The following is a 57,671-nucleotide window of genomic DNA, read 5'->3' as shown; positions in this document are numbered from 1 at the left end:
TTGTAGGACTTGTTTTTGAAGTGGCGGTTGATCATGAAGACAGCCAAGATGGCCAGTCCGATGATCGTTAGAGACAAAATGTAGGTATGGACAGCAATAATCGAGGAGAGTCTGCTGGAAAATATCACAAACACGATCGGAACAGTGGTCATGCAAAACGGGAGATAGCCGATCTGTGCTTCTGTTTTTTTGATCGCGGCGTTAATCAAGCGCAGTTCTTCGACAGACAGCTTCTCATAAAAACGCCAGATCTCATGAATTTCCGCAAGGTCTCTGCTGCTGCCCACCGCTACCTGCTGGGAATCGTACTTGCGCAAGGTTTGGTACAGTTTGCGGTAGTTGCCATACGGTTTCATGATTACCTCCCATCGATTGAGAATCGAAAGACCGCCAGATTGCTGGTGGTCTTTTTGCATTCGTCAAGGTAAGGGGGGACGGTACGATTATGTAGTATCAGTGTTGATCTGGCAGGGGGAAAGTATGCGTGAGGAGGGGAGTTTCCAACCTTTTCGGGGTGTTTGATTAAACGTAATGAATAATTACAAAAAAAATATAAAAAACTTAAAAAAAGAGGGTTAAGATATAGTATAAAGGGTATATAACGAAGGGAGAAAAAAGTAATAACGATATTAACTAATCCAGATTAATAATCACTTGATAAACAAAAAACTGAGGCGATAAACACCCCAGTTGATTAGGAAAGATACTTGCTATAAAGGCGGGCAGCTTCTTCTAAGCGTCCGTATTGGAGATTGATCTTGGCCAAAAGACGGTAAGCTTTGACGAGGAAGTCATGGGTCTCCGCGGTGGAGAAGTGGTCGAGCGCGGCTTCAAGCAGGTTGAGTGCTTCGACTGGTTGTTTTTGTTCACAATGGATATCGGCTAAGACAAGTCTGGCTTCGGCACGGATGTGGTCGGTTGTGCTGTTTTCCAGAACGGCTTCGCACATGGTGCGTGCTTCATCCAGACGGCCAAGCTGTTTGTAGATGTTGGCAATCTCGAGGGTAGAGTTGTTCTGACCGTGAACGTTGCCCAATTCTTTATAGATGCTGATCGCTTGATTGAGCTTTTCCAAGGCGGCATCATATTTCTTCAGATCGCTGTAGAGCGTACCGAGATTGGAATAGACGTTGGCTTGTACACGCGGATGTGGATTGATCTTGAGGATTTCGAGGGCTTGCAGGTAGTAGCTTTCGGCTTCCTCGTACTCTTTGAGCTTGGAGTGGCAGATCGCACGAACCATGTAAATCTCATCGCTTTTGTACATCGTGCGGTAGGATTGGTTCAGCTGTTCGGCCTGTTTGAGCTGTTCAATGGCGGAGTTGTATTCACCGAGGGTTCCGTGCATCATGCCGCTGGTATGCATCAGGGAAATCCGCATCAGACCGCTGATGGCATGTCGGATAATCAGGCGGTACGCTTCATTGACATGTGGGATCGCTTTCTTGGATTGGCGAGTTTTACAGTAGAGCGCGCCGAGCGAGTTGAGGGAACGGATCAACGGAACGGGATCGTCCAGCTGACGGGACAGCTCGATGCTTTCCAAGAAGTAGACTTCCGCTTTATCAAATCGGCTGTCGTGTTCAGAGAAGATTCCTTTTCCCCAGAGGAAAATGGCTTTTTCCGATTCAGACAGGTCTGCGTTTTCAAGTTTAATGAGCCATTTACGGGCGATTTCCCAATCGTTGGAGTCGATACGGTTAACTAAGTGACGAACGGTATTTTCGATTTCGACTCTGGTAAAGTCCGGCTTCTCTGATTCAGTCCAGAGGTCACGCAGATCGATCTGAAGACGCTTGGCTAGTTGTTCAAGGATTTCAGGAGAAGGGATAACTTGTCCTTTTTCGATTTGACTGATGTAACTGCGGTTGCAGATTCCCTCGGCCAATTCTTCTTGTGTCATGTGCAACTTTTTTCGGTATTCCCGAATACCTTTACCAATTGGATTCACTATAGTTCCACCTTTTTATGCCTTTTCTTAATTATATAATTAATCTAACATTATACTACATAAAAAAGAAGGGTGGAAATCATTCCAACTTCACAGAAAATTAAAATGCAATTCGCAAAATAAATAAAAGTAACAATATTGACAAAGATTTGATTTGGTATTAATATTATTACATAGTAAGAAATAAATACATTTTAGGAAGGATGTGAATAATATGAAAAAGACTTCTGTACGCGATAATGCATGGGGTTAAGTTATTGACTTAATTTTCTGTTAATTATATTCTTATTTCACATCATTTTGCAAACATAATTCATGAAATATGTAGTGAACGACTCCCTTCAAAGAAAAAGGGGGTATTTTTTTTGATTTTTTTTAAGGATATGTGAAGATTGGTGAGATGAGCTCCTGCTTAGCGGAAAAAACAGCAAAAGTGGCATGACTTCTTCGAATCGGCTTAGGGGCAATCCGCTTCGGGTGAATTGGCCTCCAGAACCCTTTTTGACCCGGTGCCACTTTTGCTGTTTTTGGAGCGGACAGTCTATCTTCTTTGCGAAATTTCAAGAAGGTGAACCGATTGGCATCCGTCAGTTCTCCAGGCACAAGAGCAAATTAAAACTGAACAGCAAAAACCGGGGGTAATGATCATCCCCGGTTCAAAAAGGTTCAACTACTCACATCAGACCGCCAATTTCAACTGCGGTGAACTACCCAATCCAGTTACCTGTTCATTTTGGCAACATACTGTGCATACTGGATGATATTTTTCAAAGAAGATCGGCGGATATTGGGCTCATCAAATTTTTCGGGCTTGGAGTTGGCTTCGAAAAACCAGATCCGGCCATCCATGGTAAGACCCAGATCCATGGACATCTCAGCGAGGGACGGAATCTCATGGCTCAGTAATCGGGCAAGGGTGAGGGCGCTGTGTTCGATATGCTGGTGAACCAGATCGGCGTGTTCTCCGAATAGGGAGGGCAGGACCTTGTCGGTAGAGAGGATGGAGCCGCCGCGTGGGACGTGGGTCGTGATGCTTTTTTTGCCTGCGCGGCGGATGCCGTAGCCAGTGACGTGCCAATCGCCTAGACCGTTTCGTTGGATGAGTACGCGGATGTCGAAGGGACGCTTTTGATAAGTGGCGAGGGAGATGCCTTCCTGAAGCAGGTAGGGCTTTTCCTTGGCTTTCGATATAAAGTGCTTCCAGGCACTCTCCAGTGTAGAAAAATGACGGGTGATGGATTTTTGATTGTGGACGCGTTGGAGACGCCAGCGGGTTCCGTTTTTTTCGATGCGCATGATGCCTTCTCCGGCTTTGCCGAGGATGGGCTTGAGATAGACGAAGGGGTATTTTTGACAGAAGGATTTGAAGCGGGCGAAGGTATCCACACGCTTTGTGTCAGGGAGGTAGGGCACGGCTTCCGGGCGTTTTTCAAGCAGCTCGAACAGCTGGTGTTTGTCAAAAAAACGTGGGTTAAACAGCGTGACATTTTGGGTGGCGGCGATCTGTTGCAGGGTGATGCGGACATCGTCACGCCTTTCTACTTTGCGGGTGGGGATGCGGTTGTAGACGACGTGGGGGAATGGCATGACGGCTTCTGACCAGATGTCGTTTTTTTCATGGTAGAGGTAGCCGCGTACCTTTTTGTGTTCCCAGTCAATGCTGCCTGGGGTGAATACATAGACGAGGGCGCCGTGTTTTTTGCCGGATTTGATGATGTCCTTGAAGTTGTCACGATTGCCTTTAAAATCGAGCCCTTCCCCGGAGGTGAGGATTCCGAGGATGGGGCCGATGGTCAGGACATGATTTTTAAAGGAATAACGGACTTTGGTCTGAAAGGAGCCGGGAACGAGCGGGGCTTTCCCGAGGGTGACGGGCTTCTTCAGCGCAAACGGGCCGAGCTTGGAGGGCACCCGCTTCCTTGAACTGAGGAGCGGGCGGAGTCTGGGGGCACGAAAATACCAGTGTCCTCGGGGATGTATGGTGAGCCACCCCGACGTGTCAGGTTGGGGCATAGGTGTTTCCTCCTTCCTACCATGTCTGAATGCCGCTTAGAAGTTGGCAAGATAGCGGCCGTAGTCGACGATGAGCTTTCGGGAGGTTTCGTCGGCTTGCTTCAAACGGGCGTGCTTGAAAATCGAACGTCCTGGCTTGGAGTTGGCTTCGAACATCCAGATGTGGCCATGCAGGTCAATCCCCATATCAAGTCCCAATTCACCGAGAGTAGATCCATGCTCAGATTCGATCGCTTCGGCGATTCGGATCGAGGCGTCAGCGATACGGGACTCGATCAGGTCTTTGTGCGGGCCGAACAGATGGCGGAGCAGCTCGTCGCCGGGAATGACGGTTCCGCCGGTGCGGACGTGGGTGGTGACACTGCCTGAGCCTGCGACTTTGGCGGCCATGCAGGAGACCACCCATTCATTTTCCAAATTTTTGTGCAGGTGGACACGGAAATCAAACGGGCGTCCGTTGTAGGTGTAGAGCTTGATGCCTTGCTGGATCAGGTAGTTGCTCATGCGGCGGGTGCGGAAGATGTGTTTGTGGGCGTCGGCGAGCTTTTTGAAGCGGCGTTTGACATTGCTGCCGTTGACATGATAAGACGCTTCATACATCTTATTGGGAAGACGGGTGAGCTTGACGATCCCAAAGCCGAGGCTTCCTTGCTTAGGTTTGAGATAGACCATCGGGTATTGGGTGAGCATTTCGCGGACCTTGCCCAAGGTCGGAGTGGAATGGGTCTCGGGGATGTGCTCGTTGACTTCTGGCAGCGGATAAAGCATTTTATGAACGCCCCATTTGTCAAAAAAGCCACGGTTGAAGATCGGGAGCTTGCTGTCTTTGACCAGCTTTCCTTTGAATTCGCGCACGTCCTCCTGCTTTTCTGCCTGGCGGGAAGGGATGCGGTCATAGACGACGTCAGGCATCGCGGTCCATTGCTTGCGCCAGACGTGTGAGCCTTGTTTGGTCGGGCGCAGGAACCAGGCGTGGACGAGGTTGGCCTCCCAGTCGACATCGTTGGGGGAAAAGATAAAATAGTAGACGCCCTTGCCTTTTTGAGCGGACAAGAGCTTGTGAAAAAAGTGGGAGCGTCCGCCTACAGGAGCTTTGGCCGAATCGCGCAGACCTGTTGTGACGATCCCAATGGACGGCCCGATACGCAGGGTGCCACCTTCTAGCTTGAGGTGAACGGCTCCAGCATGGGGGATGCCCAATTCTCTTTTGAGAATCGATGTCATGCGGACGATTTTGCTTTTGGGGTTGCGTCTGTCGATATAGACGGTGGCGGTAGAGGTCTTTTGGCCAAGCGACAGGGTCACTTTCTGACGATGGCTAAGACCGAATGCCTCACTAAGCTGAAGCGGCAGGATGATTCCCGCTGCATTCGGAGTGGAGAGAAAGCGTAGCCGTACTGCAATGGATTCCATGCTTCATGTACCTCCTACACGCTCTTTCATGAGATAATAGGCATACTTAATCGGTTGCGTCATCGATCTTATGCGGGCTTTGTCATCAGCGGTCTGCCGAAAGACGGTACGGCCCGGTCTGGAGTTGACTTCAATCAGCCAGACATTCCCATCACGGTCAACCCCGATGTCGATCCCAAGCTCCACTAGTGGGCCGTGTTTTTCTTCCAAAAACGGGGGAAGCAGCTTGCTGATCTCTTCGATGTCGGCTTCGATCCGGGAACGTTTTGCTGAAGAAAAAGTACGGGATAAAAAGGATGCGAGCGGTTGGGCCCTGCCGCCGCCATGCAGATTGGATGTGATGCTCTCCCCGTTGCCGACACGGACGGCTCTGCCGGTGGTCTGCCAGTTGCCTTGCCCGTTCTTTTGCACTAAAATACGGATGTCAAATGGGATACCTGTATCCGTATGCAGATGCAGGTATGGCTGAAACAGGTGCTTGCGCTGCATGGTGGTAAAACGGACAAACTTTTTGAGTCCCTCGATGGTTTTGAATGTTCGCCGGAACGGCTGATTGCGCTGGTTGCGGCCGCGGACGAGATAGACGCCTTTCTGCTCGGTGATCTGAGTCACGCCTCTGCCATGGGTGCCCGCTACAGGTTTGAGGACGACAGAGCCTTTGCTTTTTAAGAAGGGGTAAAAGGCTTTAGATGTGAATAAATGGGTCTCGGGTAAAAAGCGGGAGAGCTCCGGTGATTCTTGCAGCATTTGATGCACCTGCCATTTGCCAGCCAGCCCGTGTCCGAGGAACTGGATGCCAGGATCATTCTGCAGCCGGTCCAGCACAGAGCGGTAGCGGAGGTGACCGGGGCCAACGAAGTAGCGGTCATAGACCATGCCGGGCAGGGGAAACTTTTTCTCTATCCAGCCGCGCTCCTGTGTGTATTGGTAGCCGATACAGGTGCGGGTGGTAAAATCAACGGTTTTGGGGGAAAAAACAAAGACGAGGATGCCCAGCTTGCGTCCGAGTAACGTCATATGCCGGTAAAACGTTTTTTCTTTAAATGCAAGACCTGGCCCAATAGCCATAATCCCTAAGAGTTTGGTTGCGACAGCCATAAGCGTCACCGTTTCCTTTTGGTTTTGGAACGTTTCTTTTCCAAGAGAAAACCGTTAAGATAAGCGGTATAGTCCAGTAATCGCCGGACAGAGGGGCGCGCCTTCTTGGGGGCTTCCTCGCCCTCGGCCAACTGCAGGCTCTTGATCGATTTGGACGGCTTGCTGTTGATCTCCAAGAGCCAGATTCGTCCGTTGACATCGACTCCCAGATCAATCCCGAATTCAGCAAAATCGCCGGGGATGGCTCTCTCCAGCGCTTCTGCAATCGTCAGGGAGGCGGATTTGAGCGTCTGCGCAGAGATGCGGGTCTCGTTGCGCCACGGGCCTAAGATGCGGAGGGCTTGCGGGACAGACATCATCTGACCGCCTCTTGCTACATTAGAGACGACACTGTTCTGCCCGATGCGTGCCACTTGGGAGGTCACTCCCCAGACACCGCGGTTGTTTTTCTGTACCAGCACGCGGAAATCCGCAGGCTTGCCGCCTGATCCGACCAGATGCAGACCTTGCTGGAGGAGATAGGCTTTGTCTTTGGTTCGGGGGTACAGATAAGAATGAACCTGGGAGAGCTCTTTGAAGGTTTTTTTCAAGCCTCCGGCGGTGCGGATCACATAACCGCTGCGGGTTTTTGCGAGACGATAAATCCCTTTGCCAAGGCTTCCATTGGTTGGTTTGATATAGACGACGGAGTGGCTCTGACAAATATCACGAAGGTCTTGGATGCCCCGATACATCAGGGTCTTGGGCAGATAAGGCTGGGCAGCGGATTCGTTCTGCAGGGTTTTGTGCACATGCCATTTGTTGAGAAAGCGTTCATTAAAAAAGGGAATCTCTTTGTCCTTGCACCGCCTAAGGAAGGTACTGGCGGCGGTGCTCTTCTCCACGGAGCGGGATGAGAGACGGTTGTAGATCATAGCGGGCAGCGGCAAGGTACAGGTCTGCCAGTGTCCACTGCGGCGGATGTGGGCGCGTACGGTCTCGGATTCAAAGTTCACGTCATCAAGTGTAAAGGCAGCGACCAGACCACCACGCATCTGATACACATCAGCGCATTCATTGAGAAAAGAAGTGAGCGCGCCAAATGGCATTCCTCCCGAGCGGATGCCGGTCAAAAGGATACCCAGATAAGGCCCGACGACAAGCGTCTGCCGAAGGGCATCGTAGCGCACCATCAGCGATATCCCGCCGGGTAAGCGAAGAGAGCGGGCGAGAGTCGGACTCATCCTGACCGTCTCGCTTTTCGCTGCTTCCCGCACGATTGCATTTCCCAACCTTTTGCCGAACTGGACGGAGATTGACTGCGACGGGATCTGAAGTTTGCGCATGATGCGTTGGGGAATAGAGAGATCCACATCAGGCGACTTGAGTTCGTCTATTTGAATGACCGTACGTACATACGACATGGCTAATCCCCTTTTCATAGGCATGAGGTTAGTCTATCTTATGAGATGGGTAAACAATTGGTTCCAGCCCAAGATAGGAGTGTTACCATATGAATGAATGGATTACATTGTTACTAAATGTCGGCATCGGCTCGGTCATTGGTGGTGTCACCAATGAACTGGCGATCCGCATGCTTTTCCGGCCTTATAACCCATGGATGATCGGCAGCTTCCGAGTACCGTTCACACCGGGGCTGATTCCCCGCCGCCGTGACCAGATCGGTCGGGAGATGGGCAATCTCGTCGAGAACCATCTGCTGACCAAAGAGGGCATCCGCCGGGCACTCTCCCAAGGCAACATGGAGAACACGCTACGCGACTGGCTGACAGGCTATGCCCAAAAATGGATCACAAGCGATCAGACGATCCGGGAGGTACTGACTCACTATCTGCCGGGTACGCTGACACCAGAAGGCACGTGGAATGACAGCCTGCGTGACCCTGTGCAAAAAGCATGGATCTCTTGGTCTGACAAGTGGCTGGTGCAGTCGGCCGACAAGGAAATCCGTGACCTGCTGCCGCCGGAAGCCCGTGAGAAGCTGCATGACACCATCGGCTCCTTCGGCGACATGATGATTCGCGGCTTCCGTGATTATCTGCATTCCCCAGAGGGGGTAAACCATATTCAAAACATGCTCAAAGGTGTCCTCGGCGGCGGTGGCGGTATGTTCGGCGGTCTGATGGGCATGTTCCTCGGTGACGACAAGATCATCGGCAAAATCATGCCATTCCTCGATGACATCCTGGAAAATCCAGAATTGTCCGCCCGTCTCAAGCATTTCATGCGCATCGAAGCGGACAAGCTGATGGGCAAAAAAGTAGGTGAGGTGCTCAAGTGGATCGGCGACGAACAGGTTGACGCGTGGCGGATCAAGCTGTTTGCCAAGATGGAGGAGCAAAGCCTGCGTCTTTTGGACAAGCCGGTGAAAAGCGTGCTTGCGCCATTCGGTGACCGGATTGTGGAGGACTGGATTCCGAAGCTCTCGGCTTGGGCGGTCAATACGCTGGAAGCCAATGTGGAGCAGGTATTTGACCGACTTCATATCACGGAGATCGTCGCCAAACAGGTAGAAGGCTTCCCGCTGGAGCGAATCGAAGAGATGATCGTGGGGATTTCGGGGAAAGAGTTCCGGATGATCACGGTGCTGGGATTTGTGCTTGGGGCGATCATTGGTTTGGTGCAGGGATTGATTAATTTTTGGTTGTAATAGGAGAGGATTGGCTGAGGTTGAGCCTTTTCTCGTTCTTGTATATGTTTTATGGGAAGGGAGGCGTCTGCGATGGAGCAGGCGCTTTTTTTATCTGCTTTTTTTGTCCTAGCGAAATGGTGTAATTTGTTTAAGCGGGGATAAGATGAGGGAGAACGGATTGGGCAGGATGATAGGGGTAGGGTTACTGGATATACTTGTAACAAGAACGAGAGGTGTATCGGGATGGAGCAAAGATGGACGCTGGTTGTAGAGGATTTTGCCCGGATTGAGAAAGCAGAGATTGAGATTGCCCCGTTTATGATGTTTGTCGGGGAGAACAACAGCGGGAAGAGTTATGTGATGTCGCTTTTGTGGGGGATGATGACGGGAGGGAACGTACTCTTTCCTGATACCCCTCCGAAAAGTGAAACTTATCATGAATGCAGAGACTGGTTGAAATCAAACTTATCGCTAGGAGAGGTTAAGGTAGATGAACAGACACAGCAGTTGTTTGTGAGATGGTTTAATGAATTAGTTAGAGACAACTCACAACACCTGTTATTACATATTTTTAATAACCCTTTTAAAATGGGAAAACTGGAAGTGAAGGATTATAGAAGGGCTAACCCACTCTACTTTCAAATACAACCAGACGAACGGATTCATGAAGGAACAGCGGGCTTTGACTTAACTGTTACCCACATGGTAAAAATACTTGTCAACCCGAAAAACGCTGTTCTTACTGAGGAGTCGATTCTCTCCATAGCGTACCAGTTAACTTGGCATATCATGTTCGAGGGGATGACTAGACTATATTACAAACATTCTCTAGCAGATCCACTCTATTTGCCCGCATCTCGAACCGGTTTTATGCTATCTTACAAAAAGATTCTTGGTGATATGTTTGATAGACGATATATCGTTATGGAAACCAATCCGAAATATAGAGAAGATACCCCGTTTAGCTGTATTGTTTATGACTTTTTGAGTCGCTTACTAAAGTTAAATTTGAAGAGGGACGGGACATACCAACAAATAGCTGAATTTCTTGAAAAGGAGATTATCAAGGGGACGATCAAGCAAGACCAGTCACCTGTTCCTAATTTCTTATATGTTCCGCTTCAATCAGAAGAGGTATTGCCACTTCACGTTACGTCATCGGTGGTTGCTGAATTGTCCCCACTTATCTTGTTTTTACGCTCATCTAAGCACATACCGCTGCTTATCATAGAAGAACCAGAAGCCCATCTTCACATTGAACTTCAACGTTTACTCACCCGGGCATTAATTCGGCTGTACAATAAAAGCGTGCCTGTGTGGATAACCACGCATAGTGATACGGTTTTTCAACAGATGAATAATTCTATAGCAGTAGAGTACCTAGGACAAAAATTCGATTTCATTGATACATTGCAAAAATTCAACTACCATCCAGACGATTTGCTAAAGCGGGGGGACACACGAGTCTATCAATTTACGATTCAACCAAATGGGAAAACTAAGGCCGAGTTGCTCCCGACCCGTGAAGAGGGCTTCGTCGTTCCAACTTTTAACCAGCCGTTATGGGATCTCAGCCAAGAAGTCCTTAAGATTCAGGAGATGATGTCCGATGTTGAATGATGACTTTGCCACCAGGCTGAGTTGGCTTCGTACCGATAACATCTATCAAAAAAGTACGAAGCATGGATTGATCCTGAAAGAAGTGAACGAAGAAGGCCGGGCGGAGGTACATTTTTGTACCGATCATAATGAGCTTTATTCATTCCGACTTGAAGGGAACAACAAATTTCCTTATCTGACCAATCAAAAATGCGCTGACGGAATAATCCTTGAGTTGAGACAAGAGCAATGGTTTCTTCACGTTATCGAATTCAAGAAAACCATGAAAAAAGATATCTGGAACAAAACAAAAGTGCAATACGAGGGAGCCGTCCTGCGTATGCACGCGATTATGGGAATCTTGGGAATAGAGAAGCTAGATGGGATCTACTTTTATTCGGCTTTTCGAAACAATGACTTTGAACCAAAGGAGAGCACAAGTCCAGTATTAATGAGGCAGCTCGAGAGAAGAGAAAACCTATCGACGACTGTTGAATTGAGAGAATGGTTTGATGAAAAGATAACGGTTTTGTCATTGAAAGATATGCCATTACAGAAAATCCGATTAGACAAAGAAACGGGCAGAGGAATGGTTCAACTCTCATCATAAAATCCATCAACCATTTTTTAAAAATATACCCCCAAAAAGGAATCTCCCCTCAGACTCCTTTTTTCCATCCCACCACTAGCAATTTCCCGAACTTTCCAATAAAATAATCTCCAACACAAAAACGATCTTGTACGTGAAGGAGTGAAACACCTCATGAGCCATCCTGCCAGCCATTCACCACCTGCTGTATCCGCCTACCTGTCCAATATCCGTAAGATGAACCTGCATGCGGCACTCACCAGCTTCTATCTCTGGGTCCCTGTCTACATCCTGTTTCTCCAGCAAGAGCGCGACCTGTCCCTCACGACCATCGCCGTCATGGAGGGTCTCGGCTGGATCGCTACGGCGCTGTCTGAGGTGCCGACAGGAGCGGTAGCGGACCGCTATGGACGCAAGGTGTCCCTGATCATTGGCGGGCTGACATTGGGGCCGATGATCATCCTCTATGGGATTGTGGGGTACTTTCCGGTGCTGCTGTTGGTTCATATCATCTGGAATTCGGTGATGTCTTTTACGACGGGAGCAGACATGGCGCTGATCTACGATTCGCTCAAAGCCGCTAAGCGGGAGGGAGATTATACCCGTATCGTCGGCAGGCAGATGGCGATCGTTCAAGGCTCGGCGGCGGTGGCGGGGCTGCTCGGACCGTGGGTGGCTTCGTATGATATGTCACTGCCTTTTACCCTTTCCGGGGTCTGTGTCATCCTTGCGGGGGGAGTTGCGATGACGCTCAAAGAGCCGCCACATGCGGAATCGGTGGAGGTTGAGGGGGCTACGGCGGTGAAGGCGGGCGTTGCGCCAACAGACCAGTCGGCAGATCAGGCTGAACCAGAAAAAATCACCTACCTGCAATCCATCGCCAATGCTTTCTCCTACTGTGTGCGGAGGCCGCAAATCCGCAATCTGGTCATTATGGTGGCATTTATCGGGCTGGGGCCGTGGTTTTTTACCTTTTTCTCAATACAGCCGTATGTGGAGCAGATTCACATCGACATGTGGTGGCTTGGTCCGATTTTCGTCGGGATTCGGCTGTGCAGCATCTTAGGCTCGGTCACCTCACACCACATCGTGGCGCGGCTGGGGAAAAAGGTGACCCTCTATACCTTGACGGCCTTGATGGCGCTGGAGCTGTGCCTGATAGTGATGGTGCCGGTCATGGTGGGGATTTGGGTGATCATGCTGCTCGCTTATACTGCAGGTGTGGGGCGTCCTGTGTATAACACACTGCTCAATGAACTGGTGTCGAGCAAGCAAAGGGCCACGATCCTTTCGTTGCAATCCCTCTGTACGACCTTGCTGTTGGCTGCATTTGTCCCGATCTTTGGATATGTAACAGAAAACCTCGGCTTTTGGTGGGTAGCCTTTCCACTCGGATTGGCGACGCTGGCCGTCAGCTTGTGGCTGTTACCGCCGATTGTTCAGGAACAGACAGCTGCTCATGACCGGGTAGCGTGATTTGGAAGCATCAATCAGTCGCAACCAGCGTGTGACAACAAACAAAAAGGGAGTCGTCCCACAGTGGGCCGCTCCCTTTTCACGTCTTACGAAATCAATTGGGCACTCCGATAATGTTCGCCTAATACGAAATGTATATACAATGGATGTTGGTCGTTGACACGTAAGGCGACAGATAAGCTGTGGGCCTGTTTCGCTTTTTCCTCACGCACTTCGTCGTAGAGGAGGACTCGCTTAAACTCGATGTTCAGCCCTGTGGATTTGTAGCCTGTGATGGCATGCGACTTGACCATGTCTCCAAATTCGGTTAAGAGGCTTCGGCGCATGTCTGCATCGACAACTTCTGGAGGTATTTGAAAAGACTCAACCAGGCACATAAAAGAACCTTCGGACATCCCAATGAGAATTTCACCATCGATCTCACCGGTTACTTCCGAGAGGATTTGCACGGTATCATCCGCATAGGAGGAGTCCAGCAGCCTGACATGCTCTCGTTCTACCCTCATGCCAAGCGGACCCAAAACCGAGAGGAGTCCCCACAAGTACATGTTTAAAATACGTACATCCATTGCTTTACCTCCATCAAATGGTTCTATCACACTGTGAGCTTGAATAAGGAATGAGAGTCTAAAGACCCAATCCTTCTTATTGTACCACTTTTAAAGGGAGTTGTAATTGAGCAAATATCCCATAAAATCGGCGGAAATAGAAGAATAAGCAGGAGATTGCCATTCCTTTACCAAATTTGTTACACTACGGTTGTTATCTGAGTTGGAATAGGGAGGGTACATACATGAATTACGATAAAGCACACGAACTGGCACGGGCCATCCGTGAAAGTGAGGAATACCGCAACTACTTCGCTACCCACCAAAATGTAAACCAAGACGCTGAAGCGAAGCGCATGTTTGACGATTTCCGCAAGCGTCAATTCGAGCTCCAAATGAAACAAATGAGCGGTCAAGCTCCGACTCAGGACGAAATGGAGCAATTCCAACGTCTGTTTGAAACCATTTCGCTTAATCCGGAGATTCGCAAGCTGCTCGAAGCAGAGCGCATTCTCTCCCAAGTGATGGAGGATATCAACCGAATCATCGCAGAACCTTTGGAAGTCTTGTTTACAGACCAAATCTAACCGATCCAGGAGGCAAAAAAGATGGATATTCGTTTTCTCGGACACAGCTGTGTACATATCGTGCATGAAGGCACTCATATCTTGATCGACCCTTTCCTCACGGGTAACCCAGTAGCAACCGTAAAAGCGGAAGAGATCAAAGCAGATTATATCCTCTTGACTCACGGTCACAATGACCACGTAGGCGACACCGCCAGCATCGCGCAAGCTAACGGGTCTACGATCGTTGCGATCTTTGAACTTGCCGAGTACTTCAACAGCCAAGGTCTTCAGACGTTTGGCCTGAGCGTCGGAGGCGGCTATAGCTTCCCGTTTGGCCGTGTGAAAATGACCAATGCCCTGCACGGTACCGGCTACATGGTAGATCACAGCGGCAAATCCATCTACATGGGTGTGGCAGGCGGCTTCTTGCTCACAATCGGAGACAAGACCATCTATCATGCTGGTGACACTGGCCTTTTCGGCGATATGGAGCTGATTGGCAAATATAACAAAATTGACGTAGCCTTCCTCCCAATCGGTGACATCTACACCATGGGACCAGAAGATGCTGTGATCGCAGCGAAAATGCTCGGGGCTAAAGAAGTTGTGCCGATCCACTACAACACCTTCCCGGGTCTGGCTCAAGACGATGAAAAGTTCGTGCAAGACTTAGAAAAACAAGGAATCCGCGGCCGTATCCTCAAACCGGGTGAAAGCTTCATCCTCTAACAATCGTGACATTTAGTAGAAAAATTAAAATGACATGATTTTGTAACTCGCTTGTAACATTGCTGTAACATAAGCGGGGTATGATAAACCCATGATGAAAACCCCCTTAATTCATAGACTTTACGGTGTAGCGGTCGATGTATCCGTTACACCCTTTTTTTTTGCCAAATCATCAGGTATAGTGGTGCTTGGAGGGGGTGGGATAACAGATGAAGCGATTTTTGTTCGTCTTCCTGCTCGCCGCGCTGCTGCGTTTTTATCTGGGGGAGAACTCAATTAATTTTCTGTGGTGCTTGGTGTTATATTTACCGATGATTAATTGGTCGGTTTATTGGGTATTCTTCAGTATCCGGGTGGGTCTTAATAAGCTGCGAGGGTTTGAATGGATTAGTGTACCGCGTATCCGGCATATTTATGTATGGTATCTGAATATTCCCGGTGCACTTGTGCTTGCCGAGATCGTGTACAGAGGCTATCTTTACAATAAATAGGGATATAATTGTTTGTTAGGTAAGACCAGGGATGGTGAAAATTCATTGGCAACAAAACATGAGTTAATTTTGCAATATATTGACCGGCTCCCGATCGGCACCAAAATCTCGGTAAGACAAATTGCCAAAGATCTGGAAGTGAGTGAGGGAACCGCTTACCGTGCGATTAAAGAGGCGGAAGTGCAGGGCTATGTCAGCACGATTGAACGCGTCGGAACGGTACGGATTGAGAAAAAGCAAAAAGAGAATTTTGAGCGGCTCACCTACGCAGAAGTGGTCAATATCGTCGATGGCCACGTCTTGGGCGGTAAGGAAGGTCTGCACAAAACCCTCAACAAATTCGTCATCGGTGCGATGAAGCTGGAAAATATGATGCGCTATGTAGATGCGGGCAGTCTCTTGATCGTCGGGAACCGCTATCAGGCACACAAGCTGTCGATTCAGCATGGTGCAGCCGTATTGATCACCGGGGGCTTTGACACCAGTGAAGAGGTAAAGCAGCTGGCAGATGAGATGGCACTGCCGATCATCTCCTCCAGCTATGACACGTTCACGGTTGCTGCGCTGATCAACCGCGCGATCTATGACCGCCTGATCAAAAAAGAGATTGTCATGGTAGAAGACATCCTCAAGCCTGTAGAGGAGACACCGTATCTGCGCCCAAGTGACACTGTAGCCAACTGGCACCGGTTCACCGAGGAGCACAATGACACGCGCTTCCCGGTCGTCGATGAGCATATGCGCCTCGTCGGGGTGGTCACCTCCAAGGATATTATCGGCCAAGAGGATGATTTGACGATTGACAAGGTGATGGTGAAGAACCCGATCACCACCTCTCCGCGTGTATCTGTCGCCTCCGCCGCCCATATGATGGTCTGGGAAGGCATCGAGATCATGCCTGTCGTGGACACGTACAAAAAAATGATCGGCATCATCACCCGCCAAGACGTACTCAAGGCGCTCCAGTATATGCAGAAGCAGCCGCAGATGAGTGAGACGTTCCCCAACCTGATCATGAACCATTTCCGCGAAGAAAAAGACGGCGATATGTCGATCTATAACGGCGAAGTCACCCCACAGATGACTAACCATCTCGGAACAATGGCAAGCGGTGTCATGACGACGGTAATGGTGGAGACAGCTTGCAACGAGCTGCGCAAGCACCGCCGGGGCGACATGGTACCGGAGAATATCACGGTCTACTTCCTCAAGCCCGTCCAGATCGAAAGCAGCCTGCAAGTCAAACCGCGCGTGATGGATATCAGCCGCCGCTTCGGCAAGGTGGAAGTGGAGATGTATTATCACGATCAGCTGGTCGGCAAAGCGATGGTCACCGCGCAGATCATCGAACGGTAGATTTCTCATATCGCTTCCGATCCAATCAAAAAACCATCCGCTTGGGCGTTCATGCTTCAGATGAGCGCCGTAAGCGGATGGTTTTTTGATGGTTGCATATGTTCTGTTATGTAAAAAGAGAACAACCATAGGCACCTACAGTTGTTCAAGAAGCGTTTTGATAAAAGTCACAGGTAAAGGTCACAAAAAAGATTATAGGACAAACAACCCCCAGACCGCCAGTGAAAATAACTGGAAGTGGTGGTGCAGCTCGTCCCTATTCTCTTATCGGCAAAAACAAGGGGAGACTGGAGTGGATATGGGTGGAAAAGTGGACGCGCACAAAAGGTATGTGCAATGGTTTCAATCTCGATGGTATTGACAAAAAGTAAGTGACTAATTTATAATTATCTCGAAATCAAGATATTTTGGCGGCGTGGTGGTGAAGCTTTCAGTAACGAGCAACCCAGCCAGTAAGGATGACAGAGAGAGGAGGAATGTCCGATGAACGAACACAGCACCAATAAACAACCAGACCAAGCCGAAGCGCTCTCCCTCAAGCTTTTCGTTGTCCTTTCTCACACGCACAAGACCCTGATGGAACATGCACTGCGTGACATGCGCCGATATGGTCTCAATCCGACCGAGTTCACCGTGCTTGAGCTGCTCTATCACAAAGGCCCCCATCCGATTCAGCAGATCGGCGACAAGATCCTGCTCGCCAGCGGAAGCCTGACCTATGTCATCGACAAGCTGGAGAAGAAGGAGCTGCTCATCCGCAAGCCCAGCCACAAAGACCGACGGATCACCTACGTGGAGATCTCCGAAAAAGGCAAGGAGCTGTTCGACGATATCTTCCCACAGCATGCCAAGGCAATCCATCAGGTAACAGAAGGCTTGACGGCAGAGGAGAAGCAGACCGCGGTTGATCTTTTGAAAAAGCTTGGGCTGTATGCGAAGGCTGGTCTCGGATAGGCCGAATCGGGGAGCACCCTGGCCCCCTATCCTTCGGCGGAATATGTAACAACCATTGCTCGTCGTATTTTTTTACCAAGTTATCTTGAAATCAAGATATTTAGATTAGGAAAAACTACCTTCATATAAATCAAAACTCTTAGGAGGAATAACGATTATGATTAACGTATATCCAAGTGAATCCCGTCATTATAACAACCACGGCTGGCTGCGTACCCATTTCAGCTTTTCTTTTTCCAACTACTATGATCCAGACAACATGGGCTTCGGTCCGATGCGGGTACTCAATGATGATATCGTAGCGCCTGACAATGGCTTTGGCATGCACCCGCACCGTGAGATGGAGATCGTCACCCTGATTCTCTCCGGCCAGCTCAAGCACGAAGACAGCATGGGCAATGTCTGCATCTCCGGCCCAGGCGAGATCCAACGCATGAGCGCAGGTACCGGTGTCTACCACTCTGAGGTCAACCCGTCCAGCACAGAGGAGGTAAGCCTGTTCCAGATGTGGTTTGAGCCTGCGACATACGGTATAGAGCCATCCTATGAGCCATTCCGCTACGATGTGGAAGCCATGAAGAACAATCTGCTGCCAATCGTCTCTGCGGGCGACAAGCCAAACACCGCTACGATCAATCAGGATATGACGATGTATCTGTCCGAGCTGGAGGCAGGCAAAGAGATTACCTTTACCCAAGAGGAAGACCGCCGTATTTTCTTCATGGTGATCGAGGGTGAAGTGACACTCAATGGCGATACCAAGCTGGGCCGCCGTGACTCAGCACGAATTACGGAAGTGCCTACGCTTAAGATCGAAGCGGCAGCGGATGCGAAGTTCCTGCTGATCGACCTGCCATAATATCATACAGATAGTAGATTTCATAATAAAAAGGACAAAGGCTTGCAGACAGGCGAAAAACCTGCTGAGCGCTTTGTCCTTTTTCTTTTTATCCTATCATATCGAAAACCGTCCCGATCAGACTACGCCTGCTTTTTCAACTCCATCATCCACTCACGGCGATAATTCACGTAATTCTTCCCACCAAGGTAAAAGTTAACCGCCCCGACGAACATCAACAGCGCCCCGATCACAATGCGAACCGTGGTCAAATCCTCAAACGTATACTGATTCGCCCCAAACAAAAGCATCAGGAGGCCGAGAGCCACGTTCATTTTGCCCAGGGTCATCCTGGACTCGAGCGGGTGAATCCCCCGGCGTCTTGCAGTTACACTATAATACACACTCATGGCGAGTGCCGCGATAATTCCGGTGAAATAAAAGGCAAACCACATCGTATAACCATTCCTCTCTTTCATTTCTACGTTCTCATCCTACTAAATCTTGCGGGCTGGGTCAATTCATAGCGATTATATGTTCGCCCAGGTAGGGACAATCGGGTATAATAGCGGTAGCCGATTAACGCCAGGAGTTAAACTTACTACGATTATCTTGCAAGAGCCAAATAGAGAGAGGGGGAGTAGTGTTGACTCAATCCTTCGTTCATTTACATGTACACACAGAATATAGCTTATTGGACGCTACAGCACGGATCGAGAAGCTGGCCGCACGGGCAAAAGAACTGGGCATGACGGCACTCGCGATGACTGACCACGGGAATCTGTATGGAGCGGTGCCTTTTTACAGAGCCTGCATGGAGCAGGGAATCAAGCCGATCATCGGGATGGAAGCCTACCTGATTGACGGAGACCTGCACGACCGTGTGACCCGGCAGACACCACCGCCGTTTCACTTGACTCTGTTGGTGGAGAACGAGACTGGTTACCGCAATCTGCTGAAGCTTTCGACAATCGCCCAGACGGTGGGCAACCAGATTCTCCCGCGTGTGAATAAAGAGGCGCTCGCCAAGCACAGCGAAGGTCTGATCGCACTCAGCGGCTGCCGCGAAGGCGAAGTCGGGCGTCTGCTGCTCGAGGGTCAGGCAGATGCCGCCAAGCAAGCTGCTCTATGGTATCAGCGGACTTTTGGCCGTGGCAACTTTTACCTCGAACTGCAAGACCATGGTCAAGAGATCGAGCGAAGACTGAATCAGCGTCTGCTCAAGCTTCATCAAGAAACTGACATACCTCTGGTCGCCACGAATAATATTCACTATATAGAAAAAAGTGAAGCAAAGCTGCACGATGTCTTATTGGCTATCGGTGCCGCCAAAACGGTGGAAGAGGATGACCGTCTGCGGTACGAGACAGAGGAGTACTATCTCAAGTCAGCAGACGAGATGGCCAAGCTGTTTGCTTTTGCACCGCAAGCCTTGGAAAATACGGTGTTGATCGCCGAACGTTGCCATCTGGAGCTACAATTTGACCAGCACATCCTGCCGCGCTATCCGCTGCCAGACGGTCTTGATGCAGGACAATACCTGCGGATGATCTGCCGCAAAGGCTGTATCGAGCGTTATGGAGAGATGACCGAGACGGTGCGCGAGCGGCTGAATCATGAGCTGGATATCATCATTCGGACAGGCTTTACTGATTATTTCCTGATCGTCTGGGATTTCATGAAATACGCGCATGAAGAAGGTATCCCGACCGGTCCTGGCCGTGGTTCGGCGGCAGGCAGTCTGGTTGCGTATGCACTTCGTATTACGAATGTCGACCCGCTGAAATACAACCTGCTGTTTGAGCGTTTTCTCAATCCAGAGCGGATCACGATGCCGGATATTGATATCGACTTTTCCGTCGAGCGCCGTGATGAGGTGATTCATTATGTCGCCAATAAATACGGACGTGACCGAGTCGCACAGATCATTACATTCGGGACACTTGCCCCGCGTGCCGCTGTCCGTGACGTAGGGCGTGCCTTAGGCTTGTCCAACGGCATTGTCGACCGCGTAGCCAAGCTGATCCCGCAATCTCCGTCGATGACCTTGACCAAGGCGAGGGAATACAGTCCTGACCTCGGCAAGCTAGAGGCGGAGAACAAGCAGGTGGAGCAGCTGCTCGCCATCGTGGCTGGTCTGGAAGGCTTGCCCCGTCATGCTTCTACACATGCCGCCGGTGTCGTCATCTCCCGTGACCCGTTGACCGACTATGTGCCACTGCAGCAGGGAAGCGAAGGTCTGACGCTGACCCAATACCCGATGGAGATCCTCGAACAGGTCGGGCTGCTCAAAATGGATTTTCTCGGCCTGCGCAACCTGACCATCATCCAAGAGACCCTGCGTCATCTGCGGGAGAGTGGCATCGAGCTAGATATCGACAACCTGCCGCACCCTGACGAGCGTACCTTCCGTATGCTGGGCCGTGGTGAGACGACAGGGGTATTCCAGCTGGAGTCGAGCGGGATGCGTCATGTACTGCGCGATCTCAAGCCGTCCGATCTGGATGACATCGTCGCCGTCCTTGCCCTCTACCGTCCAGGCCCGATGGAGATCATCCCGCAGTATATTCAAGCCAAGCACGGGCAGAATCAGGTACATTACCCGCACCCTGATCTCGAGCCGATCCTCAAAGAAACGCACGGCTTTATGATTTATCAGGAGCAGATCATGCAGATTTCCTCCAAGATGGCGGGCTTCAGCCTGGGCGAAGCCGATATCCTGCGCCGTGCCGTGGGCAAGAAAAAGCGTGAGCTGTTAGCCGAGCAGCGCGCCAAATTCGTTGCGGGCAGCATCACACAAGGCTATGAGGAAGCACTTGCCAACGAAGTATACGACCTGATCGTCAAATTCGCCGATTACGGCTTTAATAAAGCACACTCGGTCGCCTACGGAATCATCTCCTACCAGATGGCCTATCTCAAAGCGAACCACCCGCTGGCATTCATGGCAGCACTGCTTTCTCTGTCCATCGGCAGTCAGAACCGGATCGCCGAGTACACCGAGGAGGCCAAACGCCTTCGCCTGCAAGTCCTGCCTCCGGATGTCAACCGCAGTGAAGCCTTTTTCACCGTGGAGGAGAAAGCGATCCGATTCGGTCTCGCAGCCGTCAAGGGCGTGGGCTACGGCGCGATTGACTCCATCGTACGTGAACGCGAAAAAGAACCATTCCGTGATCTGAGCGATTTCTGCTCCCGCATCGACAGCCGTCTGGTCAACCGCCGTGTCATCGAAGCGCTGATTGCCTGCGGTGCGATGGATTCCCTGCCGGGGCACCGTGCCCAGCTGCTCGCTTATCTCGACGAAGCGATGGACAAGGGAGCAAGCCGCCGCAAAGAGCGCGAAGAAGCACAGATGAACATGTTCAACGAGCCAAACACTGCCGATCCGACCAAAGCCTCCGCCACTTATCCAGACGTACCGCCCTTCTCCCGCACCCAACAGCTCAAAGAAGAGCGCGACCTGCTCGGCGTCTTCCTCTCTGGTCACCCGCTTGACGACTACCGCCATCTGACCGAGCGTCCAGAGGTGCAACAGCTGCTCACCCTCGATGAGTGCCAGCCCAACAGCACGGTCAAAATCGTCGGAATGCTTACAGAGGTCAAGCGCATTCAGACCAAAAAAGGCGATCCAATGGCATTCCTCACCGTTGAGGATAAAGCGGCCCAAGTGGAAGTCGTCGTGTTCCCGCAGGTGTATACCAAATACCAAGAAATTATGGACAAAGAACGCATTCTGGTGATCGAAGGCCGGGTCGATGCGCAGAACGACACCATCAAGCTGCTGGCCTCCCGTGCCTGGGATGCAAGCGTCCTGCCCAAGCCAGCCAACGCACCGGAGCCGTCAGACACAGCAGAAGCGACGAATGAACTCACGAGGGAAGCCGTAACGGTACCTGAGACTGCATCGGTAGTACCAGAATCACGAGAATCTCAGACAGACATAGAGCCAAAAGTGTCACCAGAACCCCCGGCGGATGTAACACCAACAGCATCAACTGACACTTCGGTGCCTACCAACCCAACAGTGTCCAACGAACTACCAACACACGAACAAGCCTCAACCCAACAGCCGATAGACCAAAAGGATTATTTTTACAAAAACGACAGGAATAGAGATGCAGACGGCGAAAATTCTTCAAAGCAAACAGAGCAGCCGGGGCACCCAATCCCTTCGTCCGATTCAACACCACAACCCCAAGACACCACGGCTGCCTCGACCGAGACCGTGTTGTTCATCAAAATTTCACATAGTCAGGAACAAGACAACACATTAGCTGCACTCCGCCAGCTTTTTGGCGAGCACCCAGGTTCGACGCCTGTAATCCTTTACTACGAGCGGACGAAAAAAACGCTTCGCCTGCCCGACCAGATGTGTGTTGCGGCAGACGAGCCATTTCTTGAGAAAACAAAAGCAATTGTGGGACGTAACAGCGTAATTCAGAGAGAAATAGCGAAAAATAGGGAAGGATGAACGATGTCCTTCCTTTTTTTACGATTTCGGCAGGTTTACAGGTGGAAATTGTTTGTTATAATGTACATATAACTGAGTGGTCAGACCACTAAAAGCAGGTAGAAATTCCAGATGGTGAGAACGGAGTGGTAGAGGTGTCCAATCTAAGAGACGAAGCGCTTGAGCTTCACAGAAAGCATCAAGGTAAACTTGAGGCGGTAACGAAGGTTCCCGTCCGTAACGCGTACGACCTCAGTCTCGCGTACTCGCCGGGTGTGGCCGAACCTTGTAAGGAGATTTTTGACGATCCAACCAAAGTGTACGAATACACCATGAAAGGCAACTTGGTAGCAGTCGTATCTGACGGTACAGCGGTTCTTGGACTTGGCAACATCGGTCCAGAAGCAGCGATGCCTGTTATGGAAGGCAAAGCGGTACTGTTCAAGTCATTTGCAGGTGTGGACGCGTTCCCGATCTGCCTGAATACGACAGACGTTGAGAAAATCATTGAGACGGTGAAACTGCTCGAACCAACCTTCGGCGGTGTCAACCTTGAGGATATTGCATCTCCGGCTTGCTTCGAAATCGAACAACGCCTGAAAAAAGAAACCAACATCCCTGTTTTCCACGATGACCAGCACGGGACCGCGATCGTTACAGCAGCCGGCTTGATCAATGCGCTCAAAGTGGTGAACAAAAAGTTAGAAGATATCAAGGTAGTAACCAGCGGAGCTGGTGCGGCAGGCATTGCGATCATCCGTTTGCTCGCTTCCATGGGCGTGAAAAACGTCATCATGTGCGATACAAAAGGGATCGTCTATGAAGGCCGCCCGTTCGGTATGAACCCGATCAAAGAAGAGATGGCTCGCCTCACCAACCACGAGAAGTTGACTGGCTCACTGGAGGATGCTTTTGTGGGTGCTGACGTGTTTATCGGTGTTTCTGTAGCAGGTGCCGTTACACCTGAGATGGTGAAGTCCATGAACCGTGACCCAATCATTTTTGCGATGGCCAACCCGATCCCAGAGATTATGCCGGATGAGGCAAAACAGGCAGGGGCCGCTGTCGTCGGTACAGGTCGTTCTGACTTCCCGAACCAGGTGAACAACGTACTTGCTTTCCCAGGGATTTTCCGCGGTGCGCTTGATACCTATGCAACTGACATCAACGAAGAGATGAAGATTGCAGCCGTATACGCCATTGCTGATCTGATTACGGCAGAAGAGCTCTCTCCAGAAAAAGTCATCCCTGCTCCATTTGATCCACGAGTAGCCCCACGCGTTGCTGCGGCTGTAGCCAAAGCGGCGATGGACAGTGGTGTTGCGCGCAAAACGGTTAATCCAGAAGATGTAGCAGCCAAAACAGCACGACTGGCCGCTATTTCCCTGCAACAAGTCTAAGCCTACGACACAGCACGATATGATTGAGAAGACAGTCTCTTTGCTGTCTTCTCCGTCATTCTTCTTGCGGAAGGAGAGGGAGTATGCTCGACTCTTCGCAGAATCGCAAAGTTTATGAAGGGATTCTGTTACAACTCCATGAGATTATCAGAGACCAAAACCTGCGGCCGGGAGACAAAATCCCGTCTGAGCGTGAATTGTCCGACCTGCTCGGAGCTGGACGTTCATCGGTTCGGGAGGCATTACGCGCTCTGGAGCTCCTGGGGCTGATTGAGACGAGACGCGGTGAGGGGACTTTTCTCAAGCACTATCGTCACAATCGGTTGATTGACATCTTAGGAACCTACATCTTACGTGATTACAAAACGAAGAAGGACCTCGTTGAGATGCGGAAGATGCTGGAGTTAGACGCCGTTCGGCTGGCTTGCAAAAGAGCCACGCAAAAGCATTTTGACGAGATGGAATTCATATTGGAAAACGCCTGGGAGCGTCTGGAAAGAGGCGAAATCCCAATCGAAGAAGATTATCTGTTCCATCGTGTCATCTGCCGTTCGAGCCGAAACTCCGTATTGCACCGAATCTGGGCGCCAGTCATCGAGTACAGTGGCAACATACGAACAGGCTCCTTGTCGAGGGAAGGCCGAGCAGGAGTAGCTCTAGAAGAGCATCGCGAGATCATGGAGGCGATCCGGGCCGGCGACGAAGAAAAAGCAGTGGAGTGTATGAAAAACCATCTTGACAATAGCATGTTGTAGGATTTGCGACGGCATTGAACGCTGTGATATGATGATGCAGATCATATGATAATCGTAGTTATAAGGAGGAGACCATCATGTGGACTGTCATCTACATAGCTCCTAGCGCCAAAATTGCCGAGCGAATTCAGCACCGCTTAACAGATGAAGGATTCTTGTGCAAGGTCCGTGAGGCGAAGGTGTCTAAGCAGTACGAAATCTTAGTGCCAGAAAGTGAGCTTCACGAAGTCCAAGAGGTACTCAGCACAATCCTTCACTGAACCAAACTGTGAGGTGTTCCTGTGCTTAAAGATCTTTTCGGTAAGAAACGTAAGTTTGCAACTGTCCCTAGTGAATCACTTAGCCAACCGGCAAAAGCACCGATTGTGGAAAAAGAAGTGCCAGAAGGCCTCATGAATAAATGCTCCCATTGCGGCACGATCCATTACCACAAGGATTTGGAGAAAAATCTCCGCGTCTGTAAGGGTTGTAACCATCACTTTACGATGTCATCCATTGAACGTGTACAATCTTTGCTCGACAATGGTGCTTTTATAGAAGAATTCGATACGAATCTGATCTCAGACAACCCGCTCGGCTTCCCAGGCTACCTGGATAAAGTCGAAAAGGACCGCAAAGCGACCAACATCAACGAAGCCGTCATCACCGGTTATGGTACGATGAACGATATCGGAGTGGTGCTTGGCGTGATGGATGCGCGTTTCCGTATGGGGAGTATGGGTTCGGTTGTTGGTGAAAAAATCACGCGTGCAATTGAGCAGGCGATCGAACGCAAAGTGCCGTTCATCCTGTTCTCCGCTTCCGGTGGTGCGCGTATGCAGGAAGGCGTACTCAGCTTGATGCAGATGGCGAAAACGAGTGCAGCACTGGCTCAGCTTGGCCGTGAGCGTCTGTTGTTTATCTCAGTCCTGACCAACCCGACTACAGGTGGGGTATCAGCAAGCTTTGCCTCCCTGGGTGACTACAACATCGCAGAACCGGGTGCTTTGATCGGTTTTGCCGGCCGCCGCATCATCGAACAAACCATCCGACAAGAGCTGCCGAAGGATTTCCAAACCGCAGAGTTTTTGCTCAAACATGGTCAACTCGATATGGTTGTGCACCGCAAAGATATGCGTGACACTCTCTACAAGTTGGTGGAGATGCACACGGTTCAGGAGGGTGTTAAGGTATGGCGGTAGAGCTTTCTTTCGAAAAACCGTTGGTGGAATTACAAGACAAAATTAAAGAGTTGCGCAAGTTCACCGAAGAAAAAGGTATTGATTTCTCCGATGAAGTAAGCCGCTTAGAAGACAAAGCGAAAAATCTCGCAGTGCAGATCTATGGCAACCTGACGCCATGGCAACGCGTGCAGATCGCCCGTCATCCTGAGCGTCCGACCACGCTGGATTTTATCAAGCACATCTTCACGGACTTCATCGAATCCCATGGTGACCGTTTCTACGGAGATGACCAGGCAATTGTGGCTGGGATCGCCAAGCTCAACGGACGTCCTGTCACCGTTATTGGGCACCAAAAAGGAAAAGACACAAAAGAAAACATCAGACGCAACTTTGGGAGTGCTCATCCGGAAGGCTACCGCAAAGCGCTTCGCTTGATGGAGCAGGCTGATAAATTCGGTCGTCCGATCATCACCTTTATCAATACAGCGGGGGCTTATCCGGGTAAAGCGGCAGAGGAACGCGGCCAAAGTGAAGCCATCGCCCGCAACCTGCGTGAAATGGCAGGCTTCGGTGTACCGATTATCTGTGTGGTCATCGGTGAAGGCGGTAGCGGCGGTGCACTAGCCATCGGCGTAGGTAACCGTGTCTATATGCTTGAAAACTCCACGTACTCGGTTATTTCCCCTGAGGGGGCAGCCGCTCTGTTGTGGAAAGATGCAGGTCTGGCGATCCGTGCAGCCGAGTCAATGAAGATCACCGCACCTGATTTGTACGAAATGGGAATTATTGATGGAATTATTCATGAACCATTTGGCGGTGCCCATAGAGACGTGGCAGAGATGGCTTCTTCCGTAAAACAGTTCCTTCTCGATGGACTGATACAGTTAGATGAAATGTCCCGGGAAGAATTAATACAGGATCGATATGATAAGTTCAAGCAGATCGGTAAATATGCTTCCCTCTAAGCGGGGAAGTATATTTTTTTGTGCTTTTTTCGTCACTGGATATCTGGTAGAATCAAGGCAGACAACGATTTGGGGAAGCTGTAGGGGCTAATCCACAATTAGTATGTCACATTACTGATGATATGTATAACAGATTGGTTGAATAGACTATAACAGGCTGTCCTTAACCGCTGTTTTGGTACATACTTTTTCCTCAACCAATAGAAAAAGAGGCACTGAGCCATGCTAATGGAAGGAGAAGATGAAGAGGTGACGACAATGAAAAGAATTGCAGTTTTGACCAGTGGTGGCGATGCTCCTGGCATGAATGCAGCAGTACGTGCGGCCGTTCGTCGTGCCGTTTACTCTGGTTTGGAGATTTTTGGCGTTTATCATGGATATACCGGACTGATTAACGGGGATATCAAAGAAATGACGCTGGGTTCTGTAGGTGACATCATCCACCGTGGAGGAACCGTTCTGTATACGGCCCGAAGCGAGGAGTTCCGCACAGAGGAGGGCCAGCAAAAAGCGATTGCTCAATTGCAAAAGTATGGCATCGACGGTCTGATCGTCGTCGGTGGCGACGGTTCCTTCCGCGGAGCACAGAAATTGTCCGAAAAAGGCTTCAAAACAATCGGTGTTCCAGGCACCATTGATAACGATATTCCGTGCACAGATTACACCATCGGGTTTGACACTGCGCTCAACACCATCGTCGAATCCATTGACAAAATCCGTGACACAGCCACTTCACATGAGCGTACATACATCATCGAGGTAATGGGACGCGATGCGGGGGATCTCGCTCTGTATGCGGGTCTTGCAGCAGGTGCTGAGTCGATCATCATCCCTGAGGCTGACCAAGAGATGGATGACATCGTCGACCGTCTGCATGCAGGTCAACGCCGCGGCAAGAAGCACTCCATTATCATCGTGGCCGAAGGTGTGGGCAGCGCATCTAAGTATGCGGAGGTCATCAAAGAACGCACAGGCTGGGAGACACGGGTAACCGTACTTGGTCATGTGCAGCGCGGAGGTTCTCCAACCGCATTTGACCGGATGCTGGCAAGCCGGATGGGAGCCGCAGCGGTAGATCTTTTGATCGAAGGCAAAACAGACCGGATGGTAGGCATTCAGAACAATAAAATCGTGGACGTTGATTTTGACGAAGCGCTTGCTCAGAAACACCAGCTTGACCTTTCTGTGTATCAACTGGCACGCACACTGTCTATCTAACAGGCAGATCCAGATCTAGTCGCAGTTATTTTGAGGGAGGAATCCACTTTGTTACGTAAGGCGAAAATTGTATGTACGATTGGTCCAGCAAGTGAATCTGTTGAGACCCTGAAAAAATTGATTCAGGCAGGGATGAATGTAGCCCGGCTTAACTTCTCCCATGGTTCCCACGAAGAACATGCAGCGCGCATCGTCAACATCCGTCAAGCTAGCCGCGATACGGGTGTACAGGTAGCGATCCTGCTTGATACCAAAGGCCCTGAGATCCGCACCGGCGTTTTGGCCCAAGAGCCGATTGAGCTGGTGGAAGGCAACACGATCGTACTTACTACTCAAGAAATGCTCGGAACCGAAGAGCGTATCTCCATCACCTATGACCAACTGCCGCAAGATGTGGAAGTGGGCAGTGTGATCCTGATCGACGACGGTCTGATCGGCCTCTCCGTCGAACAAATCGAAGGCACCGATATCATCTGCCGCATCAAAAACGGCGGAACGCTCAAAAGCAAAAAAGGTGTCAACGTCCCAGGCGTGAAGATCAATCTCCCAGGGATCACAGAAAAAGACGCCAAGGACATCGAATTCGGGATTGAGCAAGGGGTTGATTTTATCGCGGCTTCCTTCGTGCGGAAAGCAGCGGACATCCTCGAAATCCGTGAAATCCTGGAGCGTAACAACACTGTTATCGACATCATCGCCAAGATCGAAAACCAAGAAGGCGTAGACAATGTAGATGAAATCCTCAACGTGGCAGACGGTCTGATGGTAGCCCGTGGCGACCTCGGCGTAGAGATCCCGGTTGAAGAAGTGCCACTCGTACAAAAATCACTGATCAAAAAATGTAACGACCTCGGCAAACCGGTCATCACTGCAACCCAAATGCTTGACTCCATGCAGCGTAACCCACGTCCGACCCGTGCGGAAGCAAGTGACGTAGCCAACGCGATCATCGACGGGACAGATGCGATCATGCTCTCCGGTGAGACGGCTGCCGGTAAATATCCGCTCGAGTCTGTTGAGACGATGAACCGAATCGCCCTGCGTACGGAAAGAGACCTGAACTATCGTGAGATCCTGGTGAACCATGCACTTCGCAAACAAGTGACCATCACCGATGCCATCTCCCAATCCGTCGCCAACTGTGCGCTTGATCTGGATGCGGCAGCGATCATCACTGCAACCGAGAGCGGACATACCGCCCGACTTGTATCCAAATACCGTCCAAAAGCACCGATTGTCGCAGTCACCCCGCACGCAAGCGTAGTGCGCCGTCTTTCCCTCGTGAATGGTGTATACCCAATCCTTGGGGAAATGGCGAATACAACGGACGAAATGTTGGAAATCTCTGTGCGTGATGCGGTTCATTCCGGTCTGGTCCGTCACGGTGACCTCGTCATCATCACAGCAGGTGTGCCGGTTCGTGAGACAGGTACAACCAACCTGATGAAAATCCACGTCATCGGTGATGTCATCGCCAAAGGTCAAGGAATTGGCCGCAAAGTAGCAACCGGTAAAGTAGTCGTGGCCCGCGACGGCAAGGAAGCCCGCGAAAAAATGGAAGACGGTGCGATCCTCATCACGGTAGGCACCGACTCCGACATGATCGAAGCCTTCCAACGCGCGAGTGCGGTCATCACCGAAGAAGGCGGTCTGACTTCTCACGCCGCAATCGTTGGTCTTAATCTCAATATTCCAGTTATCGTAGGGGTACATCGTGCAACGGATATCCTCAAGGACGGTATGATCGTTACGGTAGATACCGAGCGCGGTAACATTTATACAGGACTTGCAAAGGTTCTGTAAGGGTAGGAAATCAAAAATAACAACAGAAGAGGGGTCTATCTGCTGTAGTGGGATAGGCCTTTTTCTGCATAGGCGAATCTTGGCAAGATTTGGTGTGAAGTGAACCGATTCGTGCTATAATGGTAACTAGAACATATAATAAAAAGACCGCAGATGCTGGAACATCTACGGCCTTTATACGATAGCTCTTTTCCTCAAGGAAAATCGGCTCAGCTGTCAAAAAAACAGGGTGTAGGTCACCACAAAGAGATTGCGGCTCAAGGGTGACCTACTTATCTTTACGATTAGACAGTAACTGGACTACTACAGTCATGACGCCGATGATTATTGTTGCTACCATCGTGCCAAATCCTATCGCTAAGGATATGGATTCAAATACCGTCATAGGCTACACCCCCTTTCATCAGGGAGTGAACCGATCACCCTTGAGGAGCCGATGCTATTGTACAAGGAAGATCATACCATACCTTTTTCGTTGTCGTCCTAATTTTTAGGACTTTTTTATTTTCGTTGCCAGTTTGTGGTTAGAAGAGGAGGAAGCTACATGGAAGAGCAGCATTACCGCGTGTTTCGGCTCCGTGTCCGCTACAGTGAGACTGATCAGATGGGAGTGGTCTATCATACGAACTACCTGAATTGGTTTGAGTGGGGGCGTACCGAGTTTATCCGGGAGGCAGGTTTATCCTACAAGCAGTTGGAGGACGCGGGGATTCTTTTGCCGGTGACAGATGCACAGATCTCGTTCAAAGCTCCGGCGCGTTATGACGAGTTGATTGAGGTGCGGACATGGGTGGAGGATTTGACAGAGCTTCGTCTGACATTCGGCTATGAGATCTGCCGCGTGGAGGATGGGGAGCTGCTGGTGACGGGTCAGACCAGGCTTGTGGCGGTGAATGCCGAATGGAAACCGGCCCGCATGTCCAAACTATCACCCGATATCTACGGCTGGCTAAAGCAGGAGTATCTCAAGACCAAAGCCTATAAAGAGTCTCTGACAGATGCAAAATAAGGACAGGATGTGATGGGTGATGTTTCGAATCCTGATGATGATTTTTATCATTGTTCCGATTATTGAGATGTGGGGCCTGATTTCGATGGGCAAATGGATTGGGGTGCCGAGCACGATTCTTTTTGTGGTGCTGACAGGTGTGATTGGGGCTTGGCTTGCGAAGCAGCAGGGCATACAAATACTCCGCCTCGTGCAGTTTCAACTCTCCAAGGCGCAAATGCCGACGGATGCGCTGTTGGATGGAGTATTCGTACTGACGGGCGGAGTTCTTTTGCTGACGCCGGGATTTTTTTCGGACCTGTTTGGGTTTATCTTTTTGATTCCGTTTACCAGAGCGATTCTGCGGGAGCTGGCGAAGCGATGGCTGCAGCAGCAGATCCGCTCTGGACGGATTATTACGATGTTTCGCAGGTAGCCGGTCGGACTATGCTTTGGTCTCATTCGTTCCTTTTATGTAGAGCCAGATGTCATAGAATACGTTGGCTTTGACCAGCGCATTGATGATGACCAGGCTGACCGGGCCGATGATCAGACCAAGGAAGCCGAACAGGTTCAGACCGATGAAGAGGGCGACCAGTGTCATGAGCGGGTCGAGCCCGACGTTCTCTGCTACGATCTTAGGCTCGATGATCTGACGGAAGATGACGACGACGCCGTACAGCACCGCAAGACCGATCGTCAGCCCATACTGCCCTTTGAAAAAGGCATAGACAATCCAAGGCACAAACACAGTCCCTGTGCCCAGATACGGCAGCAGGTCTACAAATCCGGTTAACAGACCGATCGTGATGGCATAATCGACATCGAGGATCAACAGACCGATGATGACGATGGCTGCGGTGATAGAGATCAGGGTCACCTGGGCTCGTACGAAGCCGACCAGCGCATTGCGCAGATCAATCAGAATCTGATCCATACGGCGGTTGATCCCGTACGGCAGCATACGGCGGAAGCGTGTCTCCCAGAGATAGAAGTCTTTGCTGATGAAAAAGGCACCCAATAAAGAGATGACCAGCACCGTTGCCAGATTCGGCAGGGAGACGAGGAAGCTTTTGACCCCGCCCAAGATGCTTAGAACAAGCTCCTGACCCGCTTTGGAGATGGATTTGAGTCCATTTTCCACGTTGGTGTTGATCGTGTCTTGGTATTGCTCATCCAGTTGGGTGTAGAAGAATTCGAAGCGACTGTACAGCCCTGTGATAAAATCCTGTGTGATTAACCGATGCAGGGATGTGGTCAGATCATTCACCAGATGCGGCATCATCGAGATCAATTGGCTGATCTCTACGATTACTGATGTAACAACGAGGGTCAACAGGCCAAACATGACCGTAAGCACCAGCAACAGCATGACCGTAACCCACAGCCAGCGGGGTGTACGCGTCTTCTCTGTCAGATAGGTAACAGGGCGGTTCATCATCAACGCGATGACTAACGAGATCAGAAATGGGTAAATTAGTGGTGTTACGAACAAAATTCCGTAAAACAGACCACTTACCAGCACCATCACCCAGAGAAAACGGATGATCTGAAACAAACGGATTTTCCAAGTGTCAATCGTCAGATTTAATTCCCCCTTTCTTGGAGCATCCCTTTCGAATATATGGTATTATTATGCAGGAAGTGTACCGCTTCAGGCAAGATTGGCAGCCTTTTGTAAAGAAACTGGTACTGTTTATACTTTTTTCATTCACAAAAGCGTAATAATCTTTTATAATGTTGTCGAATTGTGGTTTTATTCTTCCCGCTTATTGCCAATACCCTCTTTCCTTAGGATGAACAAAGAGGCGCTGCTCTTATGCCTTCCAGATTGGTTGATACGCGGATTTGGCAGTAAGAAGGTAGAGGCCCTTCAACAACACCATTCAATTGCCTAAACCTGAATAAAAAGGAGAGAGTCCCCTAATGACAGCTACTCGTGGATTAGAAGGAGTCGTTGCTGCCCAGTCATCCATTTGCTCTATCGTAGATGGTGTACTTTGTTATGGCGGCATTAATATTGATGAATTAGCTGAAAACGCTACCTTTGAAGAAGTTGTCTATCTGCTTTGGCATGGAGCGCTACCGAAGCGCGATCAGCTGGAAGCTTTGACAAAAGAACTGGGTGCCAATGCTGCTGTCGCACCAGAAGTCATTGACAGCATCCGTTCTTATCCTGCAGGCGTTCACCCGATGGCCGCTCTTCGCACAGCTGTATCTTCGTTAGCGCTCTACGACGCAGAGGCACAAGATATGTCCAAGGAAGCAAACTACCGCAAATCCATCCGTCTGTTGGCACAAACCCCAACACTCGTGGCCTCATTTGCGCGTATCCGCAAAGGTCTGGAGCCTGTACAGCCAAACCCTGAGTTTACCGTCGCTCAAAACTTCCTTTACATGCTGAGCGGTGAAGTTCCTACCGAAACAGCTGTAAAGGCTTTCGATACTGCTCTGATCCTGCATGCTGACCACGAGTTCAACGCTTCTACCTTCGCGGCTCGTGTATCTGTAGCAACCCTGACCGATATTTATTCCGGCGTGGTTTCTGCAATCGGCACGCTCAAAGGCCCTCTCCACGGCGGTGCTAACGAAGCAGTTGCCAACATGCTTGGCGAAATCGGCGGTACTGCGAACGTAGAATCCTACGTCCGTGAGAAGCTTGATAACAAAGAAAAAATCATGGGCTTCGGTCACCGCGTATACAAAGACGGTGACCCACGTGCAAAATGGCTCCGTGCGATGTCCAAAGAGCTCACCGCTCAAATCGGCAGACCTGAGCTGTACGAAATGTCCGTGAAAACAGAAGAGATGGTAACAGGCGAAAAAGGTCTGAAACCTAACGTAGACTTCTACTCCGCATCTGTTTATGTGGCACTCGGCCTCGAAACAGACCTCTTCACTCCAATCTTCGCGATCAGCCGTATGTCTGGTTGGACTGCTCACATCATGGAGCAATACGAAAACAACCGCCTGATCCGTCCACGTGCGGATTACACCGGTCCTGTCAACCAACACTACGTACCAATCGATCAGCGCTAATCACCCGTCACACTGAACTGCCGATGTCTTAGCTGCGGCAGTTCTATCCCATGCTTGCACTACATATTCACATATATACAACACCAACTATTCATGGAGGGATTCCCGTGTTTAAAAATCTTACCGCACCAACTAACGGCGAAAAAATCACTGTCGACAACGGCAAAATGATCGTACCTAACAACCCAATCATTCCATTCATCGAGGGTGACGGTACTGGTCCAGACATCTGGAACGCTTCCGTACGTGTACTCGATGCAGCAGTAGAAAAAGCATACAACGGCGAGAAAAAAATCGCTTGGTTCGAAGTATATGCAGGTGAAAAAGCGTTCAACAAATTCGGTGAGTGGCTCCCACAAGACACCCTCACAGCAATCAACGAATACCTTACTGCGATCAAAGGTCCTCTGACCACTCCAGTAGGTGGCGGGATCCGCTCCATCAACGTTGCTCTGCGTCAAGAGCTTGACCTCTACGCTTGCGTACGTCCAGTTCAATACTTCGAAGGCGTACCATCCCCTGTAAAACACCCAGAGCTGACTGACATGGTGATCTTCCGTGAAAACACTGAAGACATCTATGCTGGTGTTGAGTGGGCAGAAGGCTCCGAAGAAGTGAAAAAAGTAATCGCGTTCCTGCAAAACGAAATGAAAGTAACCAAAATCCGCTTCCCAGAAACTTCCGGTATCGGTATCAAGCCTGTATCCAAAGAAGGTACTGAGCGTCTCGTTCGTGCAGCGATCAACTACGCGATCGAAAACAACCGCAAATCCGTTACCCTCGTACACAAAGGTAACATCATGAAGTTCACGGAAGGTGCGTTCAAAAACTACGGTTACGCACTGGCTGAAGCAGAATTCGGCGACAAAGTATTCACTTGGGCTCAATACGACCGCATCAAAGCTGAAGGCGGCGACGCTGACAAAGCACAAAAAGAAGCAGAAGCAGCTGGCAAAATCATCGTAAAAGACGTGATTGCTGACGCGTTCCTGCAACAAATCCTCACTCGTCCAGCTGAGTACGATGTAGTAGCTACCCTCAACCTCAACGGTGACTACATCTCCGACGCTCTCGCTGCACAAGTAGGCGGTATCGGTATCGCTCCAGGTGCGAACATCAACTACGTAACTGGTCACGCTGTATTCGAAGCTACCCACGGTACTGCTCCGAAATACGCTGGTCTCGATAAAGTAAACCCATCTTCCGTAATCCTCTCCGGCGAAATGATGCTCCGTCACCTCGGCTGGAACGAAGCAGCTGACCTGATCATCAACTCCATGGAAAAAACCATCTCCGAGAAAACCGTAACATACGATTTCGCTCGTCTGATGGAAGGTGCAACTGAACTCAAAGCTTCTGAGTTTGCTAACGAACTGATCAAAAACATGTAATTTACCTTGCCCCCAAGGGGGAAAACGGAGGAGTAGAACATGACATTCCAACGTAAAAAGATTGCTGTTATCGGTTCCGGTTTCACTGGTGCAACTACTGCGTTCATCCTGGCTCAAAAAGAACTGGGTGACATCGTACTCGTTGACATCCCGCAACTCGAAAACCCTACAAAGGGTAAAGCACTTGATATGGAAGAGTCCTCTCCTGTACTTGGCTTCGATGCCCGTATCAAAGGCACTGCTGACTATGCAGACATCAAAGATGCAGACATGGTCATCATCACCGCGGGTATCGCCCGTAAGCCTGGTATGTCCCGTGATGATCTGGTTGCTACCAACGCTGGTATCATGGCGTCTGTAGCCAACCAAGTCAAAGAATATGCACCTAACTCTACTGTCCTCGTACTCTCCAACCCGGTAGATGCGATGACCTACACCTTCTTCACGGTGTCCGGCTTCCCGAAAGAGCGCGTAATCGGTCAATCCGGTGTGCTTGACACGGCACGTTTCCGTACTTTTGTAGCACAAGAACTGAACGTATCGGTAGAAGATGTAACTGGATTCGTCCTCGGTGGCCACGGTGACGACATGGTGCCACTCGTACGCTACTCCTACGCTGGTGGTATCCCACTCGAAACCCTGATCCCAAAAGACCGTCTTGATGCGATCGTAGAGCGTACCCGCAAAGGCGGAGGCGAAATCGTACAACTGCTCGGCAACGGTTCCGCTTACTATGCTCCAGCAGCCTCTCTCGTACAGATGGCTGAAGCGATCCTCAAAGACAAAAAACGTATCCTCCCATCCATCGCGCTTCTCCAAGGCGAGTATGGCTACAACGATCTCTATCTCGGTGTACCGACTCTCCTCGGCGCTGGCGGTATTGAGAAGGTATACGAGCTTGAACTCACTGCAGAAGAGAAAGCGGCACTTGATAAGTCTGCTGAATCCGTACGCAATGTGATGAAAGCTGTTCCTAGCTTCTCTTAATAGGATCAAGCATCCAACAAAAAAAGCATCCCATTCTGGGGTGCTTTTTTGTTTTTCTTTACTTTGACCATGCATATATAGAACTAGGAAGATGATCGTAAGGGGTGAGGCAGATGCGGGAGTATAAGGCCAAAACAGATAATACAGAGCAAACAGCTAAGGATAAAACAGAACCAAGCAAAGTGACACAACCTGTATCCACAGCGCAATCGACTATTTTACAAATGCAAAAAACCATCGGCAACCGAGCCGTGCAACAGCTTCTGTTCCATCAGAGCCAAGCCGTACCCGTGATCCAGAGGATGATGAACGGTAACGAAGAGAAAAAAGAGGTAGAGGAAGAAAAAGAAGATAAGAAGTCTCAATCCTCGTCAAGCAATAGTCAACCCCAGTTAACGAACCCGCAGACCGATTCAACCCAGCCTCAACCTCAGTTAACTGAGCCGCAACCCAACCATGTTTCTACCAGTACGGATGCAATTCCTGAACTGGAAGCCGCCATGTGGGTATTGAGTGATGAAGAAGAGCTGATCTTCATGGATAAAGCCAACGGAATTATCTGGAATGCTCCAACCAATCAAGTATCATGGGAGAGTGGAGAAGAGATAACCAACCTGGAGTTTAAAAAAATTATCTGGAAAAGTAAAGACGACAGCAAAGTAGTAACCAAAAAGCTAAAAGAGAAAATTAATAAAAAGAAAAAGGCATTATCCCCAGCTAAACAAAACATTTGGACAAAATTAGAGGACATCTCATTAGATGCTGAATATCCCTTCTACTTTAAGAATGAGGATGGAATCCTATACAGACCGTTGGAAGATGCTTTTTACAACGGGAGTACGAAATTAGAAGAAAAAGAAAAACGGAAATTTCAAAGCGAATTGGATAAATCAAAAGCACTGGAAGGTGAAATGAATCTCATAACGAAAAGACGCTTGGAATTAAAGCCAGCATCTTCTGAAGTTAATGCAATCACATACGAAAACATTCCGGTTGAACTTCGACAAAAGATATTGGAATCGAATCACGATGTCATGGACAAATTGGAACAGAAGCTGAAACAGAAAGCAGATGAACGCAAAAGAAATCCATATAAACGTGTTTTTATTCCCGATCACGAAGAAGATATCACTTCGTTCCATAACATGCTCGATCGAATCCGTGAGTTAATGCAGACGGATCAGGATGAGCAGACGATATCAGCCTTAAAAGGAATCTCGATGAAAGCAAGCATCTTACGAGGATTGATCTCCAGAGAACGCGAGCACCAGACCGAAGCAGAAAAACCAAAACGTCTGGAAGAAAAAATCAGCGTGTTGAGCAGCAGCAGGGAAACCTTGGAGCCAGACAAAAAACTTGAATTGGAAAAAGATGAAAAGGAGCTGGAGAGTCTCAAAAAGTCAGAAGTGGAGCGACAGAAAAAAGAAGAATGGTGGGACAAGGATCATTCAAATGAAGCAACTGCATTCGTGCAAAGATTTGACTGCTTACAAGAAATATCGGCATGTGATGGAAGAACGCCGTTCGAAATAGCACTCTATTTCATCAAGGTATGTGAAAAAGTCGAATTGGCTGAGAGGTACCTCGAACGTTTGCAGCGTACGAAGAAGGCATGGCCGCATATCAAGGGTCTCGACGATCATCTGAAAAAAATGTGCTCTAGTATGTCCATTACAGGCTTCAAGGGTGCCGTGCCTGAAGTAGAAGTAGCGGCTAGTGCCATATATCACGAGGAAGTCGAAGACGTGACGATTGGTGGCGAAATCTTCGTCCCTGGTAAGAAGCATTCGGTAAGCTTGAATTCCGAGCAGATGCAGTCATTTTCAAGTCAAAAGCGGAAAGAAAAGGCGAAGAACGTATTGAGTCTGGGAGCAAGCAGCAACGAACAGGAAGAGTCCGCGTCAGAAGAATACGGACTTACCCAGGAAATAGATGTGATGTATATCGATAAAGCCAATGTCCGTCAGATTCGTGAGGTGAAAGCAGATATTGCAGCTTTTACGAGTAAGTATATGCATACCGAAAAACAAAAACAGGGAGATCAATCGGAAGAAGCATATCCGAATCAGCTGATTCGATTGAATAAAATCAGTGAGGATGAGATGACGAAAAACAACGTCGTCATTGTCTGTCATTCCACCACGGGTTGGATGGAAATGTTCTATACTGGGGCCATCGATAACGTGCTTCATTTTCCTAACCTCTCCGTCCGATTGGGGGAGACACTGTATACGCATCAGGAATTACTTGAACTCAAAAAGAAAGTTGATTCTTTTATCCAACGTTATGGTGGTAAGGATGAATGGAAGAAGGTTGAGTTTTCAATGGATTGGAAAACCCCTGAGGATTTCGAGGAATGGGCGAAAACGCAATAAAAGAAATAAGGCTGCAAGCGGACAGAAAGGATGAAAGACGGTTCCCAGCCCGTCTTTTTTTTATATTTTTGTGCTCCAAACTTTACAAGAAAATTACTTGCGACTCCCCCCTACTTCTGGCAGACTGATTGAGTAGGCTATATTTTTACAAAAGAATGCTTACAATATTTACAATACCATCCAAGTTGGAAAGGGGATCAACGCTACTCTCATGCGAAAAAACCTACCATTCCTCATGATTTGTGCCATGATGCTAATCACCGGCTGCAGTGTACAAGCCAGCCCGGAGGAAGTGTCGCAGGCCCGCTCGTCTTTTGTCCAGCTGGTCAAGGATTTGAATGGGGAAGCACAGAGTGGGAGAGGAATGCTTGGGCAGGTACGGGAACTGGAGGCGACGGGAAAGGTGAAGACGCTTAAGCTATTGACGATCATCAGTGATGGTCAAGAGATGAACAAGCGGATCTCACACGATGTCATCCTGGCCAATATCCCGGCTGAGCTTGAGCCATACAGAGAGAGAGTAATCCAATCGCTCCAACAAAGAGACAAAGCCTATCAGCTTCTTTTTGACTCCTATGACCAACGGGAGCCGAAGTTGGCTGCCGAAGGGGACAGGCAGTTAGAAGAGGTGTTAGCTCAATTGCAGCATATCCAACAAGATTTAGTTCTATTTGGGAAATAGGGGGAAAACACGCGTGACAAAGATTTTGGTTGTCGACGATGAAGTATCGATTTCAAAGCTGCTTCAATTCAACTTGGAGAAGTCGGGGTATGAGGTTGTGACTGCCTTTGACGGGAAACAAGCACTTGAAAAAGCACGTGAGGAAAAGCCAGACTTTATCATTCTTGATCTGATGCTTCCCTATATGGATGGCTTGGACGTCTGTAAAACGCTTCGCCAGGAAAAGGTGAACACGCCGATCCTGATTTTGACGGCCAAAGACGACGAGCTGGACAAAATTATCGGTCTGGAGCTGGGGGCTGACGATTATATCACCAAGCCATTCAGTCCGCGTGAGGTAGTGGCTCGTGTCAAAGCGATATTGCGCCGGACACAGACGATCGTGGAAGCACAGTCCAAAGAAGACGACCTGATGCTCCAATTCGGTTCTGTCCGACTCTATCCGGAGAAGTACGAGGTCTACCGTGGGGAAGATAAAGTAGAGCTGACGCCAAAAGAATTTGAGCTGCTTCATCATCTGGCAAGCCATACAGGCCGCGTGTTGACACGGGACCAGCTGCTCAATGCGGTTTGGAATTATGATTTTATCGGCGATTCGCGGATTGTCGACGTACATATCAGCCACTTGCGCGAGAAGCTGGAAGACGATACGAAAAATCCGCGTTATATCAAAACAGTCCGCGGCCTCGGTTACAAGCTGGAAGGATAACAACAAGGGGAGGAGGTGTCGCCCTTGACGCGGTTTCGTTTAAAATTAACCCTCACGATCTTAGGGCTGATCTCATTGGTTCTGGTCGTGATGGGTGTATTTTTTGGCAAGGTGTTAGAACGTTCCTACATTGATACCCTGTCCGACCTGTTGCGCAAAGAAGCATTGCTGATCACAGAGGCCATCAATGAGCCTGATGTTTTCTACAACAAGGCGAATCTCGATACCAAGGTCAAGCAGTTCACGGCATCGGTGGAGGCCAGGGTGACGGTTGTGGATAAGAATGGGGACGTCTTGGTCGATACCAGCTATACACCCGAAGAGATGGAAAACCATCGGGAGCGGCCTGAGATACAGGCTGCACTGGCCGGACAGATCAACGAGTCCCAACGATTTAGTGAGACGCTGAATTTTGATATGATGTATGTCGCGGTTCCGGTTCGGATGAATGGCGAGATCATCGGTGTGGTACGTTCCGCGATGTCGATGCAAAATATCTCGGAGACAGTCTATCAGATGTGGTACAGCCTGATGACCGGCCTGTTCGTCACAGTGGTGATCGGCTCGATCGTCAGCGCCCGCCTGTCCTATGGCATCACCAGACCGATCGAAGAGATCATCAAGGTCGCGCGCAACATCACGCAGCGCCAATATGAAAGCCGTGTCCGCATCAAGTCCAAGGATGAGATCGGACAGCTTGCCGGGGCGATCAACTTCATGGCGTCCAGTCTGGAGCAGCAGATGTATGAGATCTCGGAGAACCAGCAGCGGCTGACAGGCGTATTGACCAACATGTCGAGCGGTGTGATTCTGGTAACGGAAAACAGGCGCATCATGCTGGTCAATCCGGCGGTGGAGAAGATGTTGGGTACATCCCGCCAAGAGCTGGTGGGCAAGCTCCACATCGAGGCCGGGAAGAACTTCGGTCTGAGCAAATATATCGACACCTGTATCGACACGGGTGAGAAGTTCCGGGATGAAGTGCATATCTATTACCCGGAAGAGCGGATTCTCGATGTCAACTTCGCCCCATACATCAACTTCAAGGGTGAGGTTAAAGGCGTTGTCACCGTGCTGCACGATATCACCGAAATCCGTCGTCTGGAAAAGATGCGCAGTGACTTCGTCGCCAATGTGTCCCATGAGCTGCGGACACCGATCACGTCGATTAAGGGCTTTACCGAGACCCTGTTGGATGGTGCGATGCAGGATGAGGATACCTGCCGTAATTTTTTAGAGATTATTTATGATGAGAGTGAACGATTGTTCCGCCTGATTACTGATATCCTCGATCTGTCCAAAATCGAGCATAAGCGTATCCCCCTGCATCGGGTTGAGCTGAACCTGTACAAGCTGGTGCAGGAGACGGTGACACTGGTGCAGGAGCAGCTGTACCGCAAGCAGCAGACACTGAGCATGCCGACAGAGGCAGAGATCGTCATCTGGTCGGACCGTGACTCACTGCAGCAGATCCTTTTGAATCTGCTGGTGAATGCGATTGCTTATACACCAGATGGCGGTATGATTCAGGTAGAACTCAGGCAAGACCCCAAGCATGTCCATATCGAAGTGAGGGATAGTGGCATTGGGATACCGGAGAAGGATATCAGCCGGATCTTCGAGCGCTTTTACCGTGTTGATAAGGCGCGGGCGCGTGATTCAGGCGGGACTGGATTGGGACTGGCGATCGTCAAGCATCTCGTTGAGAACCTGCACGGCGAGATTTCTGTCAAAAGTAAAGAGGGAGAAGGTTCCCGTTTTACCGTCAGCCTGCCCAATCAGTTAACAGAAGATATGTGGAGAGACATGGAGCAATAGCTCTGTGTCTCTTCTTTTTTCCTCGATAAGAAAAAAATATAAAAAACAAAAGGAATATATAAAAAAAACCAATCTTACTATGGTACGATACAAAAGAAAGGTTTTAATGAAGGGGGAGTTCTGATGAGCAAAAAGGTCACAAAAGTGGTAAGTTGCCTGTTGTCCACCAGCTTGGTGTTTACCTTGGCAACAGAAGCGATGGCTTCTACGCGTATCACACCTGACTATACCAGTCAGTATTCGGTGGAGCAGACGGATAAGGCGGAGACCGTCAAAATCAAGTCGGTGCAAGCAACCAATGGATTGATTACGGTGGAGTTGACCGATGTGCCAGAGAAGGAGCCGCAGTTGACTGACTTTTCATTCAGCTGCCGTTCAACAGATAACAGCATCGATCAAATCGAGGTAACCGGGCTGGTCTGGGATGAGAAGCAGCGCAAGGCATTGGTTTCATTCAAGCCGTTAGAATCTTTGGAAAAATCAACCAATTTAATCATACAGGTCGGATACAACGGTTACAAACGCTATGCCAAAAAGATCACACTGGCCGAGCAAGGAACCGAAATCAACAAGCTGAGCCTGTTTAATCCGGGGGCGGACAACGAGCTGACGGTCGCCTCTAAAGAGGATGCATCAGTGACGCTCCTTGCTGTAGCGACTGCCAAAAATGGACAGATTGTGGCGGACGCGCGTGTGGAATGGTCTTCGGACAATACCGGTGTGGCTACCGTCGATGAGCACGGCGTTGTCCAAGCGGTTGGGGCGGGTACAGCCAGAATTACATCAACCGCCGATGGTAAATCGGCTTCGCTGACCATCAAGGTACGTGATGCCGTCCAAGAAACACAGGGCATTGCTGTCACGAATGGCACGATCCATATCAAAATGGCCGGACAATGGGCTGAAGCGCCGAATCAGAGCGATTTTACGTTTACCCAACGTGTGGACCAAGCAGATGCTAAACCACTTGCCGTTGACAGCTTTGACTGGGACGGGGGCAGTAAGACGGTGACAGCGACGTTCGAAGAGATTAAAGCGACACAGAAGGAACAGACCGTCGAGATTGGAGTCACCTATAAAAACTCCGCTACACAGACAGGCACCTTCGTCATCGCGAAGAAAAATGCCAAAGTAGACCGTGTAGAGATCACCAACCAAGCGGATGATACAGAGCTTTCCGCAGGTTCTGATACAGATGGACATCTGCTTTTGACTGCCGTCGCCAAGGACAAGGACGGCAACCAGATCGCAGGCAAAGAAGTCAGCTGGAAGAGCAGTGATGAGAGCGTAGCAACCGTTAACCAGAACGGTCTTGTAACGGCAAAAGGTGCGGGCAGCGCTGTGATTACGGCGACGATTGGCGGTCGTACAGCCAAGCTGACCGTTACGGTAAAAGCGGGATTTGTGCCGCAGGTCTCGCTTGGCACCCCTGTCTTGCAGGAGTCTGCGCTCAATGACGGCTCTGTGGATGGGCAACAGTTTATCACGTTGAGCAAAGGTACATTTGCAGAGGATATTTCGGGTGCAGATGTCTCTGTCCGTAATCTCCCTGCAGGTCTTGGTATCCATGTAGCAAGAGTTAACGACAGTATGCTGGCAGTGAACTTCACCGGGCGTGCAGTCAGCCACAGTCCTGCTGACAGCAGAAAAGACGTCCAGTTCGTCATCAGCAAGGCGAAGATCGTCAATGCGTTGGAGGATGCAGTCTCCCCGGCGTTTTCTATTTACTTTACCGATCCGGTGGTTACTGATCCGGGTGATACCCAAGCGCCACAGCTTGTGAATGCGACAGCGAGCGAAGTGGAGCAGACCGTTACCTTCACATTTGATGAGCCTGTGGTGAATCATCTCGCAGATGAGGCGGCACTCAAAGCAAGCATCGGTGTGGTGTGGGGTGATCCTGTTGTTACGGGAACCTTAACGGCTAACGATACGGTCCAATTCGACGGCAACAAGCTGATCATTCGTCTGGCCAAACGTTTCACAGGCGATGAGCTGACCATCAAGATCCCGGCTGGAACGATTCAGGATGAGGCGGGAAATGCCAATACAACGACGATCTCAAAAGGGTTTACCTTCCCAACTCCGCTGATATCCGATGTCCGCAGCAAGCTAAACGATACCGTAACAATTGAAGGGATCATCACTGCTGACAACACCGCAATCGGTGGCGGCAAACTCTCTACCTACATGCAGGATGAGACGGGCGGGATCAATATTTTTGCCATGTCCACACAGGGCTACCCAGAGCTCCGTGCTGGAGACAGAGTGCGAGTCACCGGTAAAATCAGCGAATACCGCTCCCTAACCGAAATCATGCCGACAGCACCGACCGATGTTATCAAATTGGGTACGGGCAATCCAATCCCTACTCCGCTTCCGATGACGATCCTAGACATGCAGCACCCTGCTTTGGCTGAGCCAAAAGAAGGCATGCTGATCCAGACACAAGGCTACCTCGCCAGCATCCCGACCAGTGAGTCCGGCGGTGGCTATAACCTCAACTTCATCGATGAACAGTACAACGGTATCACGGTCCGCGTAATCAAAAACAGCCTCGACCTCGCTCAATTGCAGGCAGGCAAATGGTATGACCTGACCGGTATCCTCAGCCAATTTGCGGACAGCTATCAGATCGTGCCGCGCCAAGCGAGCGATTTCCAATTGTCTGCCGAACAGAAGCCACAGCCAAAACCAGCGGCTGAATATACTTCAACCGTAAAAGACGTGGTGGACGGAGACACGATCCATCTCAATAGCCCAGTGCTTGGGATCACCACGGTGCGCTTCGTGAATACCGACACACCAGAGACTTATCACATCACCGATCCTGCTTTTGACTATACACAGGTGTACCAAGGCAGTGACGACCTGAGCAAAGACCGCAATCAAAAGGCGCATGGCGAGAGAGCCAAGCAGAACTTGAAAGCATTGCTTGCCCCAGGCGATGAAGTCGTGATCAAGGTAGGCCCATCCCCTGTCGATGGCTATGGCCGTCTGTTGGCACAGGTGATCCGCAAGCGAGATATGCTCAATACCAATCTGGAGCAGGTGCGTACTGGCTTTGCCAATATGTATTTCATCGCTCCGATCAGCGAAGAGGACTTCGCTTTGTTCTCAGCAGCTACCCGTGAAGCGATGCAGAACCAGCTGGGGATTTGGAATCCGGCTGATCCGCTCGCCGAGATGCCATTTGTCTTCCGTGCGCGTGAACGTCAGGAGCCGCCAACCCGTTTTGTCGGGAATCATGCGACCAAGCAGTATGTTCTGCCAGCTCTGTATGATCAGGTCCCACAAGATCAGCGCGTGTTCTTTGGTACGGAGGAAGAGGCAACCCAAGCAGGCTACACCGCGTACGTCGATCCAAGCGATGTGACCCCGCCTGCTGCTCCGACCGTAGACCCTGTCTTTGCCGATGCAACCAGTGTCAAAGGGAAAGCAGAAGCAGGCTCCACCGTTACCGTAAAACGCGGTGCTACCGTGCTTGGCACAGCGAATGCAGACTCCACCGGAAGCTTCACCGTCACACTGAACGCGGCACTTACCAGCGGCGATACCCTGTCTATCACCGCAACAGATGCTGCGGGCAATACAAGCACGGCAACCAGCATCACCGTAGAGGCGACAGCGCCGTCTGTTCCGACGATTGCGGCCGTCCGTGCCCTGCCGAACAACTCGACAGTCACCACCAAAGGGATTGTCACGACGCAAAGTGCCAACAGCTTCTATATTCAAGACGGGACAGCGGGCATCTATGTCTATAACCCGAAAGTGAAGCAGAATGTGCAAGTGGGTGATCAAGTCACCATCAACACAGGTACGAAGACGACCTATAGCGGTCTGGTGGAAATCACCAACGCCGAGTTTACGGTCACAGGACAGACGACCGCACCAACCGGTAAAGAAGTCAGTCTGAGCGAGGTGGGCAGCCACCAGAGTATGCTCGTGACCGTCAAAGGTGTAACCGTCTCCGGCATGACCAGCACCAAGTTCAATGTGACCAAAGACGGCACCACGCACGAAGTCTATCTGGCTCAATACGGTGTCAGCAATGCAGGTCTGGCTGATGGCGACGTGATCGACTTGACTGGTATTTCCTCTATGTTCAACTCCAAGGTACAGATCTATCCACGCAGCGCAGCAGATATCGTCAAAGTAGACGGAGGCGACGGAGGCGGCGGTATTACCGATGCACAAGCAGTCGCGAATGCCAAAGCAGTACTCTCCATCAGCTACGACGGCATGCAGCCAAGCATCACACTGCCGACAGCAGGTGCGGACAGTACTACCGTCAGCTGGGCGGTAAAAGATCCGTCTCAAGCAGTCATTATCAATACCGGTACAGGTGTGGTCAACCGCAACGTATTGACCGAGAACACCCTCGTGACTCTGGTAGCCACCATCACCAAAGGCACTGCGACCGATACCAAAGAATTTACCTTTACCGTGTACAAAGTAAACACCGAACAGCCGACCGTCAACCCAATCACCGCATCGGAGGCGACGGTAACAGGTACAGCGCGGGCTGGTTCGCTTGTGAACGTCTATACAGGTGAGACTCTGCTTGGCAGTGCGTTGGCTGACGCTGTCACAGGTGCTTTTGCCGTGACAATCACACCGCAGGAGGAAGGCACTGTGCTGGAAGTGATTGCGACCGATGCCGCCACCAGCTATACGAGTGACCCTACCTATGTGCTCGTTCAGGCAGCAGGTACGCTGACCGACCAACAAGCTGTCAGCCTTGCCAAAGCCGCTTTGACCGATACAACGATCCGAAAAGACAACACCGGACTCGACAATGTCACAAGCAGTCTTAACCTGCCAACAACAGGGATCAATGGGACGGCGATCAGCTGGGCATCCAGTGACACTGCTACCGTCAGCACGACCGGATCGATCAAGCGTCCGTTGATGGGGCAGCCTGATGCAACCATTACACTGACAGCGACGATTACGCGTGGCAGCTACAGCGAGACCAAGACCTTTACCGTGATCATCAAGGCACAGACTACCCCGCTGGTTGTGGAGCGCATTGACAATATCACCTCTCAAGTCGAAAAAGACACCCCATTCACACTGCCGACCCAGCTTACGGCTTTGATGAGCGACGGTACTACACAATCGGTGGCTGTGACATGGACGCCAGGCATGGCAGACACATCTGTCGCAGGTACTTATACGTTTGAAGGAACGGTTGAGAACTACGCGTCCAAGGTACAACTGACGCTCAAAGTAAATGATGTGCCACCAGCCTTAACCGTAGGGCAGGCGAAAGCCTCTCCAACAGGAACCATCGTGACACTGCGCGGCTATCTGACATCCAAGACGGCGCTAAGCAACACCAACACGGTCTTCGTCATTGCTGATCAGGCGGATGTGACCGACTTTACCAATCATGCAGGAGCGATTCAGATCCCGCAGTCCAGCAGCTACTACACCAATACTGCCTTTAAAGACCTGCTGATGAATGCTGAAGTGAATTCGTATGTGGAGATCTCCGGAAAAGTCGATACCTACAACTCCAAGCCATCGATTGAAACAGTCTCCAACGTACGTGTCATCAGCGGCCCGACTCCTCCGGCCAACACAGCACCATACGCAACCAATGTGTCTATCAGCGGTACAGCGGAAGTGGGACAGACGCTGACAGGTACGTATTCCTTCGTCGATGCGGAAGCAGATGCAGAAGGGCAATCCAGCTACGTCTGGTATCGCAAAGACGGGGCAACCACCACTCCGATCGACGGGGCGACAGGCAAGACCTATACCGTGAGCAGCGATGATGCAGGCAAGTCACTGATTTTTGAAGTCACACCGAAGGCAAGCACAGGTACGGCAGTAGGGCAGGCCGTGAAGAGTGCTGAGTTGGCTATTCCGGCTGGCAACCCAGGAGACCCTGCCTCCCATACAGGTGTCGTGACTTTTGACAAGGCTCAATACGGATTGACAGATACAGCGACGGTTACAGTAACTGACCTCGATCTCAATCTCGACCCGGCGGCGGCTGATACGACGGTTGCGAGCGTAGCATCTGCAGCAGCTGGTCAAAGCATCACGCTTACCCTTACCGAGACTGGCAACGACACGGGTGTCTTCACTGGTGCATTTACCCTGTCAACCACCACGACCGATGATGCGACCGACCAATTGCAGACCGCCTACAGCGACACCCTGACGGCTACCTACACCGATGCGAAGACAGCTGACAACCAGCTCAACAAGCCGATTCAGACCACTGCCACGACGATTGCCGACCCAGATGCACCAACCATCGATAAAACCGCGCTGACCACTGCGATCACATCAGCACAGACCCTGCATGACAATGCAGTCGAAGGCTCCCTCGCAGGCCAGTATGAAACATCCAAAGCCACTCTGCTGAGCGCTATCAGCAATGCACAGGCAGTCAAAGACAGCCCAGCCGCAACCCAAACCGATGTAGACGATGCGACCACAGCACTCAACGCAGCAGTCAACACCTTCCTCGCAGGCAAAGTGCATCTCAATGAGGGCTTTACCAGCTTCACAGGTTCAGGTACCACTTACGCGGACTGGACGATGAACTCGATTGCGACATACACGTCTGCGGGTAACTTCGGTACATCTTCACCATCATTGAAATTTGATTCACTTGGTGATTATGTGGTCTCCCCAGAATTCACACTGGTTTCCGGTGGTACGGTCAGCTTCTGGATCAAAAACCAAGCCTCCACGGCAACCTCCAACCTGGTGATCGAAGGCTACAACGGGACAGAATGGGTAAATATCACCACGATGTCCGCAGGTGGCACAGGCAACAACCTCATTCCGAACACCGCTGCCGTCCGTACCTTCGCCCTGACCAATGCGATCAACAAAATCCGTTTCACTTATAACAAATCAGGTTCTGGTAACGTCTCCGTCGACGATATCAAGATCAAAGGATAGAAAGGAGCACGACCTACGATGAACATGCGCCAACGCTTTTTCCGCTCATTCCTCGCGCTGTCGCTGACGATTCCACTCGTCAGCGCGGCAGTCGCTTTTGCTGAAGGCCCGAATGATCCGGCTCCCTACATCAATCCGATCGGCACCCCTAATGGCAAAAAGGTACTGTTCGACAACACCCACGCGCAAACTGCCGGGCAAGCCGACTGGGTCATTAACGGTGGATTCTCCGATTTCGGGCAAGCGCTTGCCACCAATGGCTACTACGTCAAAGAGCTGCGTAAATCCACACCGATCACGTATGACGATCTGAAGGATTACCAAGTATTTGTCATCCCGGAAGCCAACATTCCGTACAAAGTAAGCGAGCAGGAAGCCATGCTTACTTATGTTAAAAGCGGCGGGAGTATCTTCTTCATCGCCGACCACTACAATGCTGACCGCAACAAAAACCGCTGGGACTCCTCCGAGGTGTTCAACGGCTACCGTCGCGGCGCCTATACCAATCCGGCCAAAGGCATGAGCACAGAAGAAGCCAACTCAGCTGCGATGCAAGGCGTCGTAAGCTCCGACTGGCTCGGCAGCAACTTCGGTGTCCGCTTCCGCTACAATGCGTTGGGTGACATCACGGCCAACCAGATTGTTGCAGCAGACCAGGCATTCGGTATCACCAAAGGAGTCAAGGGTGTAGCCGTTCACGCAGGCAGCACGCTTGCGATCACCGATCCAACCAAGGCAAAAGGCATCGTCTACGTACCACCAACCTCAGCCAAATGGGGCAGTTCTGTAGACAAAGGTGTCTATGCAGGCGGAGGGATCAACGAAGGCCCATTCGTCGCCGTCTCCAAAGTCGGCCTCGGCAAAGCCGCCTTCATCGGTGACTCTTCCCCAGTCGAAGACGCAACACCACGCTACAAGCGCGAAGAGACAGGTGCCTCCAAGACGACACATGCCGGCTTCTCTGAAGTAGACGATGATGTCCTCCTGGTGAATATGATCAACTGGCTGTCCAAAAAGGAACGCTACCAAAACCTCGCCCAAGTCCAAGGACTTAAGCTGGACAACAAGACTCCACTGCTGACCTCTGGTGCTGAGAACGAAATCCCTGAGCAATCCATCGAGCCACAGGCAGAGCCATGGGCGGCACCGGCAGCAAGCTACAAGTGGTGGGACCCAAGCACATTTGCGACAGGCTCCTACGGCAAGTAGACAGCGAATCTCCTAAATAGAACGCTCGGACACAAGGAAAAAGATTACCCGGCCTTCCCTTCTTGAATGGAGATGGGAGGTGGGTAATCTTTTTTTCAAGTCGTAGTGAGAGGATCGACCGTTACGAGAAATAACATTAACCATATATTCATAAAAATATTACAATGTATTAACCTGTCCTACATATCTATGAAGTAAGATGAACCTTATTCACTTTGTGTATATGCACGAGTCTGCAAGGAGGTTCGAACGATAATGACCAGGCAGGTGTTTGAACAGCAGCTTGACACACTACATCGCAAACTAATGTCCATGGGCCTTTTGGTTGAAGAGGCCATTCATAAATCCATCAAAAGCTTGGTGGAGCGGGATCTGCAGCTGGCAGAAGAGGTGATTGAAGCCGATCATCTCATCAACCAGATCGGGCAGGAGATCGAGACAGGGTGCTTTCAGGTGATTGCCCTGCAGCAGCCGGTAGGCGGTGACCTGCGCCGTGTCTGTACCATGATCAAACTTGTGACAGATATTGAGCGGATGGGAGATCATGCTGTCTCCATCTCCAAAACTACCCGCCGTCTGCATGGGGAGACCTATGTCAAGCCGCTGATCGACATCCCGATCATGGCAGATCATGTCAAAGCGATGGTGCGAGACTGTCTCAATGCCTATATCGCCAAAGACAAGCAGATGGCTGAAGAAATTGCTGCACGGGATGATGTGGTCGATAAGCTTTTCTCCACGATCTTCCGCGATCTGATCGATGTCATGACCAAGTACGAAAATGCAATCAACCAAGGCACACACCTATTGCTCACCGCTCAGTATTTGGAACGCATCGCCGATCATGTCACCAATATTTGTGAATGGATTATCTACATGAATACGGGACAGAAGACGGACTTGAATAGGTAGCCAAAACCGGGGGATAGACATGTGTCTATCCTTTTTGGTGCATTCGGGCAGGGTGAGGCAAAATTCTGTTTGAAGGATTTTGCCATTAGGGTAATATAAATACTAGCAAGGGACATGTTGTTCAACAAAAAAGGGGGAGAACCCGGTGGAAGAACGAGATCTTCTTCATCCGGATTATTTTATTAACCGAGAGATGAGCTGGCTGGCATTCAATGCCCGTGTGTTAGAAGAAGCATTAGATAAGAGCAATCCGGTATTGGAGCGGCTAAAGTTTTTGGCGATTGTCGCTTCCAATCTCGATGAATTCTTCATGGTCCGAGTAGCTGGTCTCAAGGATCAGGTAAAAGCGGGCTTTAACAAAGCGGATTCTTCCGGCAAGACGCCAAAAGAGCAACTGCGGATGATCAATCAGCGCACCCATCAGATGGTTGAGCGTCAATACCGCTGCTTCCGCGAAGAGATCCTGCCTGCATTGGCGGACAACGGCATCGAGATTGTTCATGGCGAGCAGCTGAGCCGTGAGCAGGAGGATTTTTTGGATCATTATTTTGATCATCATATTTATCCTGTACTGACACCGCTGGCGGTCGACCAGAGCCGTCCGTTTCCATTGCTCTTGAACAAGAGCTTGAATCTGGCGATCATGCTCGAGCGTAAAAAAGCTAAATACAGCAAAAAGGTCTTCGCCGTCGTGCAGGTGCCTGCTGTGCTCTCCCGTTATATCGAGCTGCCGGGTGCAACGGAGGAACGAAAAGAGTTCATCCTGCTTGAAGATGTAATCAAAAGGTACAGCTACCGTCTTTTCAAAGGCAATGAAGTCAGCGCCGTCCATCCATTCCGGATCACGCGTAACGCGGATATGTCACTGGATGAAGAGGGCGCAGAGGATCTGCTCAAGGAGATCGAAAAAGAGCTGAAAAAACGCAAATGGGGCGCGGCTGTCCGTCTGGAGATCGACGCCCGCATGGATGAAGATTTGCGTCATATTCTGCAGGAGGCGCTGGAGGTTCACACGCGCGATATCTATTCGATTGACGGGCCGCTTGATCTGACCAAGTTCATGAGCTTTACGCAGCTGCCGGGCTATGAGCATCTTCGGGATGAGGTACTGTTGCCGCAGCCGCCTGCTGACCTGGTCGGTGAGGAAGATATCTTCGAGGCGATTGCGGAGCGTGATATCCTGATGCACCATCCGTATGAGTCCTTTGAGCCGGTCGTCGATTTCGTGACCAAAGCAGCCCAAGACCCGAATGTACTGGCGATCAAGCAGACGCTCTACCGTGTGAGCGGGCATTCTCCGATCGTCCGTGCCCTTGCCAATGCCGCTGAGAATGGTAAGCAAGTCACGGTGCTGGTGGAGCTGAAGGCCCGTTTTGACGAGGAGAACAACATCCACTGGGCGCGTCAGCTGGAGAAGTCTGGATGCCAGGTGATCTACGGTCTCGTCGGTCTCAAAACCCACTGCAAAATCGTCCTCGTCGTGCGCAAAGAAGGCGACTACATCCGCCGCTACGTACATCTGGGGACGGGCAACTACAACAACAGCACAGCACGTCTGTATACGGATATCGGTCTGTTCACCAGCAAGGAAGAGTTCGGGATGGATGCGTCCGCGCTGTTCAACGATCTGTCCGGCTATTCCGAGCCGCCGGAGTGGAATAAGCTGGAGGCTGCACCAAAAGGGCTTCGCCGCAAGTTCAGCGCCATGATCCGTCGAGAGATCGAGAAGCATACTCCGGAAAGGCCGGGACGCATCATCGCCAAGATGAACTCGCTCACCGATGAAAAAATCATCGGTACGCTCTATGAAGCTTCCTGTGCCGGAGTACAGATCGACCTGATCATCCGCGGTATCTGCTGCCTGCGTCCGGGTATCCCCGGCGTGAGCGAAAATATCCGCGTGTTCAGCATCATCGACCGTTTCTTGGAGCACAGCCGCATCTATTATTTCGGCAATGGCGGCGATGAGGAGGTCTATCTGTCGAGCGCCGACTGGATGACCCGCAACCTCGACCGCCGCGTAGAGCTGATGTTCCCAGTAGAGGAGCCAGAGCTTTGCAATCGTGTCACCAGCATCCTTGAGGTCTATCTGAGTGACAATACCAAGGCGCGTGCGTTGGATTCGGAGGGGACGTATCACCGTGTCCGCCCTGCCGACGACGAGCAGCCGTTCAATGCCCAGCGCTACTTCATGGAGCTGGCGGTCGTCGCCGCCGAGCAGAAGAAGCTGGAGAAGTTCACAGCACCGTATAAGCCAGCCGAAGAGTGGGTTTTGTAAGCCACATAGCCTTTCCCAGTCTTTGGGATCGAAAGCCTTTTCCATGCGACCATGCGTTGGAAAAGGCTTTTTTGCTCATACTACCCAAAGGAGGTGGCAGATTGATGGACGTAAGCTGGCTGATCGGACTGGCGATGCTGATGCAAGCAGAGCAGAGTCCAGCCTCATTCCTCATCGACTACAACGGACAACGGGTAGCAGCAATCGAGCGCAGTGAATACACCATGCCGCTCTCAGGTGACTGGCCCGTACTGGATATAGAAAAACTCAACACCCTAATGAAACAAGTAGACAAGCAGGTGACTATTGCTCCCCAGAATGCCCGGATCGACGAGAACGGACGCATCCTTCAAGAGAAAAAAGGCCGTAGGGTGGACCATAAAAAGTTTCTTGAGGGCTTTTATCAGTACTATTACAGCAATGGCGGCAGCATGCACATGCAAGTGCCGACCCACCCGATCCTGCCCCGTGTCGACCGCCAATTACTCACCATGCTCCACCAAAAAAAGCTCGGCCAATATATCACGTATTACAACTCCTACAATAAAAACCGTTCCACCAACATCGAGCTGTCCGCCCAAGCGATCAACAGCTATGTGCTCTTCCCCGGAGAGGTATTCTCCTTCAACAAGGTCGTCGGACAGCGCACCAAAGAACGCGGCTACCTGCCAGCCCCCGTGATCGTCAAAGGAGAGCTCTCCGAGGGCGTCGGCGGCGGGATCTGCCAGGTCTCTTCGACTCTCTACAATGCCGTCGACCGCTCCGGCCTCAAGATCGTCCAGCGCTATTCACACAGCCGCGACGTCGCCTATGTACCACCCGGACGCGATGCCACGGTCAGCTGGTACGGCCCAGATTTCCGTTTTCAGAACAAATACCCCTATCCCGTCCTGATCCGTGCCTACTCCCGCTTCGGCAAGGTGGTCGTGACGATCCACTCGTTCTCAGATCTGGAGCACGAGACGAGAGATGTGCCAAGTGCCAAGGAAAATGTGCCAGAAGAGCAGCAGGAGCATGTGGAGAACAATTCGTCGCAGATAGAGGATGAGATGATTTGGAATTAATGCTTAAGAAATATGTGGCATGTATTGATCTAGCCTGAAACATTCCCAAAAGAAAGGTGCGACATAGATGATGAAGCAAAAGACAGTCAGTATGCTGATAGCCGCTCTGGTGATGATGCCGCTCACGATTGCAACAGCAGCGGAAGAACCTACCCCTCCTTCGGGAAAACAGACTCCTGTGATCCGGAAAGTGACAACTTCGATCCCTGCTCAAGGCAAAAAGGTACAACTGCCGTCCGGAGCAGGTGAGCTGCGCATCGAAGTCGATGCCTATCATGCAAAAGAGGTACGCTTCTGGATGGTGCCGAACCGAAAAGCAAAATGGAAGCAGAGAACCTTCATGTACAGCGATACGTCACCGAAAAACGGATTTGTATTTGAGTGGAAGTATGAGGATAAGGAGTATCAGGGGAATGTGGAGATTGAGGTCGTGGGGAAAGACGGAACGAAGTGGACGACCATCCAAGTAGACCGGGGAAAATAGAAGTGGGGAGGCCGGTCTTCTTACAAACAGATGATCCTCACACTCTTCATGGGAATCCGGCTTCTTTTTTGGGAAAAGATAAGAAAGATATTATGAACGTAAAGATCAAAAAACTCGGTATTCCTAGATGGAGTACCGAGTTTTTAATGTTTTTGTGTATTTGTTTTTATCTTTTCTTCTTCTCATCCCACTACGGCAGGTCAGGAGAGGCGGCGACTTACCAGCACAGAGCCTCTTTGATTTCCCTACCCAGCGGAGAATGATTCACTGAAAATGACATCTCTGAGGGGCTTCAGGGCAAACTTCAATCCTCTCCGAATAAGCATTTTTGCCCGTGTTTTCAGTGGAGCGTTCGTAGCGGCCAGTCCCCCCTTCTTACGAAGGGAAATCAACAAGGCGGAGGGATGGGAAGTCGTCGCCTCTCCGGGACATGCCCAACTAGCTTTTTTTGCCCGATGTTTTCAGTGGAGCGTTCGTAGCGGCCAGTCCCCCCTTCTTACGAAGGCAAATCAACAAGGCGATGGGATGGGAAGTCGTCGCCTCTCCGAGCAGCAGCACTTCTAAACCAAACTACGCAAAACAATAATGATCCGCCCCACAATATACCCCAGCACGATCATCCAGCCGATTTTTCCCCACACGGTCATTCCGCTGATATACTCACGCAAGCCTTTCCGCTGATTCGGTTGACGCATCTGTAGCAGCTCCTTTTGCTGTGGCTTGGACTTTGTTGTATCGGATAAACAGGTAGATCCCAAAGAGGATGACCGCGCCGCCAATCCATTGCGGTACGGTTACCAGCTCGCCGAAGATCAGGTACGCTAAGATGGCAGTACCGATTGGCTCACCGAGAATGCCCATTGAGACCGTCGTCGTATTGAGCCACTTAATAATCCAGTTAAAAATAGAATGCCCAAGCAGCGTCGGGAAAAGCGCCAATGCAAAAAACCACAGCCAATCCATTGCCGGGTAACCGACAAGTGAATGCCCCATCACAAGAACGTACAGCACCAGTGTGATACTGCTTACACTATAGACCACCAGCGTATAGGGAGTTGACGAGATATACTGCCTCATATACTGTCCGATCAGCCAATACAGGGTCACCATCAGAGCAGCCAGAAGCGCAAGGATATCTCCGAATAAGGCCATCCCACCGATCTGGAAATCCCCCCAACCGATGATAAAGCTGCCCCCGATGGCGATCACACCACCGAGCAAAGCTAATTTGCTCAACCGTTCACCGAAGAAAAAATACCCGCCGACAAAGGAAAACAGCGGCTGTAGGGTGACGAGCACCGTGGATGAGTTAATCGACGTATAGTTCAGCGATTCGAACCAGAGGACAAAATGACTAGCCAGAAAGATCCCGGACCAGATGGAGAGCCACCACTGTTTACGGTTCATCGAGCCGATTTCGCTGAAGACCCCCTTTTGCCAGAACAGCATCGGAAGCATCAGTAGCACGGTAAATACTAAACGGTACGCCGCGATGACAGAGGCCGGCGCAGAAGCCAGCTTGACGAAAATCGCCGAAGTAGAGATTGCCAAGACGCCGATCAACAGCGCGAGATAGGGAGGAATAAGCGGTTTTTCCATAGGGGAGTCAGCACCTTTTTTTATGTAGTCAGAACATGATGTACATCAGAAGAACAATCAGCGTCTATTTTACGTCTGCCGGACTTTTCCGGCAACCTGAACATGCTGGTAAAACGTTTCTTTGGAAATTTCGTAGATATCAACGGTGAACCCCTTCCACGACGTCGTTTTATCCAGCCGCATTCCATTGCGCTTGGCTACATTGCTAGAGGGATAGTTTTCCGGGCGGATAATCGAGATGATCCGTTCGCGTTGCAACTGCCCAAACCCATACGCCATGCAGGCACGCGCGACCTCAGTGGCATACCCCTGCCCCCAGAACTTGCGGACGAACAGGTAGCCTACCTCGGTTTCCCGAACATCGTCCACCTCCTGCATAATCAGGCCGCACTGTCCGAGGAATTCCCCGGTTTCTTTATGCTCAACCGCCCACATCGCGATACCGTCTTCGTCATAACCGCGAATCATACGGTTAATCCACGCAATCGTCTCATTCAAATCCTTGGTAGACGGATAGTAGCGCATCGCTTCAGGATCAGTAAAAATGTGGGCAAGGTTCTGGGTGTCACTGGTAGTCAGCTGGCGTAATCTGGTTCGGGCTGTTTCTAACACGTATGTCATTAGGACATTTCACCCTTTCTCCAAAAATTCGTTCTACTATATGATAGTATCATGTTTTTTACGTTTCCGTCCTGCTATGGTATGATGAAATGTAATGAAAAACGAGAGAGGGGTCGGACGGATGAGTCATGTCGTGCTGATCGACGGCAACAGTATCGCGTATCGCGCGTTTTTTGCATTGCCGGATTTGACCACATCAGGTGGATTACATACGAATGCAGTACTCGGCTTCACCACCATGCTGATGAGAGTGTTGGACGAGCTGAAGCCTACCCATGTACTGGTTGCTTTTGACGCAGGTAAAGTGGTGTTCCGCCACACTGAATATACCGATTATAAAGGAGGCCGGGAAAAGACGCCGAACGAGCTTCGCGAACAGTTCCCGCTGCTTCACCAGCTTTTAGACGCATATTCGATCAAGCGCTACCAGATCGAGGGCTATGAGGCAGATGACATCATCGGGACCCTCACCCGCTACGCTGACGAGACAGGTGTCCAGACTACGGTCATCACCGGGGATAAAGACATGCTCCAGCTCGTCTCTGACAATGTCTCCGTCTCCCTGACCCGCAAAGGTA

The 57,671-nt window shown here is 50.4% G+C and carries 47 protein-coding genes (2 of these 47 cut by a window edge); 34 read left to right on the top strand and 13 right to left on the bottom strand.

Annotation, left to right across the window (positions count from 1 at the left end):
* From FGI41_RS18015 to FGI41_RS17990, 6 genes are all read right to left on the bottom strand, one after another.
* Positions 1-356, bottom strand: the 5' portion of a protein-coding gene (locus tag FGI41_RS18015; RefSeq protein ID WP_176560335.1) for a hypothetical protein. It extends 133 nt beyond the left edge of the window; the window shows 356 of its 489 coding nt (coding positions 1-356); the start codon lies at positions 354-356; its stop codon lies beyond the left edge, outside the window.
* A gap of 338 nt (positions 357-694) precedes the next feature.
* A complete protein-coding gene (locus FGI41_RS18010; RefSeq protein WP_255298522.1) occupies positions 695-1,951 on the bottom strand; it encodes a tetratricopeptide repeat protein in 1,257 nt (418 codons plus the stop codon).
* Between the two features lie 720 nt (positions 1,952-2,671).
* Positions 2,672-3,964 carry a YheC/YheD family endospore coat-associated protein gene (locus tag FGI41_RS18005; RefSeq protein WP_139491728.1) on the bottom strand — a complete coding sequence of 431 codons (1,293 nt, stop codon included), beginning with the start codon at positions 3,962-3,964 and terminating at the stop codon, positions 2,672-2,674.
* A gap of 36 nt (positions 3,965-4,000) precedes the next feature.
* Entirely contained in the window at positions 4,001-5,377 is a 1,377-nt protein-coding gene (locus FGI41_RS18000; RefSeq protein ID WP_139491727.1) for a YheC/YheD family endospore coat-associated protein, read from the bottom strand.
* Positions 5,378-5,380: 3 nt separating this feature from the next.
* The gene (locus FGI41_RS17995) at positions 5,381-6,475 is read right to left on the bottom strand and encodes a YheC/YheD family endospore coat-associated protein (protein ID WP_139491726.1); all 1,095 of its coding nucleotides are present in this window, start codon (positions 6,473-6,475) and stop codon (positions 5,381-5,383) included.
* Positions 6,476-6,480: 5 nt separating this feature from the next.
* Entirely contained in the window at positions 6,481-7,878 is a 1,398-nt protein-coding gene (locus tag FGI41_RS17990; protein WP_139491725.1) for a YheC/YheD family endospore coat-associated protein, read from the bottom strand.
* A gap of 89 nt (positions 7,879-7,967) precedes the next feature.
* Here FGI41_RS17990 and FGI41_RS17985 point away from each other — a divergent pair, with 89 nt between their 5' ends.
* The 4 genes from FGI41_RS17985 to FGI41_RS17970 all read left to right on the top strand — a co-directional run bounded on the left by FGI41_RS17985 (position 7,968) and on the right by FGI41_RS17970 (position 12,771).
* A complete protein-coding gene (locus FGI41_RS17985) occupies positions 7,968-9,125 on the top strand; it encodes a DUF445 domain-containing protein (protein ID WP_139491724.1) in 1,158 nt (385 codons plus the stop codon).
* 225 nt (positions 9,126-9,350) lie between these two features.
* Positions 9,351-10,727, top strand: coding sequence for an AAA family ATPase (locus FGI41_RS17980; RefSeq protein WP_139491723.1), 1,377 nt, complete (start codon positions 9,351-9,353; stop codon positions 10,725-10,727).
* A complete protein-coding gene (locus tag FGI41_RS17975) occupies positions 10,717-11,316 on the top strand; it encodes a hypothetical protein (RefSeq protein ID WP_139491722.1) in 600 nt (199 codons plus the stop codon). Before FGI41_RS17980 ends, FGI41_RS17975 begins: the two co-directional genes overlap by 11 nt.
* Positions 11,317-11,469: 153 nt before the next feature.
* Positions 11,470-12,771 (top strand): MFS transporter, encoded by a 1,302-nt coding sequence (locus FGI41_RS17970; protein WP_139491721.1) that lies wholly within the window; start codon positions 11,470-11,472, stop codon positions 12,769-12,771.
* 86 nt (positions 12,772-12,857) lie between these two features.
* On the opposite strand, the gene FGI41_RS17965 is transcribed toward FGI41_RS17970, so the two are convergent.
* A complete protein-coding gene (locus FGI41_RS17965; protein WP_139491720.1) occupies positions 12,858-13,340 on the bottom strand; it encodes a hypothetical protein in 483 nt (160 codons plus the stop codon).
* A gap of 224 nt (positions 13,341-13,564) precedes the next feature.
* On the opposite strand from FGI41_RS17965, the gene FGI41_RS17960 reads away from it, so the two are divergent.
* The 6 genes from FGI41_RS17960 (at position 13,565) to FGI41_RS17935 (ending at position 18,277) form a co-directional block, all read left to right on the top strand.
* Entirely contained in the window at positions 13,565-13,906 is a 342-nt protein-coding gene (locus tag FGI41_RS17960; protein ID WP_139491719.1) for a YlbF/YmcA family competence regulator, read from the top strand.
* Positions 13,907-13,927: 21 nt separating this feature from the next.
* A complete protein-coding gene (locus tag FGI41_RS17955) occupies positions 13,928-14,617 on the top strand; it encodes a metal-dependent hydrolase (RefSeq protein WP_139491718.1) in 690 nt (229 codons plus the stop codon).
* Between the two features lie 209 nt (positions 14,618-14,826).
* Positions 14,827-15,108 carry a hypothetical protein gene (locus tag FGI41_RS17950; RefSeq protein WP_139491717.1) on the top strand — a complete coding sequence of 94 codons (282 nt, stop codon included), beginning with the start codon at positions 14,827-14,829 and terminating at the stop codon, positions 15,106-15,108.
* Between the two features lie 45 nt (positions 15,109-15,153).
* Entirely contained in the window at positions 15,154-16,464 is a 1,311-nt protein-coding gene (locus FGI41_RS17945; protein WP_139491716.1) for a DRTGG domain-containing protein, read from the top strand.
* 483 nt (positions 16,465-16,947) lie between these two features.
* Complete coding sequence (locus tag FGI41_RS17940; protein WP_139491715.1) at positions 16,948-17,418, top strand: MarR family winged helix-turn-helix transcriptional regulator; 471 nt, start codon at positions 16,948-16,950, stop codon at positions 17,416-17,418.
* A gap of 157 nt (positions 17,419-17,575) precedes the next feature.
* Positions 17,576-18,277, top strand: coding sequence for a pirin family protein (locus FGI41_RS17935; RefSeq protein ID WP_139491714.1), 702 nt, complete (start codon positions 17,576-17,578; stop codon positions 18,275-18,277).
* Positions 18,278-18,399: 122 nt separating this feature from the next.
* Here the strand turns inward: FGI41_RS17935 and FGI41_RS17930 are convergent, their stop codons facing one another.
* Complete coding sequence (locus tag FGI41_RS17930) at positions 18,400-18,711, bottom strand: YtpI family protein (protein WP_139491752.1); 312 nt, start codon at positions 18,709-18,711, stop codon at positions 18,400-18,402.
* Positions 18,712-18,899: 188 nt separating this feature from the next.
* Here FGI41_RS17930 and FGI41_RS17925 point away from each other — a divergent pair, with 188 nt between their 5' ends.
* The 8 genes from FGI41_RS17925 to pyk all read left to right on the top strand — a co-directional run bounded on the left by FGI41_RS17925 (position 18,900) and on the right by pyk (position 30,010).
* On the top strand, positions 18,900-22,727 hold the full coding sequence (locus FGI41_RS17925; RefSeq protein WP_139491713.1) for a DNA polymerase III subunit alpha: 3,828 nt from the start codon (positions 18,900-18,902) through the stop codon (positions 22,725-22,727).
* Positions 22,728-22,861: 134 nt separating this feature from the next.
* Complete coding sequence (gene ystJ, locus FGI41_RS17920) at positions 22,862-24,106, top strand: NADP-dependent malic enzyme (protein WP_139491712.1); 1,245 nt, start codon at positions 22,862-22,864, stop codon at positions 24,104-24,106.
* 83 nt (positions 24,107-24,189) lie between these two features.
* A complete protein-coding gene (locus FGI41_RS17915) occupies positions 24,190-24,861 on the top strand; it encodes a FadR/GntR family transcriptional regulator (RefSeq protein ID WP_139491711.1) in 672 nt (223 codons plus the stop codon).
* 77 nt (positions 24,862-24,938) lie between these two features.
* Positions 24,939-25,121 carry a glutamate decarboxylase gene (locus tag FGI41_RS17910; protein WP_139491710.1) on the top strand — a complete coding sequence of 61 codons (183 nt, stop codon included), beginning with the start codon at positions 24,939-24,941 and terminating at the stop codon, positions 25,119-25,121.
* A gap of 21 nt (positions 25,122-25,142) precedes the next feature.
* Entirely contained in the window at positions 25,143-26,042 is a 900-nt protein-coding gene (gene accD / locus FGI41_RS17905) for an acetyl-CoA carboxylase, carboxyltransferase subunit beta (RefSeq protein ID WP_139491709.1), read from the top strand.
* Positions 26,033-26,989, top strand: a complete 957-nt coding sequence (gene accA, locus FGI41_RS17900; protein WP_139491708.1) for an acetyl-CoA carboxylase carboxyl transferase subunit alpha — start codon at positions 26,033-26,035, stop codon at positions 26,987-26,989. Before accD ends, accA begins: the two co-directional genes overlap by 10 nt.
* 258 nt (positions 26,990-27,247) lie before the next feature.
* Positions 27,248-28,207, top strand: coding sequence for a 6-phosphofructokinase (pfkA, locus tag FGI41_RS17895; RefSeq protein ID WP_139491751.1), 960 nt, complete (start codon positions 27,248-27,250; stop codon positions 28,205-28,207).
* Positions 28,208-28,255: 48 nt separating this feature from the next.
* A complete protein-coding gene (pyk, locus tag FGI41_RS17890; RefSeq protein ID WP_139491707.1) occupies positions 28,256-30,010 on the top strand; it encodes a pyruvate kinase in 1,755 nt (584 codons plus the stop codon).
* A gap of 268 nt (positions 30,011-30,278) precedes the next feature.
* Here pyk and FGI41_RS25715 read toward each other — a convergent pair whose 3' ends face one another.
* Positions 30,279-30,395, bottom strand: a complete 117-nt coding sequence (locus FGI41_RS25715) for a putative holin-like toxin (protein ID WP_368656744.1) — start codon at positions 30,393-30,395, stop codon at positions 30,279-30,281.
* A gap of 159 nt (positions 30,396-30,554) precedes the next feature.
* On the opposite strand from FGI41_RS25715, the gene FGI41_RS17885 reads away from it, so the two are divergent.
* Entirely contained in the window at positions 30,555-31,019 is a 465-nt protein-coding gene (locus FGI41_RS17885; protein ID WP_139491706.1) for an acyl-CoA thioesterase, read from the top strand.
* A 19-nt stretch (positions 31,020-31,038) separates the two neighbouring features.
* Entirely contained in the window at positions 31,039-31,434 is a 396-nt protein-coding gene (locus tag FGI41_RS17880) for an FxsA family protein (RefSeq protein WP_139491705.1), read from the top strand.
* 9 nt (positions 31,435-31,443) lie between these two features.
* Here the strand turns inward: FGI41_RS17880 and ytvI are convergent, their stop codons facing one another.
* The gene (gene ytvI, locus FGI41_RS17875; RefSeq protein WP_139491750.1) at positions 31,444-32,526 is read right to left on the bottom strand and encodes a sporulation integral membrane protein YtvI; all 1,083 of its coding nucleotides are present in this window, start codon (positions 32,524-32,526) and stop codon (positions 31,444-31,446) included.
* Between the two features lie 398 nt (positions 32,527-32,924).
* Here ytvI and citZ point away from each other — a divergent pair, with 398 nt between their 5' ends.
* From citZ to FGI41_RS17810, 13 genes are all read left to right on the top strand, one after another.
* The gene (gene citZ / locus FGI41_RS17870; RefSeq protein WP_139491704.1) at positions 32,925-34,037 is read left to right on the top strand and encodes a citrate synthase; all 1,113 of its coding nucleotides are present in this window, start codon (positions 32,925-32,927) and stop codon (positions 34,035-34,037) included.
* A 107-nt stretch (positions 34,038-34,144) separates the two neighbouring features.
* Positions 34,145-35,428, top strand: a complete 1,284-nt coding sequence (gene icd / locus FGI41_RS17865) for an NADP-dependent isocitrate dehydrogenase (RefSeq protein WP_139491703.1) — start codon at positions 34,145-34,147, stop codon at positions 35,426-35,428.
* Positions 35,429-35,467: 39 nt separating this feature from the next.
* Complete coding sequence (gene mdh / locus FGI41_RS17860; protein WP_139491702.1) at positions 35,468-36,415, top strand: malate dehydrogenase; 948 nt, start codon at positions 35,468-35,470, stop codon at positions 36,413-36,415.
* 113 nt (positions 36,416-36,528) lie between these two features.
* Positions 36,529-38,790 (top strand): hypothetical protein, encoded by a 2,262-nt coding sequence (locus FGI41_RS17855; protein ID WP_139491701.1) that lies wholly within the window; start codon positions 36,529-36,531, stop codon positions 38,788-38,790.
* Positions 38,791-39,001: 211 nt separating this feature from the next.
* A complete protein-coding gene (locus FGI41_RS17850; RefSeq protein ID WP_139491700.1) occupies positions 39,002-39,472 on the top strand; it encodes a transketolase in 471 nt (156 codons plus the stop codon).
* 13 nt (positions 39,473-39,485) lie between these two features.
* Entirely contained in the window at positions 39,486-40,181 is a 696-nt protein-coding gene (locus tag FGI41_RS17845) for a response regulator transcription factor (RefSeq protein WP_139491699.1), read from the top strand.
* A gap of 24 nt (positions 40,182-40,205) precedes the next feature.
* Positions 40,206-41,999, top strand: a complete 1,794-nt coding sequence (gene pnpS / locus FGI41_RS17840; RefSeq protein ID WP_139491698.1) for a two-component system histidine kinase PnpS — start codon at positions 40,206-40,208, stop codon at positions 41,997-41,999.
* A gap of 123 nt (positions 42,000-42,122) precedes the next feature.
* Positions 42,123-48,926: an immunoglobulin-like domain-containing protein gene (locus FGI41_RS17835; protein ID WP_139491697.1), complete on the top strand. Its 6,804-nt coding sequence runs from the start codon at positions 42,123-42,125 to the stop codon at positions 48,924-48,926.
* A gap of 18 nt (positions 48,927-48,944) precedes the next feature.
* Positions 48,945-50,135 (top strand): DNA-binding protein, encoded by a 1,191-nt coding sequence (locus FGI41_RS17830; RefSeq protein WP_139491696.1) that lies wholly within the window; start codon positions 48,945-48,947, stop codon positions 50,133-50,135.
* Positions 50,136-50,390: 255 nt separating this feature from the next.
* Positions 50,391-51,047, top strand: a complete 657-nt coding sequence (phoU, locus tag FGI41_RS17825) for a phosphate signaling complex protein PhoU (protein ID WP_139491695.1) — start codon at positions 50,391-50,393, stop codon at positions 51,045-51,047.
* Between the two features lie 145 nt (positions 51,048-51,192).
* Positions 51,193-53,325 carry an RNA degradosome polyphosphate kinase gene (locus FGI41_RS17820; RefSeq protein WP_139491694.1) on the top strand — a complete coding sequence of 711 codons (2,133 nt, stop codon included), beginning with the start codon at positions 51,193-51,195 and terminating at the stop codon, positions 53,323-53,325.
* Positions 53,326-53,429: 104 nt separating this feature from the next.
* Positions 53,430-54,389 (top strand): VanW family protein, encoded by a 960-nt coding sequence (locus tag FGI41_RS17815; protein ID WP_139491693.1) that lies wholly within the window; start codon positions 53,430-53,432, stop codon positions 54,387-54,389.
* A 67-nt stretch (positions 54,390-54,456) separates the two neighbouring features.
* Positions 54,457-54,873, top strand: a complete 417-nt coding sequence (locus tag FGI41_RS17810; protein WP_139491692.1) for a hypothetical protein — start codon at positions 54,457-54,459, stop codon at positions 54,871-54,873.
* Between the two features lie 560 nt (positions 54,874-55,433).
* Here the strand turns inward: FGI41_RS17810 and FGI41_RS25540 are convergent.
* The 3 genes from FGI41_RS25540 to FGI41_RS17800 form a co-directional block, all read right to left on the bottom strand.
* Complete coding sequence (locus tag FGI41_RS25540) at positions 55,434-55,568, bottom strand: hypothetical protein (RefSeq protein WP_255298521.1); 135 nt, start codon at positions 55,566-55,568, stop codon at positions 55,434-55,436.
* Positions 55,534-56,472 carry a DMT family transporter gene (locus FGI41_RS17805; protein ID WP_139491691.1) on the bottom strand — a complete coding sequence of 313 codons (939 nt, stop codon included), beginning with the start codon at positions 56,470-56,472 and terminating at the stop codon, positions 55,534-55,536. Before FGI41_RS17805 ends, FGI41_RS25540 begins: the two co-directional genes overlap by 35 nt.
* A 69-nt stretch (positions 56,473-56,541) precedes the next feature.
* Positions 56,542-57,093 carry a GNAT family N-acetyltransferase gene (locus FGI41_RS17800; RefSeq protein WP_139491690.1) on the bottom strand — a complete coding sequence of 184 codons (552 nt, stop codon included), beginning with the start codon at positions 57,091-57,093 and terminating at the stop codon, positions 56,542-56,544.
* Positions 57,094-57,214: 121 nt separating this feature from the next.
* Between FGI41_RS17800 and polA the strand changes: the two genes are divergently transcribed.
* Positions 57,215-57,671 carry the 5' portion of a DNA polymerase I gene (gene polA, locus FGI41_RS17795; RefSeq protein WP_139491689.1) on the top strand. Its footprint extends 2,240 nt past the window's final position, so only the first 457 of its 2,697 coding nucleotides appear in the window; it begins with the start codon at positions 57,215-57,217; its stop codon lies off the right edge, out of view.

Source organism: Brevibacillus dissolubilis (assembly GCF_006170445.1).
Classification (GTDB): domain Bacteria; phylum Bacillota; class Bacilli; order Brevibacillales; family Brevibacillaceae; genus Brevibacillus_B; species Brevibacillus_B dissolubilis.
Note: the sequence above shows the minus strand (reverse complement) of the source record. Positions and strands in the feature narration are given on the sequence as shown.

Excerpts from the sequence above, each read along its gene's own strand:
- FGI41_RS18005 (WP_139491728.1), bottom strand. The coding sequence starts at position 3,964 with ATGCCCCAACCTGACACGTCGGGGTGGCTCACCATACATCCCCGAGGA.
- FGI41_RS18000 (WP_139491727.1), bottom strand. The coding sequence starts at position 5,377 with ATGGAATCCATTGCAGTACGGCTACGCTTTCTCTCCACTCCGAATGCA.
- FGI41_RS17995 (WP_139491726.1), bottom strand. The coding sequence starts at position 6,475 with ATGGCTGTCGCAACCAAACTCTTAGGGATTATGGCTATTGGGCCAGGT.
- FGI41_RS17990 (WP_139491725.1), bottom strand. The coding sequence starts at position 7,878 with ATGTCGTATGTACGTACGGTCATTCAAATAGACGAACTCAAGTCGCCT.
- FGI41_RS17985 (WP_139491724.1), top strand. The coding sequence starts at position 7,968 with ATGAATGAATGGATTACATTGTTACTAAATGTCGGCATCGGCTCGGTC.
- FGI41_RS17980 (WP_139491723.1), top strand. The coding sequence starts at position 9,351 with ATGGAGCAAAGATGGACGCTGGTTGTAGAGGATTTTGCCCGGATTGAG.
- FGI41_RS17975 (WP_139491722.1), top strand. The coding sequence starts at position 10,717 with ATGTTGAATGATGACTTTGCCACCAGGCTGAGTTGGCTTCGTACCGAT.
- FGI41_RS17970 (WP_139491721.1), top strand. The coding sequence starts at position 11,470 with ATGAGCCATCCTGCCAGCCATTCACCACCTGCTGTATCCGCCTACCTG.
- FGI41_RS17965 (WP_139491720.1), bottom strand. The coding sequence starts at position 13,340 with ATGGATGTACGTATTTTAAACATGTACTTGTGGGGACTCCTCTCGGTT.
- FGI41_RS17960 (WP_139491719.1), top strand. The coding sequence starts at position 13,565 with ATGAATTACGATAAAGCACACGAACTGGCACGGGCCATCCGTGAAAGT.
- FGI41_RS17955 (WP_139491718.1), top strand. The coding sequence starts at position 13,928 with ATGGATATTCGTTTTCTCGGACACAGCTGTGTACATATCGTGCATGAA.
- FGI41_RS17950 (WP_139491717.1), top strand. The coding sequence starts at position 14,827 with ATGAAGCGATTTTTGTTCGTCTTCCTGCTCGCCGCGCTGCTGCGTTTT.
- FGI41_RS17940 (WP_139491715.1), top strand. The coding sequence starts at position 16,948 with ATGAACGAACACAGCACCAATAAACAACCAGACCAAGCCGAAGCGCTC.
- FGI41_RS17935 (WP_139491714.1), top strand. The coding sequence starts at position 17,576 with ATGATTAACGTATATCCAAGTGAATCCCGTCATTATAACAACCACGGC.
- FGI41_RS17930 (WP_139491752.1), bottom strand. The coding sequence starts at position 18,711 with ATGTGGTTTGCCTTTTATTTCACCGGAATTATCGCGGCACTCGCCATG.
- FGI41_RS17915 (WP_139491711.1), top strand. The coding sequence starts at position 24,190 with ATGCTCGACTCTTCGCAGAATCGCAAAGTTTATGAAGGGATTCTGTTA.
- FGI41_RS17910 (WP_139491710.1), top strand. The coding sequence starts at position 24,939 with ATGTGGACTGTCATCTACATAGCTCCTAGCGCCAAAATTGCCGAGCGA.
- accA (WP_139491708.1), top strand. The coding sequence starts at position 26,033 with ATGGCGGTAGAGCTTTCTTTCGAAAAACCGTTGGTGGAATTACAAGAC.
- pfkA (WP_139491751.1), top strand. The coding sequence starts at position 27,248 with ATGAAAAGAATTGCAGTTTTGACCAGTGGTGGCGATGCTCCTGGCATG.
- FGI41_RS25715 (WP_368656744.1), bottom strand. The coding sequence starts at position 30,395 with ATGACGGTATTTGAATCCATATCCTTAGCGATAGGATTTGGCACGATG.
- FGI41_RS17885 (WP_139491706.1), top strand. The coding sequence starts at position 30,555 with ATGGAAGAGCAGCATTACCGCGTGTTTCGGCTCCGTGTCCGCTACAGT.
- FGI41_RS17880 (WP_139491705.1), top strand. The coding sequence starts at position 31,039 with ATGTTTCGAATCCTGATGATGATTTTTATCATTGTTCCGATTATTGAG.
- ytvI (WP_139491750.1), bottom strand. The coding sequence starts at position 32,526 with ATGGTGCTGGTAAGTGGTCTGTTTTACGGAATTTTGTTCGTAACACCA.
- citZ (WP_139491704.1), top strand. The coding sequence starts at position 32,925 with ATGACAGCTACTCGTGGATTAGAAGGAGTCGTTGCTGCCCAGTCATCC.
- mdh (WP_139491702.1), top strand. The coding sequence starts at position 35,468 with ATGACATTCCAACGTAAAAAGATTGCTGTTATCGGTTCCGGTTTCACT.
- FGI41_RS17855 (WP_139491701.1), top strand. The coding sequence starts at position 36,529 with ATGCGGGAGTATAAGGCCAAAACAGATAATACAGAGCAAACAGCTAAG.
- FGI41_RS17850 (WP_139491700.1), top strand. The coding sequence starts at position 39,002 with ATGCGAAAAAACCTACCATTCCTCATGATTTGTGCCATGATGCTAATC.
- FGI41_RS17835 (WP_139491697.1), top strand. The coding sequence starts at position 42,123 with ATGAGCAAAAAGGTCACAAAAGTGGTAAGTTGCCTGTTGTCCACCAGC.
- FGI41_RS17830 (WP_139491696.1), top strand. The coding sequence starts at position 48,945 with ATGAACATGCGCCAACGCTTTTTCCGCTCATTCCTCGCGCTGTCGCTG.
- phoU (WP_139491695.1), top strand. The coding sequence starts at position 50,391 with ATGACCAGGCAGGTGTTTGAACAGCAGCTTGACACACTACATCGCAAA.
- FGI41_RS17815 (WP_139491693.1), top strand. The coding sequence starts at position 53,430 with ATGGACGTAAGCTGGCTGATCGGACTGGCGATGCTGATGCAAGCAGAG.
- FGI41_RS17810 (WP_139491692.1), top strand. The coding sequence starts at position 54,457 with ATGATGAAGCAAAAGACAGTCAGTATGCTGATAGCCGCTCTGGTGATG.
- FGI41_RS25540 (WP_255298521.1), bottom strand. The coding sequence starts at position 55,568 with ATGCGTCAACCGAATCAGCGGAAAGGCTTGCGTGAGTATATCAGCGGA.
- FGI41_RS17805 (WP_139491691.1), bottom strand. The coding sequence starts at position 56,472 with ATGGAAAAACCGCTTATTCCTCCCTATCTCGCGCTGTTGATCGGCGTC.
- FGI41_RS17800 (WP_139491690.1), bottom strand. The coding sequence starts at position 57,093 with ATGACATACGTGTTAGAAACAGCCCGAACCAGATTACGCCAGCTGACT.